57 protein-coding genes (2 of these 57 cut by a window edge) are annotated in these 55727 nt (G+C 60.4%); 18 read left to right on the top strand and 39 right to left on the bottom strand.

Translation table 11 applies throughout. The annotated features are described in order from the left end of the window. From cimA to cysS, 6 genes are all read right to left on the bottom strand, one after another. Positions 1 to 368, bottom strand: the beginning of a protein-coding gene (cimA, locus tag BLP23_RS01150; RefSeq protein WP_092583187.1) for a citramalate synthase. Its footprint begins 1249 nt before the window's first position; only the first 368 of its 1617 coding nucleotides appear in the window; it begins with the start codon at positions 366 to 368; its stop codon lies off the left edge, out of view. Between the two features lie 221 nt (positions 369 to 589). Continuing rightward, complete coding sequence (gene pip, locus BLP23_RS01140; protein ID WP_092583185.1) at positions 590 to 1546, bottom strand: prolyl aminopeptidase; 957 nt, start codon at positions 1544 to 1546, stop codon at positions 590 to 592. Next, positions 1543 to 2019, bottom strand: a complete 477-nt coding sequence (locus BLP23_RS01135) for a GFA family protein (protein WP_092583184.1) — start codon at positions 2017 to 2019, stop codon at positions 1543 to 1545. Before BLP23_RS01135 ends, pip begins: the two co-directional genes overlap by 4 nt. Then, entirely contained in the window at positions 2016 to 2522 is a 507-nt protein-coding gene (locus tag BLP23_RS01130) for a GFA family protein (RefSeq protein ID WP_092583183.1), read from the bottom strand. Before BLP23_RS01130 ends, BLP23_RS01135 begins: the two co-directional genes overlap by 4 nt. Beyond that, positions 2501 to 2974 carry a GFA family protein gene (locus BLP23_RS01125; RefSeq protein WP_092583182.1) on the bottom strand — a complete coding sequence of 158 codons (474 nt, stop codon included), beginning with the start codon at positions 2972 to 2974 and terminating at the stop codon, positions 2501 to 2503. The genes BLP23_RS01130 and BLP23_RS01125 overlap by 22 nt, the downstream gene beginning before the upstream one ends. Before the next feature lie 217 nt (positions 2975 to 3191). Then, entirely contained in the window at positions 3192 to 4583 is a 1392-nt protein-coding gene (cysS, locus tag BLP23_RS01115; protein ID WP_092583180.1) for a cysteine--tRNA ligase, read from the bottom strand. A 305-nt stretch (positions 4584 to 4888) separates the two neighbouring features. Here cysS and BLP23_RS01110 point away from each other — a divergent pair, with 305 nt between their 5' ends. Next, entirely contained in the window at positions 4889 to 5638 is a 750-nt protein-coding gene (locus tag BLP23_RS01110) for a glycoside hydrolase family 25 protein (protein ID WP_233426609.1), read from the top strand. 3 nt (positions 5639 to 5641) lie between these two features. Here the strand turns inward: BLP23_RS01110 and BLP23_RS01105 are convergent, their stop codons facing one another. From BLP23_RS01105 to radA, 4 genes are all read right to left on the bottom strand, one after another. Further along, positions 5642 to 6382: an SDR family NAD(P)-dependent oxidoreductase gene (locus BLP23_RS01105; RefSeq protein WP_092584212.1), complete on the bottom strand. Its 741-nt coding sequence runs from the start codon at positions 6380 to 6382 to the stop codon at positions 5642 to 5644. A gap of 94 nt (positions 6383 to 6476) precedes the next feature. Then, positions 6477 to 7967 carry an amidophosphoribosyltransferase gene (gene purF / locus BLP23_RS01100; RefSeq protein WP_092583178.1) on the bottom strand — a complete coding sequence of 497 codons (1491 nt, stop codon included), beginning with the start codon at positions 7965 to 7967 and terminating at the stop codon, positions 6477 to 6479. A gap of 173 nt (positions 7968 to 8140) precedes the next feature. Then, positions 8141 to 8779 carry a CvpA family protein gene (locus BLP23_RS01095; protein WP_092583177.1) on the bottom strand — a complete coding sequence of 213 codons (639 nt, stop codon included), beginning with the start codon at positions 8777 to 8779 and terminating at the stop codon, positions 8141 to 8143. Positions 8780 to 8876: 97 nt separating this feature from the next. Next, positions 8877 to 10280: a DNA repair protein RadA gene (radA, locus tag BLP23_RS01090; RefSeq protein ID WP_092583176.1), complete on the bottom strand. Its 1404-nt coding sequence runs from the start codon at positions 10278 to 10280 to the stop codon at positions 8877 to 8879. 142 nt (positions 10281 to 10422) lie between these two features. Between radA and BLP23_RS01085 the strand changes: the two genes are divergently transcribed. Then, positions 10423 to 11058, top strand: coding sequence for a LysE family translocator (locus BLP23_RS01085; protein ID WP_092583175.1), 636 nt, complete (start codon positions 10423 to 10425; stop codon positions 11056 to 11058). An 8-nt stretch (positions 11059 to 11066) separates the two neighbouring features. Here the strand turns inward: BLP23_RS01085 and alr are convergent, their stop codons facing one another. Together alr and BLP23_RS01075 are read right to left on the bottom strand one after the other, a co-directional pair. Then, positions 11067 to 12227 carry an alanine racemase gene (alr, locus tag BLP23_RS01080; protein ID WP_092583174.1) on the bottom strand — a complete coding sequence of 387 codons (1161 nt, stop codon included), beginning with the start codon at positions 12225 to 12227 and terminating at the stop codon, positions 11067 to 11069. Between the two features lie 104 nt (positions 12228 to 12331). Continuing rightward, on the bottom strand, positions 12332 to 13828 hold the full coding sequence (locus BLP23_RS01075) for a replicative DNA helicase (RefSeq protein ID WP_074060728.1): 1497 nt from the start codon (positions 13826 to 13828) through the stop codon (positions 12332 to 12334). Positions 13829 to 14143: 315 nt separating this feature from the next. Between BLP23_RS01075 and BLP23_RS01070 the strand changes: the two genes are divergently transcribed. Further along, positions 14144 to 14587 carry a MarR family winged helix-turn-helix transcriptional regulator gene (locus BLP23_RS01070; protein ID WP_092583173.1) on the top strand — a complete coding sequence of 148 codons (444 nt, stop codon included), beginning with the start codon at positions 14144 to 14146 and terminating at the stop codon, positions 14585 to 14587. A 77-nt stretch (positions 14588 to 14664) separates the two neighbouring features. On the opposite strand, the gene rplI is transcribed toward BLP23_RS01070, so the two are convergent. From rplI to BLP23_RS01045, 5 genes are all read right to left on the bottom strand, one after another. Beyond that, the gene (gene rplI, locus BLP23_RS01065; RefSeq protein WP_022714685.1) at positions 14665 to 15243 is read right to left on the bottom strand and encodes a 50S ribosomal protein L9; all 579 of its coding nucleotides are present in this window, start codon (positions 15241 to 15243) and stop codon (positions 14665 to 14667) included. A gap of 21 nt (positions 15244 to 15264) precedes the next feature. Beyond that, positions 15265 to 16248, bottom strand: a complete 984-nt coding sequence (locus BLP23_RS01060) for a DUF2232 domain-containing protein (RefSeq protein WP_092584211.1) — start codon at positions 16246 to 16248, stop codon at positions 15265 to 15267. A gap of 153 nt (positions 16249 to 16401) precedes the next feature. Next, positions 16402 to 16650, bottom strand: a complete 249-nt coding sequence (gene rpsR, locus BLP23_RS01055) for a 30S ribosomal protein S18 (protein WP_004680498.1) — start codon at positions 16648 to 16650, stop codon at positions 16402 to 16404. A gap of 13 nt (positions 16651 to 16663) precedes the next feature. Next, a complete protein-coding gene (rpsF, locus tag BLP23_RS01050) occupies positions 16664 to 17125 on the bottom strand; it encodes a 30S ribosomal protein S6 (protein WP_022714687.1) in 462 nt (153 codons plus the stop codon). A gap of 476 nt (positions 17126 to 17601) precedes the next feature. After that, complete coding sequence (locus BLP23_RS01045) at positions 17602 to 18645, bottom strand: aldo/keto reductase (RefSeq protein ID WP_092584210.1); 1044 nt, start codon at positions 18643 to 18645, stop codon at positions 17602 to 17604. 200 nt (positions 18646 to 18845) lie between these two features. On the opposite strand from BLP23_RS01045, the gene fabD reads away from it, so the two are divergent. From fabD to gmk, 7 genes are all read left to right on the top strand, one after another. Then, on the top strand, positions 18846 to 19790 hold the full coding sequence (gene fabD / locus BLP23_RS01040) for an ACP S-malonyltransferase (RefSeq protein WP_092583172.1): 945 nt from the start codon (positions 18846 to 18848) through the stop codon (positions 19788 to 19790). A 30-nt stretch (positions 19791 to 19820) separates the two neighbouring features. Next, positions 19821 to 20558, top strand: a complete 738-nt coding sequence (gene fabG, locus BLP23_RS01035) for a 3-oxoacyl-[acyl-carrier-protein] reductase (protein WP_092583171.1) — start codon at positions 19821 to 19823, stop codon at positions 20556 to 20558. A gap of 286 nt (positions 20559 to 20844) precedes the next feature. Continuing rightward, complete coding sequence (locus BLP23_RS01030) at positions 20845 to 21081, top strand: acyl carrier protein (protein ID WP_022714691.1); 237 nt, start codon at positions 20845 to 20847, stop codon at positions 21079 to 21081. Positions 21082 to 21169: 88 nt separating this feature from the next. After that, entirely contained in the window at positions 21170 to 22432 is a 1263-nt protein-coding gene (gene fabF / locus BLP23_RS01025; RefSeq protein WP_092583170.1) for a beta-ketoacyl-ACP synthase II, read from the top strand. A 118-nt stretch (positions 22433 to 22550) separates the two neighbouring features. Continuing rightward, positions 22551 to 23771, top strand: a complete 1221-nt coding sequence (gene mltG / locus BLP23_RS01020; protein WP_092584209.1) for an endolytic transglycosylase MltG — start codon at positions 22551 to 22553, stop codon at positions 23769 to 23771. 14 nt (positions 23772 to 23785) lie between these two features. Beyond that, complete coding sequence (locus BLP23_RS01015; RefSeq protein ID WP_092583169.1) at positions 23786 to 24673, top strand: YicC/YloC family endoribonuclease; 888 nt, start codon at positions 23786 to 23788, stop codon at positions 24671 to 24673. 3 nt (positions 24674 to 24676) lie between these two features. Next, entirely contained in the window at positions 24677 to 25339 is a 663-nt protein-coding gene (gmk, locus tag BLP23_RS01010) for a guanylate kinase (protein WP_092583168.1), read from the top strand. On the opposite strand, the gene rsmA is transcribed toward gmk, so the two are convergent. The 7 genes from rsmA to BLP23_RS00975 form a co-directional block, all read right to left on the bottom strand. After that, positions 25336 to 26163 carry a 16S rRNA (adenine(1518)-N(6)/adenine(1519)-N(6))-dimethyltransferase RsmA gene (gene rsmA / locus BLP23_RS01005; protein WP_092583167.1) on the bottom strand — a complete coding sequence of 276 codons (828 nt, stop codon included), beginning with the start codon at positions 26161 to 26163 and terminating at the stop codon, positions 25336 to 25338. The two genes, gmk and rsmA, sit on opposite strands and share 4 nt — an antisense overlap. Beyond that, complete coding sequence (gene pdxA / locus BLP23_RS01000; protein WP_092583166.1) at positions 26163 to 27185, bottom strand: 4-hydroxythreonine-4-phosphate dehydrogenase PdxA; 1023 nt, start codon at positions 27183 to 27185, stop codon at positions 26163 to 26165. The genes rsmA and pdxA overlap by 1 nt, the downstream gene beginning before the upstream one ends. Positions 27186 to 27190: 5 nt before the next feature. Continuing rightward, positions 27191 to 28141, bottom strand: coding sequence for a SurA N-terminal domain-containing protein (locus BLP23_RS00995; RefSeq protein ID WP_092583165.1), 951 nt, complete (start codon positions 28139 to 28141; stop codon positions 27191 to 27193). A 175-nt stretch (positions 28142 to 28316) separates the two neighbouring features. Continuing rightward, complete coding sequence (locus BLP23_RS00990; protein ID WP_092583164.1) at positions 28317 to 30683, bottom strand: LPS-assembly protein LptD; 2367 nt, start codon at positions 30681 to 30683, stop codon at positions 28317 to 28319. Next, entirely contained in the window at positions 30683 to 31771 is a 1089-nt protein-coding gene (lptG, locus tag BLP23_RS00985; RefSeq protein ID WP_092583163.1) for an LPS export ABC transporter permease LptG, read from the bottom strand. The genes BLP23_RS00990 and lptG overlap by 1 nt, the downstream gene beginning before the upstream one ends. Continuing rightward, complete coding sequence (locus BLP23_RS00980; RefSeq protein WP_092583162.1) at positions 31768 to 32946, bottom strand: LptF/LptG family permease; 1179 nt, start codon at positions 32944 to 32946, stop codon at positions 31768 to 31770. Before BLP23_RS00980 ends, lptG begins: the two co-directional genes overlap by 4 nt. A gap of 98 nt (positions 32947 to 33044) precedes the next feature. Then, positions 33045 to 33818, bottom strand: a complete 774-nt coding sequence (locus tag BLP23_RS00975) for a phosphatase PAP2 family protein (protein ID WP_233426608.1) — start codon at positions 33816 to 33818, stop codon at positions 33045 to 33047. A 165-nt stretch (positions 33819 to 33983) separates the two neighbouring features. Between BLP23_RS00975 and BLP23_RS00970 the strand changes: the two genes are divergently transcribed. Beyond that, positions 33984 to 35474 carry a leucyl aminopeptidase gene (locus tag BLP23_RS00970; protein WP_092583161.1) on the top strand — a complete coding sequence of 497 codons (1491 nt, stop codon included), beginning with the start codon at positions 33984 to 33986 and terminating at the stop codon, positions 35472 to 35474. Between the two features lie 8 nt (positions 35475 to 35482). After that, positions 35483 to 35932: a DNA polymerase III subunit chi gene (locus BLP23_RS00965; protein WP_092583160.1), complete on the top strand. Its 450-nt coding sequence runs from the start codon at positions 35483 to 35485 to the stop codon at positions 35930 to 35932. A gap of 9 nt (positions 35933 to 35941) precedes the next feature. On the opposite strand, the gene BLP23_RS00960 is transcribed toward BLP23_RS00965, so the two are convergent. From BLP23_RS00960 to BLP23_RS00945, 4 genes are all read right to left on the bottom strand, one after another. After that, positions 35942 to 36493, bottom strand: a complete 552-nt coding sequence (locus tag BLP23_RS00960; RefSeq protein ID WP_092583159.1) for a GrpB family protein — start codon at positions 36491 to 36493, stop codon at positions 35942 to 35944. A gap of 84 nt (positions 36494 to 36577) precedes the next feature. Beyond that, the gene (locus tag BLP23_RS00955) at positions 36578 to 37504 is read right to left on the bottom strand and encodes a Gfo/Idh/MocA family protein (RefSeq protein WP_092583158.1); all 927 of its coding nucleotides are present in this window, start codon (positions 37502 to 37504) and stop codon (positions 36578 to 36580) included. 117 nt (positions 37505 to 37621) lie between these two features. Continuing rightward, entirely contained in the window at positions 37622 to 39505 is a 1884-nt protein-coding gene (locus tag BLP23_RS00950) for an ABC-F family ATP-binding cassette domain-containing protein (RefSeq protein ID WP_092583157.1), read from the bottom strand. Positions 39506 to 39554: 49 nt separating this feature from the next. After that, complete coding sequence (locus BLP23_RS00945) at positions 39555 to 40595, bottom strand: GGDEF domain-containing protein (protein ID WP_092583156.1); 1041 nt, start codon at positions 40593 to 40595, stop codon at positions 39555 to 39557. A gap of 405 nt (positions 40596 to 41000) precedes the next feature. Between BLP23_RS00945 and ndk the strand changes: the two genes are divergently transcribed. Continuing rightward, on the top strand, positions 41001 to 41423 hold the full coding sequence (gene ndk / locus BLP23_RS00940; RefSeq protein ID WP_022714709.1) for a nucleoside-diphosphate kinase: 423 nt from the start codon (positions 41001 to 41003) through the stop codon (positions 41421 to 41423). A gap of 73 nt (positions 41424 to 41496) precedes the next feature. On the opposite strand, the gene BLP23_RS00935 is transcribed toward ndk, so the two are convergent. Continuing rightward, on the bottom strand, positions 41497 to 42003 hold the full coding sequence (locus BLP23_RS00935) for a hypothetical protein (RefSeq protein WP_092583155.1): 507 nt from the start codon (positions 42001 to 42003) through the stop codon (positions 41497 to 41499). Next, positions 42000 to 42545, bottom strand: a complete 546-nt coding sequence (locus BLP23_RS00930) for a CGNR zinc finger domain-containing protein (RefSeq protein WP_092583154.1) — start codon at positions 42543 to 42545, stop codon at positions 42000 to 42002. The genes BLP23_RS00935 and BLP23_RS00930 overlap by 4 nt, the downstream gene beginning before the upstream one ends. 66 nt (positions 42546 to 42611) lie before the next feature. Here BLP23_RS00930 and BLP23_RS00925 point away from each other — a divergent pair, with 66 nt between their 5' ends. Beyond that, positions 42612 to 43508, top strand: coding sequence for a branched-chain amino acid ABC transporter permease (locus BLP23_RS00925; RefSeq protein ID WP_092583153.1), 897 nt, complete (start codon positions 42612 to 42614; stop codon positions 43506 to 43508). Here the strand turns inward: BLP23_RS00925 and BLP23_RS00920 are convergent, their stop codons facing one another. The 5 genes from BLP23_RS00920 to BLP23_RS00900 form a co-directional block, all read right to left on the bottom strand. Next, positions 43509 to 43970, bottom strand: coding sequence for a molybdenum cofactor biosynthesis protein MoaE (locus BLP23_RS00920; protein WP_092583152.1), 462 nt, complete (start codon positions 43968 to 43970; stop codon positions 43509 to 43511). Between the two features lie 131 nt (positions 43971 to 44101). Further along, positions 44102 to 44356, bottom strand: a complete 255-nt coding sequence (gene moaD, locus BLP23_RS00915) for a molybdopterin converting factor subunit 1 (RefSeq protein ID WP_092583151.1) — start codon at positions 44354 to 44356, stop codon at positions 44102 to 44104. Then, complete coding sequence (pgsA, locus tag BLP23_RS00910) at positions 44353 to 44943, bottom strand: CDP-diacylglycerol--glycerol-3-phosphate 3-phosphatidyltransferase (protein ID WP_022714716.1); 591 nt, start codon at positions 44941 to 44943, stop codon at positions 44353 to 44355. The genes moaD and pgsA overlap by 4 nt, the downstream gene beginning before the upstream one ends. 110 nt (positions 44944 to 45053) lie before the next feature. Next, positions 45054 to 47093 (bottom strand): excinuclease ABC subunit UvrC, encoded by a 2040-nt coding sequence (gene uvrC / locus BLP23_RS00905; protein WP_092583150.1) that lies wholly within the window; start codon positions 47091 to 47093, stop codon positions 45054 to 45056. Continuing rightward, positions 47090 to 47857 carry an SDR family oxidoreductase gene (locus BLP23_RS00900; protein WP_092583149.1) on the bottom strand — a complete coding sequence of 256 codons (768 nt, stop codon included), beginning with the start codon at positions 47855 to 47857 and terminating at the stop codon, positions 47090 to 47092. The genes uvrC and BLP23_RS00900 overlap by 4 nt, the downstream gene beginning before the upstream one ends. Before the next feature lie 366 nt (positions 47858 to 48223). Here BLP23_RS00900 and BLP23_RS00895 point away from each other — a divergent pair, with 366 nt between their 5' ends. After that, positions 48224 to 48859, top strand: coding sequence for an outer membrane protein (locus BLP23_RS00895; RefSeq protein WP_092583148.1), 636 nt, complete (start codon positions 48224 to 48226; stop codon positions 48857 to 48859). Between the two features lie 54 nt (positions 48860 to 48913). Here the strand turns inward: BLP23_RS00895 and BLP23_RS00890 are convergent, their stop codons facing one another. Both BLP23_RS00890 and BLP23_RS00885 read right to left on the bottom strand, forming a co-directional pair. Continuing rightward, a complete protein-coding gene (locus BLP23_RS00890; protein WP_092583147.1) occupies positions 48914 to 49510 on the bottom strand; it encodes a glutathione S-transferase in 597 nt (198 codons plus the stop codon). A 54-nt stretch (positions 49511 to 49564) separates the two neighbouring features. Then, positions 49565 to 50434 carry a 23S rRNA (adenine(2030)-N(6))-methyltransferase RlmJ gene (locus BLP23_RS00885; protein ID WP_092583146.1) on the bottom strand — a complete coding sequence of 290 codons (870 nt, stop codon included), beginning with the start codon at positions 50432 to 50434 and terminating at the stop codon, positions 49565 to 49567. A gap of 83 nt (positions 50435 to 50517) precedes the next feature. Here BLP23_RS00885 and BLP23_RS00880 point away from each other — a divergent pair, with 83 nt between their 5' ends. From BLP23_RS00880 to BLP23_RS00865, 3 genes are all read left to right on the top strand, one after another. Next, positions 50518 to 52656 carry a molybdopterin-containing oxidoreductase family protein gene (locus tag BLP23_RS00880; protein ID WP_092583145.1) on the top strand — a complete coding sequence of 713 codons (2139 nt, stop codon included), beginning with the start codon at positions 50518 to 50520 and terminating at the stop codon, positions 52654 to 52656. Continuing rightward, on the top strand, positions 52653 to 53246 hold the full coding sequence (locus tag BLP23_RS00875) for an NUDIX domain-containing protein (RefSeq protein ID WP_092583144.1): 594 nt from the start codon (positions 52653 to 52655) through the stop codon (positions 53244 to 53246). The genes BLP23_RS00880 and BLP23_RS00875 overlap by 4 nt, the downstream gene beginning before the upstream one ends. A 280-nt stretch (positions 53247 to 53526) precedes the next feature. Beyond that, on the top strand, positions 53527 to 54690 hold the full coding sequence (locus tag BLP23_RS00865; protein ID WP_092583142.1) for an alpha-D-ribose 1-methylphosphonate 5-triphosphate diphosphatase: 1164 nt from the start codon (positions 53527 to 53529) through the stop codon (positions 54688 to 54690). 4 nt (positions 54691 to 54694) lie between these two features. Here the strand turns inward: BLP23_RS00865 and purN are convergent, their stop codons facing one another. After that, the gene (gene purN, locus BLP23_RS00860) at positions 54695 to 55357 is read right to left on the bottom strand and encodes a phosphoribosylglycinamide formyltransferase (RefSeq protein WP_092583141.1); all 663 of its coding nucleotides are present in this window, start codon (positions 55355 to 55357) and stop codon (positions 54695 to 54697) included. Beyond that, positions 55354 to 55727: the end of a phosphoribosylformylglycinamidine cyclo-ligase gene (gene purM, locus BLP23_RS00855; protein ID WP_092583140.1), read on the bottom strand. 700 nt of this gene lie beyond the right edge of the window; only the last 374 of its 1074 coding nucleotides appear in the window; its start codon lies beyond the right edge, outside the window — the gene reads right to left on this strand; it ends in the stop codon at positions 55354 to 55356. The genes purN and purM overlap by 4 nt, the downstream gene beginning before the upstream one ends.

Below are 55727 nucleotides of genomic sequence, written 5' to 3'. Positions count from 1 at the left end.
GCGAGGTTTTCCTCGTTGGTGCATCCGAGCGCGACCTTGACGTGATAGTCCCAGCTCTTGGCGACGAAACAGATCGCATCGCTCTTTGCCTGCAACAGCGCTGCGAGGCCTGGATCGTTGGAGGCTGAAACGCCCGGTCGCTTCGTCATGCCGAAAGCGACGAATGCTGCCTGGCTGGTGCGCTTCTCTGCGAAGAAAGCGGTGTCAGTCGGGTTTGCGCCCGGGTATCCGCCCTCGATATAATCGAGGCCGAACTCGTCCAGCATGGTCGCAATCGCAATCTTGTCCTCGACCGAGAAGTCGATCCCGGGCGTCTGCTGCCCGTCGCGGAGCGTCGTGTCGAAGAGGTAGACTTTTTCTCTGGTCACCGAGGTGCCTCCGAAGCATTTGATCTTATGCCGTGCGGCTCATCCCCCTCTGCTGGCAGAGCCGACATCTCCCCTAAAAGGGGGAAGATTGAGAATATGCGGCGTCTCACGCCCGCTGCATCGATGGTTGCACGCGCGGGTGCCGACAGCGGATCTTCCCCCTTGTGGGGGAGATGCCCGACAGGGCAGAGGGGGGTATCCACGACACGCATCATAGGCCTTTATTTCCCCGCAAACCTGTCCGTTGCCCGGATCAGTTGATCCAGGATGCCGGGTTCGGAAAATGCATGTCCCGCACCTTCGATCAGGTGGAATTCCGCCTTCGGCCAGGCCTTGTGCAGCGCCCAGGCGAAGCGGGCGGGGCAGGGCATGTCGTAGCGACCGTGCACGATGACGCCCGCAATATCCTTGAGCTTGTGCGCCTCGCGGATGAGTTGGCCTTCCTCCAGCCAGCCGGCATTGACGAAGAAATGGTTTTCGATGCGGGCAAAGGCATAGGCGAACTCGGCCTCCTCGAACTTGCCGCTAGTCGACGGCTCGGGCAGCAGCGTGATCGTCTCGCCTTCCCAGATGCTCCAGGCATGCGCGGCTTTGAGCGCGATTGCCTTGTCATCGCTCGTCAGGCGGCGGTGATAGGCCTGCATCATCTCGTGACGCTCTTCCGGCGGAATGGGCGCAATGAAGCGTTCCCACTTGTCCGGGAACATTTCCGAAACGCCGAATTGATAGTACCAGTCGAGTTCCGCTTTCGTGAGCGTATAAATACCGCGCACGATGAGCTCAGAGACCCGCTCGGGATGCTTTTCGGCATAGGCGAGCGCCAGCGTCGAGCCCCAGGAGCCGCCGAAGATCTGCCATTTCTCGGCCCCAACCATATCGCGCAGCCGCTCGATGTCGGCAACGAGGTGCCACGTCGTGTTGGCGTTCAGATCCGCATGCGGCGTGGATTTGCCGCAGCCGCGCTGGTCGAAAAGCGTCACGTCGTAGAGCGCCGGGTCGAAGAGGCGGCGATGCACGGGCGAAATGCCGCCGCCAGGGCCGCCGTGCAGGAAAACGGCGGGTTTGGCGCCTGGCGTTCCGCAGCGTTCCCAGTAGATCACATGGCCGTCGCCGACATCGAGATGGCCCGAAGCATAGGGTTCGATTTCAGGATAGAGCGTACGCAGCACTTCGGTCATATCTTCAAGCCTTTCGCGGGCCATACGTCGGTATCGTGGTCGGGATGCTGGAAGGAGATGATGTGCTCCTGCCGGGCATAGTAATCGGGATCCCGGTGAACCGGTGCATCGAAGATCGTTTCGACCCAGGGCAGACGCGAGTCGTAATTCACTTGGATCTGCGGCGCGAGATCGCTGCGGTCGTCGAAGGTGCCGATCGCAAGCTCCAGCCCGCCGGGATGCCGGTAGGTCATCGGCGTGCCGCAACTGCTGCAGAAACCGCGGTCGATGTTGATCGAGGACTGGAAATAGCTCGGCTCGCCGCGCGTCCACTCCAGGCCCTCCTCCGGCGCGGTAATGAGCGCCGAAAAGAAGCCGCCGAACTGCTTCTGGCACATGCGGCAATGGCAGATAGACGGGCGCCCCAGCTTGCCGCTGATACGAAAGCGTATGGCGCCGCATTGGCACCCGCCTGTTCGGATAGGTTCGCTCATGTCTGTGCTCCGGATGGCCAGTGGTTCGTATCGTGATCGGGATGCTGATGATTGCTGGCTGCGATCGCGTCTTCGCGCTCCGAGGTCCCGGCGTCGGGCTCTACCGGCAGGGCGTCCAGCGCGTGAAACCAGCTCATCTTGCGACCGGTATTCGATTGCATCACCGGCCTGACCGCGTCGGGATCGTCCAGCGAGCCGAGCGTAATGTTGACAGACTCGGCACTAGGTATGTCGTAGAAGAGTGGCGTGCCGCAATCGCCGCAGAAGCCGCGGCGCACGAGATCGGAAGAGCGGAACCACTTCGGTGTTCCGCGCGTCAACGCAAAATCCGTTCGCATGACCGCTCCGAGCGGCAGGAAATAGTTGCCCGCCGCCTTCTGGCACATGCGGCAATGACAGATATGCGGATAGCCGAGTTCGCCCGCCGCGCGATAGCGCACTGCGCCGCATTGGCATCCGCCGCTATGGCTCGTTCCCGCCGTCACTTGCGCTCCTCTGGCCATTCCGTCGTGTCGTGATCTGGATGCTGATAGGAGACGATCTCACTGACGAATGCGGCCGTCTCGACGTCGTCTTCCGTGCGTGTGCCGGGAAGCTCGTGCAGTTTGTCCGTGAACGGCAGCTTGCCTTCGATGCCATACTGGATCGTCGGCGGCAGAAGAGCCGGATCGTCGAACGTGCCCGCTGCAATCGCCATCCCATCCGGCGCCTCATAGGTCAGCGGTGTGCCGCAATTGTCGCAGAAGCCGCGCTCGACGAAATTGGAGGAACGGAATGTCTTCCGCCCGCCGCGCGTCCACGCGAAATCAGCCCCGCGCACGGAAACAAGCGGCGCATAATAGCCGCCGAACGCCTTCTGGCACATGCGGCAATGGCAGATCGACGAATGCGAAAGCTCGCCTTCCACGCGGAATCGGATCGCACCGCACTGGCAGCCACCGGTGTAGACGGTCATCGACACTTCCTCCCGTTTGGCGTGGGTGGTGAAAAGACCCCTTCCAGCCCTCCCCACAACGGGGAGGTCTGGTTCGCGCCGCCGCGGTCATTCTCAGCGGCAACCTCGATGGATGCTTCATGCTCGACAGGGGTGTCGTTTCCAAGCGGCATGGCGCAGTAACCCCTCCCATGTGTGGGGACGGGTTGGGAAGAGGCATTTCCCCATAACACCGACCTCACCGCTTCACCTCCCAGGTCGTCACGCGCTCGCCGCTGACCGCATCTTTGCCGTCCTTGAGCTGGATGCCCTCGGCAAGCAGTGTCTCGCGGATCTTGTCGGCCTCAGTGAAGTTTTTTGCCTTCAACAGTTCAAGGCGCGCGCGCACTCGCCTGTCGATCTCGGCGGCGACCGCCTCATCCACTTCCGTTTCCTTCGGCTTCACGCCGAGAAGGGCAGCGCTCGCCGCGAAGGTGGCGGCGTTGCCGGACTGCGCCAGGGCATGAAGCGCCTGAACGGCGACGACCGTGTTCAGGTCGTCGGCAAGCGCGTTCAGTACTGCCTCGTCCGGCGGCGCGTCGCCGGCATCCGCCGCTGGCCACTTCGCCAGCAGGCGTTCGGCCTCTTCTAGCCGCTTGATCGAAAAATCGATCGGCTCGCGGTAATGCGTCATCAGCATCGCAAGCCGCAAAACTTCGCCCGGCCACTTCCGGCCGCCGAATTTTTCGGTGTGCAGCAGCTCGTAGATGGTGACGAAGTTGCCCTCGGATTTCGACATCTTGCGGCCCTCGACCTGCAGGAAGCCGTTGTGCATCCAGACATTCGACATCACATCCGTGCCGTGGGCGCAACGAGACTGGGCGATCTCGTTTTCGTGGTGCGGGAAGATCAGGTCCAACCCGCCGCCGTGAATATCGAAGACCTCGCCGAGATAGCGCCGGCTCATCGCCGAGCATTCGATATGCCAGCCCGGACGGCCGCGGCCCCATGGGCTTTCCCAGCCGGGTTCGTTATGGCTCGAAAGCTTCCAGAGAACGAAGTCGCCGGGATTTTTCTTATGCGCATCGACGGCGACGCGCGCGCCCGCCTGTTGCTCATCGAGATTGCGCTTCGAAAGCGCGCCGTAATCCGCCATGGATTTCGTGTCGAACAGCACTTCGCCCTCCGCCTGATAGGCGTGGCCCTTGGCGATCAGCTTTTCGATGATCTCGATCATCTGCGCGATGTTTTCCGTCGCGCGCGGCTGGATGGTCGGATCAAGGCAGCCGAGAGCCGTGGCATCTTCGAGATATTGCGTCTCGGTTTTTTCGGTGACCAGGCGGATCGCCTCGTTGAGCGGCAAGCCGGGGTGGTCGCGCAGAGCCCGCAGGTTGATCTTGTCGTCGACGTCGGTGATATTGCGCGCATAGGTAACGTGCTCGGCGCCATAGACGTGCCTAAGCAGCCGAAACAGTACGTCGAAGATGATGGCGGGCCGCGCATTGCCGATATGGGCGTAGTCATAAACCGTGGGGCCGCAGACATACATGCGGACGTTTAGCGGATCGATGGGCTTGAAGACCGTCTCCTCGCGCGTCAGCGTATTGTATAGCTTGATTTCCGGCTTCTTCAGTTCCGGCTGGCCGGCCATGTTTATTCTCCCAAAATGCAATGACCCGAAAAATACCGCCGCCGGCGGGCCGGGGCGTTTCTCATCTTTGGGTATTTGGGAGACGAAAACGGCCAGGCCAGCGAGCGCGCTAGCGAATAATCTTCCGGCAGATAATGCAGGTAACCGTTTTCATGGCGGGTTTTATGGCGCGGGAACGATGTTTGGTCAAGTGCTGCGTAAGAGACGGGCGTCGCGACCGCAAATGCAGGGCTGGAATGGCAAATAATGCGCCATCTTTCCGGCGCAAACCTTTCTGGCGGAAGCGGTGGAGCGAGAGAGCATCAGTGAAGAAAGCCGTTCAACGAGCCGTCATCGGTGCGGCGATTCTAGCGGTCGCATCCGCTTCCTATTTGGCTTACGATTTCGGCATGGTCCGCTTCAATCATCCATCCATCAAGGACTATCCGATTCAGGGCATCGACGTTAGCCACCATCAGGGCGACATCGAATGGAAGAAGCTCGCCGCTCAATTGAATGTCCGCTTCGCCATCATGAAGGCGACAGAGGGCGGAGATCATAAGGACACGCGATTTGCCCGGAACTGGCAGGCCGCAAAGGAGGCCGGCATTGTGCGCGGGGCATATCACTTCTTCACCTTTTGCCGGCCGGGCCGTGAGCAGGCGCAGAACGTATTGGCGACAGTTCCCAACGAGCAGGGCACGCTGCCCATTGCGATCGATCTCGAATTTGTCGGCAACTGCGCCAAAATTCCGACGGTCGAGCAGCTGACCGCCGAAGTCAACGCGTTCCTGGCCGAGATCAAGAGCACATATCCGGGGAAGCCGATATTCTACGTCACGCAGGAATTCTTCGACCTATATCTGAAAGGCAACGAATCCAGCTTCCCGGATCATTATCTCTGGCTGCGCAGCGTATTCAAAGAACCTGAGCAGGAAAAATGCGGCCGCTGGTCGATATGGCAGTTTGCCGACAACGGCAAAGTCGATGGCATCGAGGGGCCGGTTGACCTCAACGCGCTCTGCCCCACAGAAACGGGCCTTGCCGTGCTGTTCAACGAAACAACCGGCCGGTAGTCGTTATTCCCGCAGCCGGTAATCTACCAGCCTGTTCTCTCGGACGATAAAGAGCTTGCCCGTCTCGGTTACATCCGGGCCGACGAGCGGCAGGATCGCCTTGGCGACTTCGGAAGGATGCGGCAGCGTCGCGGGATCTTCGCCGGGCACGGCCTGGGCGCGCATGGCGGTGCGGGTGGCGCCGGGATCGACGCTGGTGATGCGAAGAGCCGTCGACCGGCTTTCGCCGGCCCAGGTGCGGGCGAGCGCTTCGACCGCGGCTTTCGACGCGGAGTAGGGCCCCCAGAAAGGCCGGCATTTGTGAGCGGCAGCCGAAGAGATGATCACGGCGCGGCCGGCGTCCGAGCGCGTCAGCAGCGGATCGACGGAGCGGATCAGCCGCCAGGTGGCCGTGACGTTGATGTTCATCACCTTCTCGAAGGTCTTCGCCTCGATATGGCCGATCGGCGAGATGACACCGAGCACGCCGGCATTGGCTACGAGGATGTCGAGCTTGCCCCAGCGCTCGAAAATCGAGGCGCCGAGCGCGTCGATGGCGTTCATATCCGCAAGATCGAAAGGTACGAGTGTGGCGCTGCCGCCCGCCGCCTTGATCGCGTCGTCAAGCTCCTCGAGGCCGCCGACCGTGCGGGCGCAGGCGATCACGTGGGCTCCGGCCTTTGCCAATTCCAGTGCCGTGAAATAGCCGATGCCCCGCGATGCACCGGTGACGAGTGCGATGCGGTTTTTGAGGTCGATGGTCATGATCGTGTCGTCCGTGTCGGTTACGCGCAAACGCATCCCACCCTAATGAGGGGAAGAGGAGGCCGCCGGCGTTCATTCAGATTTATGAAGTCCCTTAGCCGTTGCTGGCCATCACGGCGAGCTTGCGCACGTTGCTCGTGCTTTCCTTGTCGAGCAGCCGCGTCGGGTAGTCGCCGGTGAAATAGTGGTCGGTGAACTGCGGATTCTCGTTGTTGCGATCTTCTCCACCGACCGCACGATAAAGCCCGTCGATCGAGAGGAATTCGAGCGAATCGGCACCGATGTAATCGCACATCGCCTTCAGGCTGTTGTACTGATTGGCAAGCAGCTTGTCGGCGTCCGGCGTATCGATGCCGTAGAAGTCCGGGAAATAGATCATCGGGCTTGCGACGCGGATGTGCACTTCCTTCGCGCCTGCGTCGCGGATCATCTGGACGATCTTCAGCGAGGTGGTGCCGCGCACGATCGAATCGTCGACGAGGACGACGCGCTTGCCTTGGATCATCGCCCGGTTGGCCGAATGCTTCAGTTTAACGCCGAAGGCGCGGATCTGCTGCGTCGGCTCAATGAAGGTACGGCCGACATAGTGGTTGCGGATGATGCCGTACTCGAAAGGAATGCCACTCTGCTGAGCGTAACCGAGCGCTGCCGGCGTACCGCCATCGGGAACTGGCACGACGACATCGGCATCGACCGGGGCTTCCTTGGCGAGATTGATGCCCATGTTCTTGCGGGCGACATAGATGCTGCGGCCGCCGACGACGGAGTCAGGGCGAGCGAAGTAAACAAATTCGAAGAGGCAGAGACGCTCCGGCTTCGGTGTTTCGGGCTTGCGGGCGTCGATGGTGATCGAGCCGTCCGGCTGGATTTCGCAGATGACGACTTCGCCGTTCTCGACGTCGCGGATGTATTTGGCGCCGATGATGTCGAGCGCACAGGTCTCCGAACAGAAGATCGGCTTGCCGTCGAGCTCGCCCATGACGAGCGGACGGATGCCGATCGGGTCGCGCGCGGCGATCAGCTTCGTGCGGGTCATGGCCAGCATCGAATAACCGCCTTCCATCTGGCGGATCGCATCGATAAAGCGGTCAGAGGAGGAGGCCTGTTTGGAGCGGGCGATCAGGTGGAGGACGACTTCGGTATCCGAGGTCGACTGACAGATGGCGCCGTCGGCAATCAGTTGACGGCGAAGCGTCAGGCCGTTGGTGAAGTTGCCGTTATGGGCGACAGCGATGCCACCGACTTCCAGCTCGGCAAAGAGCGGCTGGACGTTGCGGAGTGCCACTTCGCCCGTCGTCGAATAGCGCGTGTGGCCGATGGAGATGAAGCCTGGCAGTTTCGCGAGCGTTGCAGGATCGGTGTAGTGGTCGCCGACGAGCCCCATGCGCTTTTCGGTATGGAACTGGCGGCCGTCGAAGGTGACGATACCGGCCGCTTCCTGTCCGCGATGCTGGAGGGCGTGAAGCCCGAGCGCCGTCAGCGTTGCTGCATCGGGATGGCCGAGAATGCCGAAGACGCCGCATTCCTCGTGGAGTGTATCTCCATCGAGTTCATCGTTGAGCGTGGAGGAATGGGACTGGTTCATTGATGCGGGCCTTTGCTCTCACAAGAATGGATCGGCTTTTCCATAGCATGATGCCGGATTCAGGCATTTTAAACGGCGGGGGCCCGGCAGAGCAAATGCCCGACCGGACCCTTATGTCACGTCCCGCTCAAATGGCAATTGCCACGCGGCAGGTCAAGCTGTTGAACACTGTGTCAATTCGACTGCGGCTGCGCGCCGCCCGACGGGGCTGCGCCACCTGCAGGCGCTGTATCATCCGCCGGGGCCTGTTCGCCGGCCGGTGCATTGCTGCCTTGCGTGCCTTCGGCCGGCGGCTGAACCTTCTCGAGCACGCTGGCTTTCACCATCTGTGCGAATTCCTCAGGCAGGACCGATTGCAGCTTTACGACCATCGAGTCAAGGAACGGCTTGGACTTGGCGTTGTTCACCCAAGAGGGCCGGTGATCGGCATCGACGAGCCAGTTCCAGAAGGCCACTGCCACGACGAGAAGCAGTATGCCGCGTGCCGCGCCGAAGAGGAAGCCCAAAGTGCGGTCGAGCGCGCCGATCCGGCTGTCGATGATGAAATCGGCAATCTTCATGGTGATAAAGGAGATGACGATCAACGCGATCAGGAACACGACGGCGGCGGAGCCGACGATCGCGATGCGGTCATCATCGGTGTACCTCTTCGCGTAAGGAACGAGGTGCGGATAGAGGTAGTAGGCGGCAGCCGCCGAGCCGCCCCAGCTTGCGATCGACAGCACTTCGCGCGAAAAGCCGCGGACCATCGCCAGAACGGCGGAGAAGAGGACGACGCCGATGACAATACCGTCGAAAATCGTGATGGGCATATAAATTCAACTCCAGGACCGCCGCGTGGGTGATGCGGTTCGGTCGGGCCTCATTCGTGTGCATCCTATATCATCACCGTTTATGGCAATGAAAGGATCAAACCTCGTCTTCCACACGTCGTAGCGCACCTTTGGATCCGGCAATGCGCACGACCAGATCCGGCAGGCTCTCGATCTCGTTCCAGCGTCCGCCCGAACCCTTCGGCAAATCGACGGAGGCTGACGGAAGCAGCGCTGCAGAAAATCCCAGCTTCTCGGCTTCTTTGAGGCGCTGAGGGGTATGCGCAACCGGACGGACGGCCCCCGACAGGCTGACTTCGCCGAAATAGACGCAATCGGCCGGGAGAGCAATACCGGCTAGCGAGGAAACCAATGCCGATGCGACGGCGAGATCAGCCGCCGGCTCGCTGATACGATAGCCGCCGGCGACATTCAAATAGACGTCATGCTGACCGAGCCGAACGCCGCAATGGGCCTCGAGCACCGCAAGGATCATCGAAAGTCTGGCGGAATCCCAGCCGACCACGGCGCGGCGCGGCGTTCCGAGCGATGTCGGCGCCACCAGCGCCTGCACTTCGACGAGGATCGGGCGCGTTCCTTCCATGCCGGCAAAGACCGCCGCTCCCGGTGACTTTGCATTGCGCTCGCCGAGGAAAAGTTCAGATGGATTGGCGACTTCACGCAGGCCGCCGTCGGACATTTCGAAGACGCCGATCTCGTCGGTTGGCCCGAAGCGGTTCTTGACCGTGCGCAGGATGCGGTAGTGATGGCCGCGGTCACCTTCGAAGTAGAGCACGGCGTCGACCATGTGTTCCACCACCCGAGGACCGGCGATCTGGCCGTCCTTGGTGACGTGGCCGACGAGAACCATGGCCGCTCCCGTCTGCTTGGCGAAGCGGATCATCGACTGCACGCCGGTGCGCACCTGCGTGACCGTCCCGGGCGCCGATTCCGCCAGTTCGCTCCAGAGCGTCTGGATCGAGTCGATGATGACGAGATCCGGCCGCTTGCCGTCTGCGAGCGTCGCGAGGATATCCTCGACATTGGTCTCCGCGGCAAGCATCACGTCGGTGTCGGCCGCGCACAGGCGCTGGGCGCGTAGCCGAACCTGCGCCACGGCCTCTTCGCCCGAGACGTAGATGATCTTGTGACCGCGGCGCGAAAGCGCTGCCGCCGCCTGCATCAGCAGCGTCGACTTGCCAATACCGGGATCGCCGCCGACGAGCACCGCCGAGCCGCGCACGAAACCGCTGCCGAGCGCCCGGTCGAGTTCCGAGATGCCGGTATGGATGCGCGGCGCTTCTTCGATCTCGCCGGAAAGCGCAGTCAGCGTCACCGGGCGGCCCTTCTTCGGCGTCCTTGCCGGTCCGCCACCGATCCCGCCCATCGGGTCTTCCTCGACGATGGTGTTCCACTCGCCGCAGTTCTCGCATTTGCCCGCCCAGCGGTTGTGGATCGTGCCGCAGCTCTGACAGATAAATTGTGTCCTGGCCTTCGCCATCAATGATGCTTTCGCCCATGAGCGCCGGCGCGCCCGAATCAGATTTGCCCTAGATAATGGCTTGCGGGACCGATCAAAACTAATGATTTTCCCATCAGGCGCCCAAGTGGCAGCATGGAAGGATCATCCGACGGATCGCTCAATGCTCGATTATTCGCTCGCCCACTGGATCGCCTTCTTCACCGCCGCCGTGCTTTTGAACCTGTCGCCGGGTCCGGATATGGCTTTTATCCTCGGCCATACGATCAAAAGCGGCACGCGTGCCGGCTTTTCGGCTGTCTTCGGCATCTGGACCGGCGCCTGCCTGCACGCGCTTCTCGCAGCCTGCGGCCTTTCGGCGGTACTTGCCGCCTCTGCCATTGCCTTCTCGGCAGTGAAGTGGCTCGGTGCGATCTATCTCGTCTGGCTCGGCATCCAGGTCCTGCGCTCAAGCGGCGAGGGCGGCTTCGTCAAGGCGGCAGGCGAAAGGCTGGGCTCAGGGCGGATCTACCGGCAGGGCGTGCTCGTTTCGCTGCTTAACCCGAAGGTTGCGATCTTCTTTCTCGCCTTCCTGCCGCAGTTCGTCGTCGAAGGCGCCGGGCCTGCCTGGCTACAGCTTTCCGTGCACGGCGGGCTGATTATCGTCGTGGCTGCCTTCATCGAGCCGCCGCTGATCCTGGCCGGAGGACGGCTTGCCGATCTGATCAAACGCGATAGGAGGGTTAGTCTCTGGCTCGATCGCGGGCTAGGCGCGCTGTTCGTTGCCCTTGGCGTGCGGCTGGCCCTGACAAGCCGCTGAGCGGCACCTCATTCTTCGCTGACGTATTTTCGCTCATACCGCAACCCGACGCTTGCCAGCATCTCATAGCCGATCGTGCCTGCCGCCCGTGCCGCATCGTCAACGGGGACGTTCCTGCCGAAGAGTTCGATGTAATCGCCGGCACGGATGAGGTTTTCCGGCAGGTCGGTCACATCGAAGATGGAAAGATCCATGGTGATGCGCCCGGCGACCGGCACGGTGTGGCCCTCAAAGAAGCCTTGGCCGCCCTGCGGCACGGCTTGGCGAAGCGGGACGCCGCCGCTCGACTGGCTTCGCATGTAGCCGTCGGCATAACCGGCGGAAACGATGGCGAGGCGGCTATCGCGGTCAAGCTTCAGCGCCCGGCCGTAACTCACGGATTCGCCAGCGCGCACGGTGCGGACCTGGATCACGCGGGCCTCCGCGGTCGCAACCGGCCGCATGGGGTTGGCCATGCCGCTCACCGCTTCGCCGCCGTAGATGGCAATGCCGGGGCGCGTCAGGTCGAAATGGTAATCCTCGCCGAGAAAAATGCCGCCTGATGCAGCGAGGCTTGATTCGATACCTTCATATGCGGCGCTAACCTTGCGGAATGATTCGAGCTGCTGCTTGTTCATCTGAGATGACGGATCGTCGCCGCAGGCGAGATGGCTCATGACGAGAACCGGGGCGAAGCTGGCCGGGCGGGAGACGTCATCAGCCAGCGCAAGCGCTTCGTCGATATGAAGGCCGAGCCGGTTGAAGCCGGTGTCGACATGCAGCGCGCAAGGGTAGTCGCCATATTCCGAAAGCACCGCCATCCAAAAGGCGAGCTGTTCCTGGGAGGAGATGACCGGCACGAGGTCGTTTTCAAAGAAGCGTCTTTCAGTGCCTGGCCAGATGCCGGCGAGCACGAAGATGCGCGCATCGGGCGCGTAGAGGCGCAGCGTCACGCCCTCATCGACAGTTGCGACGAAGAAGTCGCGGGCACCGGCGATGTAGAGCGCTTCCCCAGCATCCTCGATGCCCATGCCATAGGCGTCCGCCTTCACAACCGCAGATGCGCGCGCCCTTTTGGAGCGCCGTGCCATGTCCCGCCAGTTTTCCGTCAGCGCAGTCAGGTCGACAGTCAGCCGCACGCCGGCGGAAGCAAACCTGTCTTCTTCGGAGGCGGCGGAATTTTCAGTCATGAATCCACATTAAAAAACGGCCGGAGATGAGTCTCCGGCCAGTCTAAAGGTCAATTTGGTCAATAGGAAGTCCGCCGCCGCACTGCAGCAAGAAATCGGAATTGCTAGTGTTCCTCGTACTGAATGAAGGACGGGTCGGCGAGGTCGGCAAAGCGCGTGAACTCCGCCTGGAAGGCAAGCTTTACTGTGCCGGTCGGTCCGTGACGCTGCTTGGCGATGATGACGTCCGCCGTGCCCTTCACCTTGTCGAACAGCGCTTCCCACTCCGCATATTTCGGATCGGCCGGATCGCGGGGTTCCATGTTCTTAACGTAATATTCCTCGCGGAACACGAAGAGCACGACGTCGGCGTCCTGCTCGATCGAGCCCGATTCACGCAGGTCGGAGAGCTGCGGGCGCTTGTCGTCGCGGCTTTCGACCTGACGCGAAAGCTGTGAGAGCGCGATGATCGGAACGTTCAGTTCCTTGCCGAGGGCTTTCAGGCCGGTGGTGATCTGGGTAATTTCCTGGACGCGGTTCTCGTTCGACTTGCCCGAGCCGGTCATCAGCTGCACGTAGTCGACGACCAGCACGTCGAGGCCGCGCTGGCGCTTAAGCCGCCGGGCGCGGGCGGCCAGCTGGGCGATGGAGATGCCGCCGGTCTGGTCGATGTAGAGCGGCACCTTCTGCATCATCATCGAGCAGGCGACGAGTTTTTCGAAGTCCGCGTCGTTGATGTCACCGCGGCGGATTTTCGAGGAGGAGACTTCCGTCTGTTCGGAGATGATGCGGGTGGCGAGCTGTTCCGACGACATTTCGAGCGAGTAGAACCCGACGACGCCACCGTTCTTCGCCTTCATGCTGCCGTCGGATTGGACTTCGCCCTCATAGGCGGCGGCGATATTGTAGGCGATATTGGTCGCAAGCGAGGTCTTGCCCATCCCCGGACGTCCGGCAAGGATAATCAAGTCGGAGCGCTGCAGTCCGCCCATCTTCGAATCGAGCGAATGGATGCCGGTCGAAATGCCCGAGAGGCCGCCGTCGCGTTCCTTGGCAACTGCCGCCATGTCGATCGCCAGCGCCACCGCGTCGTTGAAGGCCTGGAAGCCGCCGTCGTAGCGGCCGTTTTCGGCAAGCTCGAAGAGGCGACGCTCGGTATCTTCGATCTGCGTCTGCGGCGGCATGTCGAGCGGCGCGTCATAGGCGATGTTGACCATGTCCTCGCCGATGGTAATCAGCGCCCGCCGCAGCGCCAGATCGTAGATCGCGCGCCCGTAGTCCTCGGCGTTGATGATTGTCACGGCTTCGCGGGCAAGGCGCGCGAGATATTCGGAGACCGTCATGTCGCCGACCTTCTCGTCGGCCTTCAGGAAGGTCTTGATCGTCACTGGATTGGCGATCTTGCCCATACGGATAATGTCGCCCGCGACCTCGAAAATCTTTCGGTGGAGCGGTTCATAGAGATGAATCGGCTTCAGGAAGTCGGACACCCGGTAATAGGCGTCGTTGTTCATCAGGATGGCACCCAGAAGCGCCTGCTCGGCTTCGATGTTGTTAGGTGCTTCGCGGTAGTGCTGCTCTGCTGGAGCAACGGCGGCAATCTTTCGCGCGGCGTCGTTCATCTTGATCCGTTCTGTCTTTTCCGTACCCGGATTTGAAGGCTCGCCAAGGCAAATGCAAGTGCAGCTCCGCAACAGCCTTGGGCCTGTCGTGAAATCCGTAACGCTTTGCACATTGTTCGACTTCTCCACAGCGCTGATGGCCGCCAGGGAGAAAATATTGCCGATGTCACCTTGAGGACACGGCATAAGGACCGCGACTCATTCCAACTAAAATATTTTAGCCTGAATGCCTTGAGCGTGGCACTTGAAAAGACGTCTGAACTCAACTAGACAGAGGAAATATAATTAGTGCGCTAACTAAATAATGGGGAATCTATGGCGAATATGCTTCTCAGGCGGGAACTCATTGAGGACATCGCTGCGTTTACCCGAAAATTGCGAGCGACGTTCGATTCCCTCGTGCGTGAGAGAAACATGACACTGCCGCGCGCGCGAGTCTTTTTTACGCTCAACAAGAAGGACGGCATCAATCAGCGAGAACTGGCCGAACGGCTGGAACTCGAAACGCCGACGCTGGTCCGGATCCTCGACGCAATGGAGGCGCAGGGTTTCCTGGAACGCCGCGTCGCCGGTTCCGATCGCCGCGCCAAGGAGATCTACATCACGGATGCGGGAAGGGCCGTCGCCGGTGAGGTCGAGGATCTCGCCGCAGAGGTGCGCGCCCGGGTCGTCGCCGGCATTTCCGAAAATGACTTGAGGACGACGCTGAGCGTCATCCGCGCCATGCAGGCAAACCTCCTGGCGGTTCGGGGGCAATGAAAATCGCGGCCAACTGACAAACGCAAGAAGCCCGGCCTGGAGCCGGGCTTCTGCTTTGTGAAGTAAGCTTGCGAAGCTTATGCTTCGTCTTCGGCGTTGCCGTCGGCATCCGGATCGAAGAAGTCTTCCGCGCGAAGGGCGTCTTCATCAACGCCGTAGATTGCGTCGACGGAGGTGAGCGTCTCGCCCTTTGCCTGGCGCTCGGCTTCGTCGGCGGAGCGGGCAACGTTGAGATTGACGTGGATTTCGACTTCGGCGTGAAGCTGCAGTTCGACCTTGTGGATACCGATCGCCTTGATCGGCGTGTTCAGGTGAACCTGGTTGCGGCCGATGTTGAAGCCTTCGGCGGCCAGGATTTCAACGACGTCGCGGGCAGCAACCGAGCCGTAGAGCTGGCCTGTTTCGCCGGCAGAGCGAACGACGATGAAGGACTTGCCGTCGAGGACATCGGCGACCTTTTGGGCTTCCGACTTGCGCTCGAGGTTGCGGGCTTCGAGCGTTGCGCGTTCGGATTCGAAACGGGCCTTGTTGGCGGCGTTGGCGCGCAGTGCCTTGCCGAGCGGCAGGAGGTAGTTGCGTGCAAAGCCGTCGCGAACCTTGACGGTTTCGCCCATCTGGCCGAGCTTGGAGATGCGTTCGAGAAGAATGACTTCCATCTTCGTTTTCCTTTCGTGTCTCTAGATTTTCTTGTCTGTGGATTGAGGGGCATCGGCATTCTTGTTCGGGGTGAGGGCAATCGCTTTGCGCGTATCGGACAGACCGACGACAAGAATGAAAAAAGCTGGCAGCATCAGAACGAGCGATGCCAGGTAGCAGAGGACGAGCGCCGGCACGCGCCAGTCCTTGCCGCGCGTGCGGAAATGCAGCGCGGCGAAGCCGGAAAGCAGGAAGCCGGCGCCAAAGGTGCCGACGACAGTTGCTCCGATCATCGCCGGAACGCCGCCGAAGAAGGTGGCGGCAAGACCAGCGAGGAAGACAAAGATCGCGTTGCGGTTCATGCGCAGCGCCGACGGAATGTCCTCGCGCGGGCGAAGCGCGCGGCCGGACGCATTCACGATGCGTGCCGCGATATAGTAGGCCGCAAAAAGCATCAGCACCCACATCGCGCCCTGAATGGCGGGCAGCATCAGGAGCAGCAGCGACTTGGTCTGCGCGGTGGCCGTGTCATTGAAAGTGAAATCCGGCTGTTGCTGCGCAAAGGAACCGAAAAGTGCGTCTACCATCTGGCCGATAAGTTCCGGGCCATAGCCGATCATGTAGCCGGTCACGATGACGGCGAGCGTCACCAGGCCGCAGAGATGCAGCAGGATGTCGGAGAGCGGATACCAGGCCGTCAGGTGTTCCGGGCCGCCGAGCTCGGCGGCGGGGCGGGCAAGGTTTGCCAGGTGGCTGATCCAGCCGGCGGGAATCAGCGTCACCAGCGTCATCATCAGTGCGAAGGCCGGAGAGCCGGCGACAGCACCGAAGGCGGCAGCGGTGACGACGGCAGAGATTGCCGCGGCATTGCCCCAGCCGAGACCCACGAGAAGGATGGGCAGGGCGGAAGCGGCGTAGAGCAGGGCGCTGAACGACAACTGCACGCTCGCGCCGAGCGCCAGGAGCGCGGCGGTCATTCCGGCGAGCGCGCCGGTCAGCAGCCTCTTGAAGTTCATTTTGGTCACGTCGCTGTCCTGCTTCATCAAGCAGTTAGAGGATGTATCCTGAATCAAATTCAGAAAAACCCGCCTCAACATGGGTTTTCAGGGTTCCGATCCGCGCCCATCGCGGAAGGGATGCGACCCTCTGGTTTGGGACCAGAGGGTCGCGATAGCAAATTAAGCTACGACGTACGGCAGCAGGCCGAGGAAGCGGGCGCGCTTGATCGCCTGGGCGAGTTCGCGCTGCTTCTTTTGCGAAACGGCCGTGATGCGGGACGGAACGATCTTGCCGCGCTCGGAAATGTAACGCTGCAGAAGACGGACGTCCTTGTAGTCGATCCGCGGAGCATTCGCGCCCGAGAACGGGCAGGTCTTGCGGCGGCGGTGGAACGGGCGGCGGACCGGAGCGGAGGACGCTTCAGACATATCTCAAATCTCCTTATACGCGGTCTTCGCGCGGACGGCGCGGACGGTCTTCACGGTCGCCGAAGCCACCTTCACGCGGCGGGCGCGGGCCACGGTCGAAACCGCCTTCGCGCGGGCCACGGGCGCCGTCACGCGGGCCGCGGTCGTCGCGGTCGCGCTTCTGCATCATGGCAGACGGGCCTTCTTCGTGCTTTTCGACGGCGAGCGTCATGTAACGCAGAACATCTTCGCTGATGCGCATCTGGCGTTCCATTTCCTGGACGGCAGCTGCCGGTGCATCGATGTCCATCAGGGCGTAGTGAGCCTTGCGGTTCTTCTTGATGCGGTAGGTGAGGGACTTAAGACCCCAGTTTTCGATGCGCCCGACCTTGCCGCCGTTAGCCTCGATCACGCCCTTGTACTGTTCTACGAGGGCATCGACCTGCTGAGCGGAAATATCCTGCCGGGCAAGGAATACATGTTCATAAAGAGCCATGACAGCTTTGCCTTTCTTGCGTTGGTTCAACCCGATATTCGGCGGCTAAGCCTCAACGACTGCTCCTGATTGGGCCGAACCCAGGCAAGAAAAGCGTTTCCGAGACGGTCGAGAGCGGAGACACGGGAGGCTGGAACGCTTCCGTTCCGAACGATTTCCAAAGAAACCGGCCCTCCGTTCAGCCACCAGCCAGAAGACCGGGTTTGCGAACAGGGGCGCTTATACGGATTTTTCTGCGAAAGGCAAGCGTTCGGCTGCAATTAAGCAGGGCTATGTGCCGTTTACAGTCATCTTGAGGGTAAATTCTGCACATGCCAGAAAGTCCGACAGGCCAGCCGGGAACCCGCTTCGGCTTTGGACCCGCTCCGGCTTTCGATGAGCGCTGCATGCGACAGACGCCGACCTGGAAGCGATCATCACCGTAGCGCGGGAAACAGATGTTCCGGGCTTGGTTTATCCGAAGCCCGGAGCACTCGTCACAGCGGCATCGGATATTGCCGGTGGACCTTTTCGATCTCGGAGAGGACGTCGCTCGAGAGTTTAACCTCGACGGCGCTCAGGTCGATCTTCAGCTGCTCCATCGTCGTTGCGCCGATGATGACGGAGGTCATGAAGCGGCGGGTGAGGCAGAAGGCAAGCGCCATGGCTGCCGGATCAAGCCAGTGCTTCGCTGCAATCTCGACGCAGGCCCTGGTGGGCGCTTCCTGCAGCGGCTGCAACCGGCCGCCGAGATCGCCGTTGATCGTAGCGCGCGATCCTTCCGGCCTGGCGCCATCGAGATATTTTCCCGTGAGCAGGCCAGCAGCAAGCGGTGAATAGGCGAGCAGGCCCACATCCTCGTGATGCGACAGTTCCGCCATGTCCAGGTCGAAGTGGCGGCAAAGCAGGCTGTATTCGTTCTGGACGCTGGCGACGCGTGGAAGGCCCTTCTGCTCGGAGAGCGTCAGGTATTTCTGCGTGCCCCACGCAGTTTCATTGGACAGGCCGACGGCGCGCACCTTGCCTTCCTTCACGAGCATATCCATCGTCTCGAGGATATCGGTGATGTTGGCGACCGCCTTTGCCCGATCCTGCTTGAAGGGGTCGTAGTGCCAGTTCTGCCGGAAGTGGAAATGCCCACGGCTCGGCCAATGAATTTGGTAGAGATCGATGTAATCGGTCTGCAGCCGCTTGAGACTTGCTTCGACGGCATGCTTGATATTCTTGGCGTCGGCACCTTCGCCGCCCCGGATATAGGAGCGTCCGGGCCCCGCGACCTTTGTCGCCAGCACGATGTCGTTGCGCTTGCCGGTCGTTGCGAACCAGCTGCCGATATAGGCCTCGGTGCGCCCCTGCGTCTCCGCTGAAAGGGGAGTTGTAGGGTAAAGCTCGGCGGTATCGAAGAAGTTCACGCCGTTATCGACGGCGTAATCCATCTGCTCATGCGCTTCGGTTTCGGTGTTCTGCGTGCCCCACGTCATGGTGCCGAGGCAGATTTGCGAAACGGAAATATCGGTGCGGCCTAATCTGTTAAACTTCATTGGAACCTTGAAAACGGATGAGCGGGCGTAGCCGGGAGAGCGGCGCAAATTTAGGCGTGAATTGCGCAAGCGCAAGAAAAAAATCGCGGCTTTTCGCGCCTGCAAAAGGCTCTGAAGTCCCTGGCGGCGCTATTGACTCTGCCCGCAAGAACGTCAATTGGAGGCGAAATAGTCCAAATTGACATAATAAGGGACATTAGATGACCGTCGCTTTCACATTTCCCGGCCAGGGAAGCCAGGCCGTGGGCATGGGCAAGGAACTCGCGGAAAATTTTTCCGAGGCCCGTTCCGTCTTCGAAGAGGTTGACGATGCGCTCGGTGAAAAGCTTTCAACAATCATGTTCGAAGGCCCGGAAGATACACTGACGCTGACGGCCAATGCCCAGCCGGCGCTCATGGCAGTATCGCTTGCGGTCGTCCGTGTCCTTCAGGCGAAGGGTCTCGATCTCAAGTCGAAGGTGTCCTGTGTTGCCGGTCATTCGCTCGGCGAATATTCCGCACTCTGTGCCGTGGGCACCTTCTCACTCGCCGAAACCGCGCGTCTGCTGCGTATTCGCGGCAACGCCATGCAGGCTGCCGTTCCTGTCGGCGTTGGTGCCATGGCGGCGATCATCGGGTTGGAACATGCCGATGTCGTGGCCGTTTGCGAAGCTGCTTCGGCCGCTGGTGCCTGCCAGATCGCCAACGATAACGGCGGCGGCCAGATCGTCATCTCCGGCGAAAAGGCCGCGGTCGAAAAGGGTGCGGCACTGGCAACCGAGAAGGGCGCCAAGCGTGCGATCCTTCTGCCGGTTTCAGCTCCCTTCCACTCCTCACTGATGGCGCCGGCTGCCGAGGCGATGCGCGAAGCGCTCGCGGGCGTTTCGAAGTCCAACCCGGTCGTGCCACTGATTGCCAACGTTCGCGCCGCGCCAGTGACAGACGCCGATGAGATTGCCAGGCTCCTCGTCGAGCAGGTCACCGGTCAGGTCCGCTGGCGCGAAACGGTAGAATGGTTTGCCGCAAACAATGTCACGACGCTTTATGAACTCGGCTCCGGCAAGGTGCTGACCGGTCTTGCGCGCCGCATCGACAAGACGGTGAACGGCATTGCCGTCAATACGCCCGCCGATATCGACGCGGCCGTCGCCGCCCTCATGGCCTGATTGGTTTCACCAGATATAAGGAACGCATCCATGCTCGATCTTTCCGGCCGCAAGGCGCTCGTTACCGGTGCATCCGGCGGCATCGGCGAAGAAATCGCCCGCATTCTCCACAAACAGGGCGCCGTCGTCGGCCTTCACGGCACGCGCGTCGAAAAGCTTGAAGCGCTGGCAAACGAGCTTGGCGACCGCGTCAAGATATTCCCGGCGAACCTCTCCGACCGTGACGAGGTCAAGGCGCTCGGCGTCAGGGCCGAAGCCGAGCTCGAAGGCGTCGATATTCTGGTGAACAACGCAGGCATCACCAAGGACGGCCTCTTCGTCCGGATGAGCGACGAGGACTGGGATAACGTCATAGAGGTCAACCTGACCGCGATGTTCCGCCTGACGCGCGAACTGACGCATCCGATGATGCGCCGCCGCTACGGCCGCATTATCAACATCACCTCGGTGGTCGGTGTCACCGGCAACCCCGGTCAGGCGAACTACTGCGCCTCCAAGGCCGGCATGATCGGTTTCACCAAGTCGCTCGCCCAGGAGATCGCGACGCGCAACGTGACTGTCAATTGCGTCGCGCCGGGCTTCATCGAATCCGCCATGACCGGCAAGCTGAACGACAAGCAGAAGGAAGCGATCATGGGGGCCATCCCGATGAAGCGCATGGGCACGGGTGGCGAAGTGGCGTCCGCCGTTGCCTATCTCGCCTCCTCGGAAGCCGCCTATATGACGGGTCAGACGCTGCACGTAAACGGCGGCATGGCCATGATCTGAAACAGAAACTGGCCCTGTTTGCGTTTTTCGATGGAATAGCGTGTTGAGCAATGGAACAGGGTTGATTTTCAGGCTTTGCGGCAGACATAAACCGTGTTAAGCGGGCCATGACTGTCACAGTCGTTCCGGGAAACAAGGCGGACCGGCGGGCGTTTTGCCAGCGGGGAACATCTTAGAGAGCCGGGCTAACGAGTTTGCTGAAAGTGCCGAGAGGGCGCCGAAGGCTGAACCAGGGTAGGGATGCCGGAAGGCATTCTCATCAGGATATAAGGTCGAGGAAACCGACATGAGCGATATCGCAGAACGCGTAAAGAAAATTGTTATTGATCATCTTGGCGTCGATGCCGAGAAGGTTGTCGAGAGCGCCAGCTTTATCGACGATCTGGGCGCTGACTCGCTCGACACGGTCGAACTGGTCATGGCCTTCGAAGAAGAATTCGGCGTAGAAATTCCGGACGACGCAGCAGACTCGATCCTTACGGTCGGCGATGCAGTAAAGTTCATTGAAAAGGCCCAGGCTTAATCCTGTGTGATTTTCAAAGGGCGGGCCATGAGTCCGCCCTTTTTGTTTGTGCATTGCTTTAGTGAAAGAATAGGCGGGGAAGCTGTCCATGAGACGGGTCGTCATCACTGGTACCGGTATGGTATCACCCTTGGGATGCGGAACTGAAGTGACGTGGTCGCGGTTGCTCGCCGGCCGCAGCGGCGCCCGCCTTGTCTCCGAATTCGAGGTGGAGGATCTCCCAGCCAAGATTGCCTGCCGCATTCCGGTTGGTGATGGCACAGAGGGCACCTTCAACCAGGATGACTGGATGGAGCCGAAGGAACAGCGCAAGGTCGATCCCTTCATCATCTACGGCATGGCCGCTGCCGACATGGCGCTGGACGACGCCGGCTGGCATCCTGAGAACGACGAGGACCAGATCGCGACCGGCGTGCTGATCGGCTCAGGCATCGGCGGCATCGAGGGTATCGTCGAGGCGGGCTATACGCTCCGCGATAAGGGCCCGCGCCGTATCTCGCCCTTCTTCATTCCCGGCCGCCTGATCAACCTCGTATCCGGCCAGGTCTCGATCCGCCACAAGCTTAGGGGGCCGAACCACTCGGTCGTCACCGCCTGCTCGACTGGCGCGCACGCCATCGGCGATGCTGCCCGTATGATCGCGCTCGGCGATGCCGATGTCATGGTCGCGGGCGGTACGGAATCGCCGGTCAGCCGCATCTCGCTTGCGGGCTTCGCTGCCTGCAAGGCGCTGTCCACGCAGCACAACGACGATCCCGAGAAAGCATCGCGTCCCTACGATCGCGACCGCGACGGCTTCGTCATGGGCGAAGGTGCCGGTATCATCGTTCTCGAGGAGCTGCAACATGCCAAGGCGCGTGGCGCGAAGATCTACGCCGAAATCGTCGGCTACGGCCTCTCGGGCGACGCCTACCACATCACTGCGCCGGCGGAAGACGGTGACGGCGCGCAGCGCTGCATGGCCATGGCGCTGAAGCGCGCCGGACTGACGGCTGCAGATGTCGACTATATCAACGCGCACGGCACGTCGACGATGGCCGATACGATCGAGCTTGGCGCCGTCGAGCGTCTGGTCGGCAATGCGGCATCGAAGATTTCGATGTCTTCGACCAAGTCGGCGACCGGCCATCTGCTGGGCGCAGCCGGTGCCATCGAGGCGATCTTCGCGACGCTAGCGATCCGCGACAACGTCGCTCCGCCGACGCTCAATCTCGATAATCCCGAGCGCGAAACGGCGATCGATCTTGTTCCGCACAAGGCTCGTCAGCGAGAAATCAATGTTGCACTCTCGAATTCCTTCGGATTCGGCGGTACGAATGCATCGCTGGTGCTGCGCCGCTATACTGCCTGAAGGCGGTTATTGACACGACGGGAGGACGGGCCAGTAACCTTTCGGGAGGGTGGCCTACCTGTTTTTTGCCGTATTGCTTCTTAAAACAGCGGACAGGGCCAAGTTTAGAGGATTGCCGGTGAGCGATACGAATCAGAGCAACGACGCGGCGGGCCACAACGGCCATCCGGCGCAGAACGGGCCGATCATTCCGAAGTCGCCCAATGAAGCGCTGCGCCCGGAACGCGTTCCGGAGCCGCCGAAGCGCTCGAAGAAGGCGCGCAGCCAGGTCGTCATCTTCCTAAACTTCCTGATGACGATGGTCGTGCTTGCCTGCGCCGCCGGCATCTTCGCCTTCTATTACGCGATCTCCAGCTACCAGGAGCCTGGTCCGCTGGAGACGAACACCAATTTCATCGTGCGCAGCGGCGCGGGCCTTACGGAAATCGCCACCAATCTTGAGCGCAACAACATCGTCTCCGACGCTCGCATCTTCCGCTATCTCACGGCGACATACCTGAACGAGGGGGAGAGCCTGAAGGCCGGCGAATACGAGATCAAGGCGAAAGCTTCCATGAACGACATCATGGAACTGCTGAAGTCCGGGAAATCGATCCTCTATTCGATCTCCTTCCCGGAGGGCCTGACGGTGCGCCAGATGTTCAACCGCATGAACGGGGATACCGTCCTCGAAGGCGAGCTGCCGACGGCGCTACCGCCCGAAGGCAGCCTGCGCCCCGATACCTACAAGTTCTCCCGCGGCACGAAACGCTCCGAGATCATCGACCAGATGGCCGCAGAGCAGAAAAAGCTCGTCGACCAGATCTGGGAAAAACGCGATCCTTCGGTCTCGCTGAAATCCAAGGAAGAGTTCGTGGTGCTTGCTTCGATCGTCGAGAAGGAGACTGGCATTCCCGACGAGCGCGCGCATGTCGCATCCGTTTTCCTCAACCGGCTCGCCAAAGGCATGCGGCTTCAGTCCGATCCGACGATCATCTACGGCCTCTTCGGTGGTGACGGCAAACCTGCCGACCGGCCGATCTACCTGTCGGACCTGAAGAAGGAAACGCCTTACAACACTTACGTGATCAAGGGCCTGCCACCGACGCCGATCGCAAATCCCGGCCGTGATGCGCTGGAAGCGGCGGCCAATCCCTGGAAGACGGCGGACCTCTATTTCGTTGCCGACGGCACCGGCGGCCACGTTTTTGCGGCGACGCTCGAAGAGCACAATGCCAACGTCAAGCGCTGGCGCAAGCTCGAAGCTGACAAGGGCGCAGATCCGAATATCGTGGTTGACGGCCAGCCGGAGGCTCAGGCCGAGCCGGCGGCTCAGCAGAAGAAAAAGAAGACGAACTGATTTCGGAGGCTCGGATGGCTTTGCAGTCCATGACCGGTTTTGCGCGGCGCGAGGGAACGAGCGGCCGCTGGCGCTGGGCTTGGGAACTGCGGTCGGTCAACGGCAAGGGGCTCGACCTGCGCCTTCGCTTGCCGCCGGGCCTCGAGCGCATGGAAACAGACGTTCGCCGCATTACGGGCGAACAGTTCAGCCGCGGCAACATGCAGGCCAACCTCTCGGTTTCGGCAGCCGAAAACCGCTTCGAAACGGTTCTCAATCAGGACGCTCTGGCCAATGTGCTTGCAATGCGTGACCAGCTTGCAGGCGTCATCGATCCGGCGCCTCTGACCCTGGATACGCTGCTTTCCATCCGTGGGCTCGTCGAATTTCGCGAGACGGAGGACAGCGAAGAAGAAATCGCCGCCCGCGATGCGGACGTTACCAAGGGCCTGCTGGCTGCACTTGCCGACCTCAAGCTCATGCGGGAACAGGAGGGGGCTGCTTTGTCTCGCGTGCTGCTCAATCATGTCTCGACGATCGAGGACTTGACGCACACGATCGAACGCGACCCGTCGCGTACGCCGCAGGAGATTTCCGCGCGCATCAAGGCGCAGGTTGCCTTGCTGATGGACGGAGCCGGCGCGCTCGACCGCGACAGACTGCATGCTGAGGCGGCTCTGCTTGCGACGAAGGCGGATCTGCGCGAAGAAATCGACCGGCTGAAGGCGCATGTCTCGGCCGCACGGGATCTGTTGGGCCGCGGCGGCCCGGTCGGCCGCAAGCTCGATTTCCTTGCACAGGAATTTAACCGCGAATCGAATACCATCTGTTCGAAGTCGAATGCCTCGGCGGTCACTGCCGCCGGCATCGAACTGAAAGTCGTCATCGACCAGTTCCGCGAACAGGTCCAGAATCTGGAGTAGGACATGAAACCGGCGAAAGCTTCGCCCGTTCCGATCGCTCGCCGCGGTCTGATGCTCGTCATCTCGTCGCCCTCTGGTGCGGGAAAGTCGACGATTGCGCGGACGCTGCTTGCACAGGATAGCCAGATCGGCCTCTCCGTCAGCGTCACGACCCGCCAGCGGCGCCCCAGCGAGGTCGAGGGCATTCACTACCACTTCAAGAGCATCCGCGAATTCGAGCGACTGCGCGATTCCGATGCGCTGTTGGAATGGGCTGAAGTGCACGGCAATTTCTACGGCACGCCGCGCGAACCGGTGGAAGCAGCGATGGCCGAAGGGCGCGACATGCTTTTCGACATCGATTGGCAGGGCGCCCAGCAGCTGCAGGAGAAGATGTCGGCAGATGTCGTATCTATCTTCGTATTGCCGCCTACGATGACCGAGTTGCAGTCACGGCTCCACCGCCGTGCGGAAGATTCCGAAGAGGTCATCGCCCAGCGGCTTGCCAATTCGCGCGCCGAAATCGCCCATTGGCGGGAATATGACTATGTCATCGTCAACGACGATCTCGATACTGCCTTCGACGCTGTGCAGTCGATCGTGAAGGCCGAGCGCCTGCGCCGCGACCGGCGGCACGGCATCTACGATTTCGTCACCAAACTGCTGGAAGAGAAGCCGGTTCTTTAAAGTGAATTAGCAAGCAGGCAGAATTCCTCGACGGAAAGCGTTTCAGCGCGGCGCTGCGAGTCTATACCTACCTTGTTGAGCAGACTCTCGCCGCCGAGCGGCTTGAGGCTCTGGCGAAGCATCTTGCGCCGCTGACCGAAGGCCGCATGCGTTACTTTTTCAAGATTGGCGACGACGCAGGGGATCGGGTTTGCCTTCGGCGTCAGATGCACCACCGTCGACGTCACCTTCGGAGGCGGCGTAAAGGCCTGCGGCGATACGTCGAAAGCCATGCGGGCATCGGTGCGCCAGCCGCACAGTACGCCGAGGCGGCCATAGTGGTCGTCATCCTGTTCGGCGACGATGCGCTCGCCGACTTCTTTTTGGAACATCAGCGTCAAGGATTCCCAAAACGGCGGCCACTCTTTTGGCAGCAGCCAATTCACCAGCAATTGCGTGCCGACATTGTACGGAAGATTGGCGATGATCTTGACCGGTCCCTCAGGCGCCAGCGCCTCGAAATCGGTCTTCAGCGCATCGCCGCCCATGACCTCGAGCCTGCCCGGATAATGAGCGGATATTTCCGCCAATGCTGGCAGGCAGCGCGGATCACGCTCGACGGCAATCACCTTCTTCGCACCCAGCGCCAGGATGGCGCGCGTCAGCCCGCCGGGTCCAGGGCCTACTTCGAAGACGGTGCAGCCTTCCAGCGATCCTGCCGTGCGGGCTACCTTCTGCGTCAGGTTGAGGTCGAGAAGGAAGTTTTGCCCGAGCGCCTTGCGCGCATCGAGGCCGTGACGCTGAATCACGTCGCGAAGCGGCGGCAGACCATCGAGCGCGGCCATCAGCGGTGTTCCGCGGGACGGCTAAGATGGGCTGCAAGCTTGAGGGCGGCAATCAGGCTCTTTTCGCGCGCGATGCCCTTGCCGGCAATGCCAAAGGCTGTGCCATGATCCGGCGAGGTCCGCACGAAAGGCAGGCCGAGCGTCACGTTGACGGAATCGTCGAAGCCGAGCGCCTTGACCGGGATCAAGGCCTGATCGTGATACATGCAGACCGCGACATCATACCGGGCGCGAGCCTCGTCATGGAACATGGTATCGGCAGGCAGGGGGCCAATCGCGTCGATGCCCTCGGAGCGCACAAGCTGTATGGCGGGATGAATGATGTCTTCGTCCTCGCGTCCCATCGTTCCGCTCTCGCCGGCATGCGGATTAAGACCGGCGACAGCAAGGCGCGGCCTTTCGATGCCGAAGCGGTGCCTGAGATCGGAATGCGCGATACGGCAGGTCTCTGCGATCAATTCACCGCTCAAAGCCTGCGGCACGTCCTTGATCGGAATGTGAATGGTGACCGGTATCGCCCTCAGCCTTGGTCCTGAAAGCATCATCACTGGCCTGACAGGATTGCCGGTCGCGCGGCTCGCGAGATCGGCAAGGAACTCGGTGTGGCCCGGAAACTGGAAGCCGGCCTCGTAAAGAACGGCTTTAGCGATGGGATTGGTGACGACACCGGCTGCCTCGCCCTTGACGACCAGCGATACGGCCGTTTCGATCGCGGCGATCGTACCCGTTGCAGTCGCGACATGCGGCTCGCCGGCAGCCACCTCGACGCCGGCAGGAACGGGCAGGACGGGGAGAGCATCGACAAAGACATCCGCGGCCGTTGCGGCGTTCGCTTCGGCTATCGCGACGGAAAGATCGAGCTGCCGTGCTCTTACCGCCAGCACGTCAGGATCGCCGATCAGAAAGAAGGGCGGCAGGCCGAGCTCACGCCGCCTCAGCCAGGCCATCAGGGTTATGTCCGGGCCGATACCGGCCGGATCGCCTTGCGTCAGCGCAAGCGGGCGCGAAAACGGGGTAGCCACGGCGGTCAGCGATAGATGATCTGCGCCTTCTTGCGCAGCTCGTCCAGATATTTGGTAGCGTTTTCATTTTCCGGCGCGCTCTTGCCAGCCTTGGCCTTGTTGAGATCCTCCTGGCGGAACACGATCTCAGCAGCCGTGTCGTCGGATACGTCGCGCTGGCTGCAGATTGCAAGATATTCCACGCCCTTTTCAGTCACGCGGGTCGCTGTGGTATTGCCTTTGGCCTGCTCGATCAACGGCTTCCATTCGGCCGGAAGTTCCGGAGCCAGCACCCGGCCGAGTTCGCGGACCGAAACGTCACGCATCGTTGCTGCAAAAACCTTTGCCTGTTCGCAGCCCGGATACTTCGAACGGGAGGCCTCTGCCTCGCTCTTGCGTTTGCCCGTAATGCCTTTTTTCGATTGCGGCACCACGAAGATGATCTGCTGAAGCATATATTCGGTCGTGACCGGCTTCTGCTTATTGTTTTCCATCATGCGGGTGACAAGGTCGCTGCTCGACATGCGGGCGCTCGACCCGTAGCGCGCATTGACGACGCGCGGCCAGCTCATTTGCACGGCAATATACTGCTTGAAATGATCGGCACCGACCCCGGCCTGAGTGAGAATTTGCGTAAGCTGCTCGGTCGAGAGCTTGTTTCCGGACGCAAAACGCCCAAAGGACGCATCGACTTCATCCTTGGAGACTGACATGCGCACACGCGAGATTTCCTGACGTTTCAAGGTCTCCTCAACGAGCGATTCTTCCGCCGTCTTCGCATCGGCCTTTTGGTGCTGGAGACGTAGAAATGCCTGGCGCCTTGCGACATCGCCCGTGGTCAGTGCCACCCCGTTGACGACGGCCTTGACTTCGCTGGCTGCAAATGCGGAACCGCCTTGTGGCTGAACAAGCGCGGCGAGCATGCAGAACGCAGCGCCGGCAAACAGAGTCGTGACAGTCTTTCTCGCGCCAATCATGTGTCGATCCTTCCCATAGACGCTGCGGCAGCAAGTGCGCGTGAACACAGCTTTACCGAGGTCGGAACCGCCCCCAGGCGACATTCCTATGCCTCATAACCCGATTGACGGCAATGTCCTGCACAGTGTTGCGGCGAAAGAAAGGCTCTCTTTCTTTCGCCGTCCAATATCGAAATCAATTATTGTAGATATTCTTTTCGATATCGTCAGAATATCCGACGTTGACATCGCCGAGCGTGCGGAACGTAAGTCTGGCGCCAATGCTCCAGTCGCTTGCCGACTCGTCGCTTGTATCGCGTTTTGAAGTATAGGCGATCGTGAAGATCGTGCACTCGTCTTCATAGGACAGCCCGAGCGTCTTCCTGCTGATGACATCGTTGTTGAGATCCCAAGCAATGCCGCCGAAGACGGACCAGTAGTCCCTGAACTTTACCGTTGCCTTGGTCTGGATTTCATCACCGCCTTCGGCGGACCCGTAATCCGGCTGAGGCGAAATATGGGTGTAAAGAAGCTGGCTCTGGAATGTATCGGTCTGGAATCCGGCCGTCAGATCGCCGCGGCGAAAAGAGAGATCCTTCTCGTCCAGGCGGTACGAGGCGGCGAGGGAAAGGCCCTGCGGCGTCTCGATGCCGCCCAGCCCGACATAGTCGGAACGGTCGGTCTCAAGACCCGAATTCGCTCCCGCATTGACGAGATCGTCCGTGGCGAACGAGTTCTGGCCGGCAAGATGATAGGACTGGCCGAAAATGCCGTGAAGTTTGTAGCCGTTGTCGAAGGTGCCGGTGTACTGGAAGCCGATATTGGCACGCGTGCCGCCCTCGATGCGATCGTAACCCGAGTACTTGTCGCGCTCGAAGAGCGAGGTCGCGTCGAAGACGAAGCTCTGCGCGTCCTCGTTGGGCAGGGCGCCCGCCAGAGACTCATCGGGACGGGCGTAGATTTGGGCAATCGGCTCGAAGACATGCGTGCTGTTTGCCGTCGTCATCAAAATCGGATAGCGCGCTTCCAGGCCGGCGGTGATCATCCCGCGCGTTGCGCCATCACCATTTTCGAAGTCGCCGTCGTATACCGACGTCCCGCTGATGGAGTTGGGATCGTCCACATTTAGCGCCAGTGCATCGCCGCGCGCGGCGAGGAGAGGCGTGATGAGTACCCCCTGCGGCGTCACGAAAGTTCGCTTCCACTCGAGTTCCCCGGTCAGACGCGATGTCTGCCCCTTCAGTGAGAAGCGATCATCACCTACCGGATTGTCGAAGAAACTGTCATGCGTGCGCGAAATATTCGTGAAGTTGACGTCGAGTGACAGTTCGCCGCCGGCCAGCGGCTGCGGAGCCACGGCATGATAGTCTATCACGGGATAGACGATCGCCTGCTGCTTTTCTTCCTCGCTATCCGGATCGGAGTCCTGAACGTCGAAGTAGAACGATCTGATGTCGAAGTAATTCCGCTTCCCGAGGCCGGTCAAGTAGACTTGGTTGACATGCGTTGTCTCGTTGAACCCTCTGAGTTCGTAGGTACGCGAGAAGTTATTATCGCTCTGCACCATGACATCCCAGCCGAATGCCCAGCGGGGATTGATCTTGAACTCTGCCTTGGATCCGATCATTCCGCGGTCATCGGCCTCTTGGTCGCTTGTTCCCGCGGTGAAGCTCTCCGGTTGCATCTGGTTAATGCCCGCTACGCGCAGGGTATGCGTGCCGTTCTCGAAACGCTGCCGGAATTCCGCGTCGAGCAGGAAGCCCTGATTCGTGTAGCCGGTGCCGCTGACCGTCAGGTCCATGCTTGGCGAGAAGACATAGTAATAGGGAACGGTAACGCCGAAGCCGAGGTTCTCCGATGTACTGAAACTCGGAAACAGGAAGCCGGACTTCCGCTTGACCGTCTGGTCCGGGACCTCGATCCAGGGGAGGAAGGCGATCGGATGGCCGAGCAACTCGAAGCGTGCCTTCTCCAGCCGGATCGTATGTTTTTCACCGTTCTGAATGACGCGCTCGGCCTTGACTTGCCAGAAAGGCGGTCGTTCCGGCCGTTCGGCGCAGGGAAGGCATGCGGTGTAGACGCCCTTGTTGAGGATCATCAGGTTGTCGTTGACGCGCTCGCCGCTTTCGGCCGCGATGCGTGTGTTGTCCGTGGTCTCGATACGCAACGCATTGACGAAGCCTTCGGCGAAGTCGTCGGTCACATCGAGCTTGTCGGAATACATGCGGTTGCCGTCGGGGCTGATCAGCTCGATATTGCCGACCGCCATCATGCGGCCCGTCTTCTGGTTGTATTCCACGCGCTGGGCCACCATTCTGTAGCCCGCATAGTTGATCTGGACGCCCCCGACTGCGGAGACGATCTGCTGGTCCCGGTTGTAGACGAGCTCGTTGGCCGAAAGCATCATTTTCGAGTCAGGATCGATCTTCGGCTGCAGCTTCTGCAACGTCGAATTCTCCTGCGCGAACACAGCAGGAATGCTTCCAGAATAGCCAAGCAGAGTCGCCCCTGCGAGCAGGGCAACCAACTGTTTACTAAAAGTCTTGCGGTCGCCTGCCGCCACTAGCCGTCCTCCTGATGAAGCAGAATCGTTGCGCCCAAAGCCAGCGCGACGACGACCGGAATCCACGCCGCCACGAAAGGCGGTACGACTCCGCTGCTTCCAAATGCTTTCACAAGCACGTTGACGACATAAAGCACGAAGCCTGAAAGGATTCCACCCAGAATCACCGACCTCGACTGGTTGAACCGGCTAAATTTTAAAGACACTGTTGCAGCAATGAGAGTCATCGCGACAAGCAGCAGCGGTTGAGACAGCAATGAGTGAAATTGCGTCTCCAGCGCCTTCGTCGGAACACCGAAGGATTTGGCAATCGCTATTCGATTGGAAAGATCAAAAAAAGCAATGGTTTCAGGAGATGTCAGGCGCTCCTGGACGAAGTCTTGTTTCAAATTGGTGCGAAGCTGGACCGTATCCTTGCGGACCGCGATTTCGCCCGGCCGACGCTCGGTAACGTTCTTAAGGAGCCAGTAACCATCTTCCAATTTTGCGGAAGCTGCATCCTGGCGAAGAATCACGCGGCCGTCCGAATCGAAGTGGATCAAAACCGCATCGATCAGCAGTGTTCCGTTCTCCTGAATCGTACGAGCGCCGATAATGACGTCGTCCTTTCCGCTGATCTGGCGCAGCCAGGGAACCTGCGGTTTGCTGCTTGTGGCCTTCTCCTGGCCGCGCCAGTCGGTCTCCACGAGTGCCGCCTGACGCTGGCCCCAGGCCGCGAGCGGATTGATGACCGCCATCGTCAGGATGCCGAGCAGGAAGGCACCGGCGATGAAGGGCGACATGAACTGCCATACCGAGATGCCGGCTGCGCGCGCCACCACGAGTTCATACTTGCGATTCAACCCGATCAGCACCGTCATTCCGACGAAGAGCGCAATGAATGGAACGGTCTGTTGGATGATGAGCGGCAGTCGGACGGCCGTCATCAAAAGGCCACCGGCAACGGTGTAGCCCGGAAGCCCGGACATTCGGCCTGCCGTCTCGCTGAAATCGATTAGAAAGACAATCGAGATGATTCCAAGAAAGAACCAGATCGTTATCGCAAGATAGCGGCGGAAGAAGTAGCGTCCCAACGTGCCGAAGATCATGCGCTGCCTCCGGGCGTCTTTCCGATTGCAGAAGGCAGTCGCCGCTCGATTCCGTGCCAGATGCCGGCGGCACGTTCGCCCACGGCGGCCGGAATCGAAAGGCGCTTGTGCATATTGAGGAAGCAGATCGCCGCGACGCCGGCCACGACCGGAATCGCATAGAGCACGCCGATGTAAAACGGATTGGTGTCGATCTGGTTCGCGGCGTAGAACGACGCCCAGCGCAGTGCAAAGGAAAAGGTCAAAGCCGTGACCATCGGGTGCAGGCGCGCCTCGCGATGTGAACGCGCGTCACCGGCGATCGCCAGCGAGATCAGCGCCAGAACGAAAGGCAGAACCCAGTCCGTCAGCCGTCTGTGAAGTTCGGCGCGATATGATTGCGGCCTCGCTATGTAATCCTTGTCGGCCGGATCCGGATTGAGCAGGAAGCCCAGGTCGCGGTCGCTGGCGCGGAGCGTTGCCTGTCCGCGGTTCTGCGTCAGATCGGAGAGATCGAAAGAATAGGAGTCGAATTTGATGATCGAGACGTTGCCGTCGCGGGCTTTGCGCTGAACCTCGCCGTCGCGCATGATGAGCGATGTTCCCGTATCGTCGACCGCACCCTCGCGTGCATAATAGATCATGTCGAAGGCAGGATCGCGCTCGTCGACGACGAACAGGCCCCTCAGCACGCGGCCGGCCAGGCGCTCCGAAATCTGCACATAGAGACCCTCATCGATCCTGCGGAAGTTCTTTTCTTCGATGACGGTGGACAGCAGATCGGCATAGGCCGCCGCAATCATCTGGCGCGCACCGGTCTTTGCCTTCGGCTCGACGACATTGTCGACGAAAAAGGAGAACGCGCTGATGACAGCGGCAAGCAGCAGAATCGGCCGGATGATGATGTTTCGCTTGGCACCGGCCGCATCGATAACGGTCAGCTCCGAATCGTTGTTCATCGTTGTCAGCGTCTGCGTGACGCCGATCACAAGGGCGAAGGGCAAGACGACAGGAATGATCGACGGCAGGATCAGCGTCGCAAGCTTGGCGAACGAGCCGATCGACTGACCGCTATCAGTGACCAGGTTGATGCGCTGCAGGACCTGGGTCGTCCATATGATCGCGAGCACCGGCAGCAGCGCTACGAGAAACATCTGGCCGACGCGCCGCAATATGTAGACTTCAAGTAGTTTCATGCCTGCCCTTGAACGCACCTGCGAAGCGGAAGCATCGCAGCAGGAACCATCTAAGCTCTTTGCTGCGCTTTTGCGACAAGCAGGTGTCAAAATTTCATTCAAAATTCAGAATTTTTTGGCCGGTGTGATGATTCGGTAAACGCATAGACGCCAGCAAAAACGACAATGGCCAATAGCCAGCCGAGTACGATATCGGAAAGGTAGTGCGCGCCGAAGGAAAGCCGCATCAGCGGCGTGAGGAAAGAGATCGCCAGAATCGGCAGGAATAGTCCGGTTCGTGCCGGCTGCGGTATCAGCATGACGAGACAGAGCAGCCAGCCGGCGCTTGCCGCCTCGCCGGAGACAAACGAGCAGTTCGAAATGCATTTTCCGGCAAGCGATCCCGCCTGCACGAAATCGAGAGTACCGCCGAAATTGAGGGTCTCGATCGGCCGCGGCCGGCCCCAATGCTCCTTGAGGATGACGTTCGCGATGAGGCCGGGTCCGAGCAGCAGCGATGTCAGAGCGATCTTGAGATTTCGGGCCCGAAGCGCGTTGAACGTTGCACCGTAATGCCAGTAGCACGCGATCAGCATGGCGAGTTGAACGGCCGCCACAACATACGGCAGCCTAAAGAAGATCGTTCTGAGCGTGTCCAGAAAGGCTGTCTGACGGGAGGGGAAGCGTCCGCAAATCTGTGCCGCTGCGTCCGAGGCCTTGCAAGTATCGACGAGAAAGAAATGCCACGACGCTACGATGTCGACCTGCGGAAAGGTATGGAATATCAGAAGCAGCGCCCACCACAGGCAGAAGAGGCCGATGAATGTACCTCCCGCGCTGGGCGGAAAGCGAACTTGGGAGCCGGATAATTTGTCTGCAAGACTAGCGGTCACGTCAGGGCATTCTTCTCGTGGTTTTCGGCGCCATTTCAAGGACAGCTGCTTTTTGACTCGGTATCGCGGATTTGTCCATGGCTTCCCGATCACGCCTTGTTTTCGGCGCTGAAACCCGAAATTATCGCCGCCAGTTGGATTCTGCAGAATCCGAATGGAGAAAACATGGCAGCCAAATTCGATATCTCATTTTCAAAGTCGGCCAAGATCAGCGGCGGACTGACCATTCTGTTGAAGGCAAGCGACGCCGATGTGGCTGCGGGAGCTGAGATCGCCGATCCGGCCGGTGTCATCGCAAGGGCCGCGAAAATTGCGAAATTCTCGGCAAAACCGGTGAGTACGCTTGATCTTGTCGCCCCCGAAGGCTCGCCGGCCGAACGCGTCATCGTGGTTGGTCTCGGCAAGGCCGACGAACTGACGGCGCATGACTGGTTGAAGGCTGGCGGTACGGCTGCCTCGAAGATCAAGGGAGCCTTGAAGGCGACGGTCTTCATCGACGCGCCAGGCGTTGGCGTCGATGCCAGGGCCGGGGCCGATTTCGCGCTCGGCATGCTGTTGCGGGGTTACAGCTTCGACACCTACAAGACGAAGAAGACCGATGACGAGGACAAGGCGAGCGGCAGGGCCAAGATTACGATCATTACCGCCGATGCGGCTGGCGCAAGGAAGGCCTTTGCCGATGCCGAAACTGTCGCCGATGGCGTCAACCTGGCGCGTGATCTCGTGAACGAACCGCCGAACATACTTGGCCCCGTCGAGTTCGCCGCGAAGGCAAAGGAGTTGGAAAAGCTCGGTGTGGAGGTCGAAATCCTGACGGAACGCGAGATGAAGCGCCTCGGCATGGGGGCGCTGCTTGGCGTCGCCCAGGGTTCCGTCCGTCCGCCGCGCCTTGCCATCATGCAGTGGAAGGGCGGAAAGCCCAAGGAGCGTCCCGTCGCCTTCATCGGCAAGGGCGTCGTCTTCGATACAGGCGGCATCTCGATCAAGCCGGCAGCGGGCATGGAAGATATGAAGGGCGATATGGGCGGTGCAGCGGCCGTTACCGGCCTCATGCATGTGCTTGCGGCGCGCAAGGCGGCCGTCAACGCGGTCGGCATCATCGGCCTTGTCGAAAACATGCCGGACGGCAACGCCCAACGCCCGGGGGATATCGTCACCTCGATGTCCGGCCAGACGATCGAGGTTATCAACACCGATGCCGAGGGCCGTCTCGTGCTCTGCGACGCGCTTTGGTACTGCAACGACCGCTTCAAGCCGCAGTTCATGGTCAACCTTGCGACGCTGACAGGCGCTGTCGTCGTGGCGCTCGGCAGCGTCTATGCCGGCTTGTTCTCGAACGACGACGCGCTTGCCGGCCAGTTGACGGAGGCCGGCTTCTCCACAAGCGAGAAGGTCTGGCGAATGCCGCTCGGCAAGGAATACGATAAGATGATCGACAGCAAGTTCGCCGACATGAAAAACACCGGCGGCCGCTATGCAGGTTCGATCACGGCGGCGCATTTCCTCAAGCGCTTCGTGCAGGACACCCGCTGGGCGCATCTCGATATCGCAGGCACCGCGATGGGTTCGCCGCTGGATGAGATCAATCAGTCCTGGGGCTCCGGATTCGGCGTCCGCCTGCTGGATCGCCTGGTGCGCGACCACTACGAAGCCTGATCGCGCAAATGACGGAAGTCCTGTTCTATCATCTGACCGAATCCAAGCTGGAGGACGCGCTGCCGCCGCTCGTCGACAAGAGCGTCGGGCGCGGCTGGCGTGTCGCGATCCAGGTGAAGGAAACGGCTCGAAGGGACGCGCTCGACGCGCATCTGTGGACTTTCCGCGAAGACAGCTTTTTGCCGCACGGTACGGACGAAGCTGAATTCGCCGCAGACCAGCCCGTCCTGTTGACCGCATCGGCCGGAAACGCCAACGCTGCGACCGTGCGTTTCGTCGTCGACGGCGCCGAACCGCCGTCGGTCGACACGTATGAGCGCATCGTCTTCATGTTCGACGGATACGACCAGGACCAGCTCGAAGCCGCGCGGGCCCAGTGGAAGAGGCTGAAGGGTGAGGGGCACAGCCTCACCTATTGGCAGCAGACGCCGGAGGGACGCTGGGAGAAGAAGGCCTGACCGCCAAGGTCAGGCAAGACCGCCGTCCGTCACGACCTTGTCGATGAAAGCCTTTTTCGACGCGGTATAAGCGGCGCGATTTTGGGCATATTTCCGCGCAAGATCGATCTTCAGTTCTTCATAGGCTTGGACGAGAGTGGGATCGCTCAAAAGCCTATCGCGGAAAAGAATGTTTCGCTTCCAATTGTGACCCTGATATTCGACGATATGGGCGAGATGCGTGCGCGTCTCGCCCTTGATGCCGCGGCCGAAGATGTAGTCGTCGGGCACGATATCGGCTCCAGCATAGTCGTAGCCGATCTGTTCCATCGGGCCGATACAGGTCGCCCCGTCTTCGAAACGTCTGACGCCGATCAGAATGTCGATGATTGGTTTTGCTTTGATCGCCGGGATGGCGGTGCTACCGAAATGCTGGATGTCGAGCGCCAGAGATCCGAGCGCGCCTCGGATTCTGGTCTCTTCCAGCGCATAGGCTTCCCGCCATCTCGCGTCGGGAGTGGCGAGCGTGACGGTCAGATGCCGCACGCCCAACCCAAAAGATTCGTCTTGCTCCTGCGGCATGGTATTTGACGTCCTTGGCGAAGGTCGATCTTGCCCCTCTAACATTTCAACCGTAGCACTGGCAGCCGGCCGACGATCCGTCGGTCAATCGTGGAATGCTTCCACGAACTTCCGCTTGCCGAGCATGAAAGCGTCGGCAACGTGACGTAGCGGTGCTAGGTCGACATCCGACTTGCCTGCCGTGATGATCTCTGCGAAGCGCCGGTAGAGCGCCGGATATTCCTCTTCCGGAGCGGAGAATTTCAGTTCGCCGTTGACAGAAAGCTTCGATCCGCCTTCCACAAGCTCCATCTTGCCGGCTGCCGTCTCGGCAATGATGTCCCAACTCTGTTTGCCGGTTTGGCGCCAGTCGAATTCGCCGTGAACCGGAACATCGTCGGCATTCTTGAAATGCATGTCGGCCGCAATCGGCGCGTCGCGGTTTTCCGGAAACTCCAGCGTGGCGCTCGTCAGGAAGATCGCCTTGGGCAAAATATGGGTGACGATTGACAGCGCGTTGATACCCGGATCGAAAACGCCAAGCCCGCCCGCCTGCCAGATCCAGTCTTGATTCGGATGCCAGTGGCGTACGTCTTCCTTCCAAATGACGTGGACGCTTTCGATCTTCGTCGAGGCGAGGAAGGCCTTCGCGGCCTCGACCGCAGCCGCATAGCGCGAATGCCAGCTTGCAAAGAGCGAGACGCCTTTTTCGGCGGCCAGCGCTTCGAGGTCGGCGACCTCGCTCAGGGTCGCACCCGGCGGTTTTTCGAGGAAGACGTGCTTGCCGGCAGAAAGCGCCTTATGGGCTGCCTCGTAGCGATATTGCGGCGGCATGCAAAGCGACACGGCGTCGATCTCAGGCACGGCGTCGAGCATGGCCTCGATGCTTGTGAAGCTCTGGATACCGTCGACGGTGCCGTGGCGGCTTGCCGTCGCAATAAGCTTGAAATCCGGATTCTTTGCGATCGAGGGGAGGTGCTGGTCGCGGACGATCTTGCCGACGCCGACGATGGCGAGGTTGATGGGTGACATGGCTGAAGCTCGCGTTCGGTGTTTCGCTCAAAAGTATGATTTATTGGGCGGTGTTTTATCAGAATGTTACCGCCGGGCAAGCGGCCTTGTCACCTGCGGATCGACAAGGCGCGATACCTAGCCCGCCATGGCGTCCTCATATTCGGCCGAAAGCTCCAGCCACTGTTCTTCGGCGGCTGCGAGCTTTGCAGCTGCCTCGCCGCGCTGCTTGGCTTTCTCGCTGGCCCTTGCCGGCGCCTTTTCGTAAAGCGCCGGATCGGCAAGCTCCGCATCAAGCTCCTGAATCTGTTTCTCCAGCTTCGCCGTCAAAGATTCGATTTCGTTGATCTTTTTCCTGAGCGGCGCGAGCGAGGCGCGCTTGCCGGCATTCGCCTTGCGCTGATCCGCCTTGGAGGAGGGCTCGTCGCTCAGGTCAGGCCTTTCGTCTTTTTTTTTGCCCGAAGAGACGACGAGGTTGCGGTATTCCTCCATATCGCCCTCGAAATTCGAAACCGTGCCGTTGTTGACCAGCCAGAGACGGTCGACCGTCGCCTCGATGAGATGGCGGTCATGCGAGATGAGGATGACGGCGCCATCGTAGTCATTAAGCGCTTCTATCAAAGCGCGGCGGCTGTCGATGTCCAGGTGGTTGGTCGGCTCGTCGAGAATGAGAAGGTTCGGCGCGTGGAACGCGGCAAGCCCCATCAGCAGGCGGGCCTTCTCGCCGCCGGAAAGATCCTTGGCGGCAGTCGACATCTTTTCCGTCGAAAGCCCCATCTGCGCCACTCGGGCGCGGACCTTGGCCTCGGGCGCTGCGGGCATCAGAAGGCGCACATGCTCCACCGGCGACTCGTTGGGAACGAGATCGTCGAGTTGGTGTTGGGCGAAAAAGCCGATCTTCAGGCTCGGTGCGAGTTTGATGTCGCCGCTTTCGGCTGAAAGCCGGCCGGCGATGAATTTCGCGAAGGTCGACTTGCCGTTGCCGTTGGAGCCGAGCAGCGCGATGCGGTCGTCGTTGTCGATGCGTAGGCTGATGTTCTTGAGGATCGGCTTGCCCGGTTCGTAACCGACGGCGCCGCTCTGAATGGCGACGATCGGCGATGCGGGCTGCTTTTCCGGTTCCGGGAAGGTGATCGGTTGCACATGATTTTCGATCACCGCGGCGACCGTGCCCATCCGTTCCAGCGCCTTGACGCGGCTTTGCGCCTGGCGCGCCTTGGACGCCTTTGCCTTGAAGCGGTCGATAAAACTCTGCAGATGTTTGCGCGCGGCCTCGTTCTTGGCCTTCGCTTTCGTCTGCAATTCGTCGGCTTCCGCCTTCTGCCGCTCGAACTGGTCGTAGCCGCCCCGGTAGAAGGTCAGCTTTTTCTGATCGAGATGGATGATCGAATTGACGGCATTGTTCAGAAGGTCGCGGTCATGGCTGATGATGATGACCGTGTGTGGATAGCGCCGCACATAGTCTTCCAGCCAGAGCGTACCTTCGAGGTCGAGATAGTTCGTCGGCTCGTCGAGAAGCAGTAGGTCAGGTTCGGCAAAGAGCACTGAGGCAAGGGCCACGCGCATGCGCCAGCCGCCGGAGAAGGCCGAGGCCGGGCGCTGCTGGGCATCCTGGTTGAAGCCAAGGCCGGCAAGAATGCTTGCCGCCCGCGCCTCTGCCGAATGCGCATCGATATCGACAAGGCGCATCTGGATTTCGGCTATCCGGTGCGCATCGGTCGCGATCTCGGACTCGGCAAGCAGCGCCGCGCGTTCCTTGTCGGCGGAAAGCACGATCTTGATCAGCGAATCTTCCGTGCCCGGCGCTTCCTGCGCCACCTGACCGATGCGGGCGTTCTTCGGTATGGAAACTAGGCCCGTTTCTGCGCCGAGATCGCCGGTGATGATCCTGAAGAGCGTAGATTTGCCCGCGCCGTTCCGCCCCACAAGGCCAGCCTTCGTGCCCGCCGGAAGCGTCACGCTGGCATTGTCGAGGAGAAGGCGTCCGGCGATGCGGGCAGAAATGTCGGTAATCGTGATCATGCGCGGCGTTTTGGCCGAAAGCCGCGATCAAGGCAAGACCATGCCGATGCTAGCGGCCGAAAGCTTGCAACGGTTGGCGGCGGTTGGACTGGGCTGCAAGAAGTGCTGCGTGGGCATTGGCTTGTAGTTGCGCGGCCGTTGCCGCATCGGAACTCAGCGCGACGCCGAGCGAAATCGTGAGCCTGCCAGGATCGCCCTTGTCGGAGGTTGCGAAGACCATGTTGTCTTCCACGGAATTGCGCAGCCGCTCGGCGATCGCCAGCGCGTCGCGCATGCCGACATTGGCAAACAGGAAGCCAAACTCGTCGCCTTCTGTCCGCGCGACGAGATCATTCTTCTTGATGGATTTGCGGAAGAGGCCGGCGAGCTTCTTTATGAGTTTGTTGCCTGCTTGCACGCCGTATTTTTCGTTCAGCTGCTTGAAATCGTCGATATCGACCATGATCAGCGCACTGCTGGCCGTTCCTGCCTCGCGCTCATAAAGTTCGCCGATCGCCTTGGTCAGCGCGATGCGGTTCGGCAGGCCCGTCAGCGCATCGGTCACCGATGCCGATTGCACGGCGGATATCCCGTGTTCCAGCGTCTCGATCCGTTCGACATCGGCAAGCAGCTTGGCTTCGAGTTCCGTTTCGGCCAAAAGCACGCTCGCGAGCGATTCCGCGAGAAATTCCATGTCGCTCACCAAGGAAGCAAGACCTTGGTCGCCATTGCCGGAGATCGATTTCACAAAGGCCTCCGCCGCGCGCGAAAAGGCACGTTTCTGCCTGATGCCTTCTGACAGCCGTTGCGCGGCTTCGCGCAGGACTTTGCCGGCCTCGCCGCCGGAGGCTTCCGCGGCAATCCCACAATGGCTGACTAAGCGATGTTGCAGCCCGAGCGCGTCGAGCTTTGCTTGCTGAGGATGAGGCCCGAGCCCGGCGATATCGCTGGCAAGCGCCGCATTATGACCGGCGACCGCCTCGTGGAATAGTTCGTAGTTCCGCGGTAGGCCGGGAATGCTCAGCCGCGCCATGTGCTGAGCGATCTTCTGGGCATCGGTTAAAGGGGGCGCGCCCGTGTGCCGCATTGCATTTCTAGTTGTAGTCTGCATGACGGTCCCTCGCTTTGTCAGCCCTATCCAGCTGCGGCTTGAGCTACGCTATGCCGTCAATACTATAAAATATATTGAATATTCAGCGATTCTGCCTCGTTTATTATGGAATGCTCAAATTCGGTTAATGCAACCTTGAGGCGCCGTAACTTGAAACGATTATGCCCATGAAATTTGCTGATTTGATCGCGGCCCGCATCTGTCGTGACAGCATTCCCGAAACCTCTTTCAAAAGGCAATTCATGACCAGAGCGCCATGAGTTGGTTCGAGCGCTGCCTTGACCTGCATGAAGGCAGGGGCCGCACTATGACAGCGGCGTGAAATTGCCGCGTCCCCCTTGTTTTCGGGGCTGGGGGCGGGTAAAGACCGCCCACTTTTCCCGCTAAACCAGAGGATTTGACCCAATGGCGATTGAACGCACCTTTTCGATGATCAAGCCGGACGCAACGAAGCGCAACCTCACGGGCGCTATCACCAAGATGCTGGAAGATGCCGGCCTGCGCGTCGTTGCTTCCAAGCGCGTCTGGATGAGCAAGCGCGAAGCGGAAGGCTTCTACGCCGTTCACAAGGAGCGTCCGTTCTTCGGCGAACTCGTCGACACCATGACCTCCGGCCCGACCGTCGTTCAGGTTCTCGAAGGCGAAAACGCAATCCTCAAGAACCGCGAAATCATGGGTGCGACGAACCCGGCAAACGCTGACGAAGGCACGATCCGCAAGGTGCATGCTCTTTCGATCGGCGAAAACTCCGTTCACGGCTCCGACGCTCCGGAAACGGCTGCGCAGGAAATCAAATACTGGTTCTCCGACACCGAAATCGTCGGCTGAATCGGAATTTCAGCCGGGAGGCTGAAACCTTTGAAATGACTCTGATAGCCGGGGCTCCGCTCCGGCTTTTTCGTTATGCGGCAGGGCACTTGTCTGTATTGCTAAAGTCCGTCGTTCCGTCCGGCTTGAAAACATCCGGGTTCTGGGTATAGAGCGGCCCGACGACGAGCGGCTTGCTGGGCAGGATCGATTGATCGACGTCCGAGACCAGTTGTGTCTTCAACTCCTGCAGCGTCGCGCCCTCGGCATCGACGAGACGGATATTCACGGAATAAGGTCTATCCTTGCGGATGCAGTGCACTTTTGGGCTCTGCAGGGTGATCTTGTCCCAGGCCGGATAGATCTTCTCGGTGAGCACGATTGGGTCGCCGCCGGCTGGGTTCTCGAATTCCGCGATTGCCACTGCGCCATCCGGAATGGCTGCGGTCTTCTTCAACGTGACGAGGTACGTCGCGCTTGCAACGCGATAGTTGAACACGAAAATATGGCCGCTCACTTCGACCATCTTCTCCATCTCGCGCTGGCAGCCGGCGAGCAGCGCGGCGCTCAGCGCCAGTGCCGTGATAACCTTGATTTTCATGTCGCGTCCTCTTTCTTCCGGCGGTAGTGCCGGCTTGCCTTGGCGCGGTTGCCGCAGACGCCCATGTCGCACCAGGCACGGCTCTTATTCTTGCTGCGATCTACGAACAGCCAGCCGCAATTGCGGCATATCTTCAAGCGATCCGGATCAGGCATCGCGATCAGGCGAAGCACCGAATGCGCGGTCGCGGCGTCGAGCCCGTTGGGCCTGGCATTGCGGAGGGTTACGGCAAGTTTGCCAAGCAGGTCCGCGAGGAGTTGATCGTCATTGCCTGTCAAAACCCGTTGCCGGAAATAACGGTCCGTCGCCTCGCGCAGAGCGATGAAATTCGGCCTGTCTTCTGGCGCCACCGGAAGAACTTCCCTGAAAAGGGCACGCTCGGCGCAGAATTCCGCCGCCGCATGCGGAAAGCTCGTGAACTGTTCATCCGCAGCAAAGCGGTCGATGCTGCGCGCTATATCATGGCGCAGAATGACGCTGTTGGCGACATCCAGCGCCAGCGCGCCACCAGAAAAACGATGTGCGGTCCAGGCAAAGTTCATAGAGAAAATATAACTGGTAAAATAGGTTTTGCCAGTTATTATTTGCAGAGGATCGGGAGTTTCCTGATGGGTTATCTTTTGCAGCAGCTGGCAAACGCGGTGCCGTTGGCAGCGCTCTACGCGGCGCTTGCCTTTGGCTATGCGCTTGCCTTCGGCGTCACCAAGCGCGCCGATATCACCTATGGTGCGGTCTTCGCTTTCGCGGGACAGATGCTGCTGCTGTTCACCGATTTCGCCTATAACCGCCTCTGGCTGGTCCTGCCCGCATCGCTCGCGATCGGCGCCGTCATGTCTTTCACCTATTCGCTCGGCGCCGGCTTCTGGATCGGCCGCTCCGTCATGCAGCCGCTCGTGCGACGCTCACCGAATACGGTCATCGTCGCAGCCCTCGGCGTGACCATCCTGCTCATGGAGACGGCGCGGTTGGCCTCCGATACGCGGGAACTCTGGCTCTCGCCCTTCCTCAATCGCACCGTCATTTTCTGGAGCGACGCATCCTTCAAGGTGACGTTGACTTATATCCAGCTCATCAATACCGGGCTGATGTGCGCGCTGATCGTGGTCGGCGGCCTGGTGCTCCGATGCAGCGCCTGGGGCCGCGTCTGGCGCGCCGTGACGGACGATCCACTCGCCGCTGAACTCTGCGGCGTCAGCGCAATCCGCGTGTTCCTAGCTGCCTATGTGGCCGCCGTATTCATCGCCACCTGCTGCGGCATCCTGACGACCTTCTATTACGGTTCGATGGATTTCGGTGCGGGCCTGCTCTTCGGCCTCAAGGTGCTGATGATCGCCGCTGCCGGAGGCTATTCCGATCCGCTGAAATCCGCAGGCGGTGCAGCAGGCATCGGTTTTGCCGAAACCCTCTGGACCGCCTATGGCCCGTTCCTCTGGCGGGATTTCGTCATCTTCTCGCTGCTCGTCTTCCTGCTGGTGCTGAGCCGGCGCGAGCGCGCCATTCCGTGACTACTTCCACTTGTCGCGCGCAGCGTCGTCTGCGTCCTTGGCAGAGACCCAATCGTCTGCCGAGCCATCCGTGCGATGTTCCTTCTTCCAGAAGGGCGCGGAGGTCTTCAGATAATCCATGACGAAGTTCGCGCCGTCGAATGCCGCCTGCCTGTGCGGCGCGGCGGCGATCACCAGCACGATATTTTCCCTTGCTGCGATTTTTCCGAAGCGGTGGATGGCGGTGAGCCCAAGCAGGCCGAAACGCTCGATCGCCAACTCGGCGATGCGTGTCATCTCCGCCTCGGCCATGCCCGGATAATGTTCCAGTTCCAGCGCTGCCAATGTGCCGCCTTCGTCACGGCAGAGGCCGGAGAATGTCACGATCGCTCCAACGCCGGGCGCGGCCTTTTTCAGCCGGTCGACTTCAGTCTGCAGGTCGAAATCCTCGCGCTGGACGCGGATGGTGGGGGCTGGGCTCACGACATGCTTCCCCTTTGCTGATGTGCGATGACCTCAAAACGCATTCCCTCATCGCTGTGCTCTTCACAGGGATCCGGTGCACCCAACGCCTTGGCCGCGACCCGGAAACGCGAGCGTGCGTTCGTCATCCGTCACCCGCCCGTCATCGGCGGAAAAATCCCGATCTCCCGGGCATTGCCGATCGGTTCGTCGTGTTCGGCGTGTTCCTGATCGAGCGCCACGCGGATGACGTTTTCGTATTGAAGCGCCGTCTCGTATTCCTCGCCCAGGGTCTTCAAGTGACCGAGAAGATCGGCAACGGTGACGACGGAGGCAGGAAGGGCGATGTCTTCCTCGTTCTTGCCGATCCGTTCCCGCACCCAGGCAAAATAGACCAGACGCGTCATTCTTCGTCATCCACGATATGCTTCAAGCCGGCGCGGAAATAGTCATAGCCGGTATATATGGTCAAAATGGCCGCGATCCAAAGCAGGCCGATGCCGATCTGCGTCGTATAGGGAAAAATCTCGTCGCCCGCGGGACCGGCGAGCAGGAACGCGATAGCCACCAGTTGCAGCGTCGTTTTCCATTTGGCGATCCGTGTGACGGGAACGCTGACTTTGAGGGCGGCGAGATATTCCCGCAGTCCCGAAACGAGGATTTCGCGGCAGAGGATGGTGATTGCCGCCCAGATCGACCAGCCGGCGATTGTCTGATCCGCGGCAACCAGAAGCAGGATCGAGGCGACCAGGAGCTTGTCGGCGATCGGGTCGAGCATACGACCGATATTCGAAGTCTGGTTCCAGATGCGCGCCAGATAGCCGTCCAAAAAATCGGTGAGAGAAGCGATGATGAATATCCAAAGGGCGACCCATCGCGCCGTGTTGCTGATGGCAAGTCGTCCCTCGACAAAGAAGCACAGGACGATCAGCGGTACCGCGAGAATGCGGCCATAGGTCAGCAAATTGGGAATATTATACGCGCGCGATGCCATGAAACCGCTCTCTGAATTTATGTGCTTGTAGATGACGGCTTTGACCGCAAGCCGTCAACATTCTTTCTGTTTTTCTGCCGCCTTTGCGTGGAATTTGCGACCGTAGCCGCCTATTTCGCGGCATCGTCGTGAAAATGGTTATAGACCTGCTTTGCGACCGTTTCGGAAATGCCGTCGACTGCCATGAGATCGGAAAGCGCTGCTCGCGAAACGGCCTTTGCGGTGCCGAAATGCTGCAGCAGAGCCCGCTTGCGTGAGGGGCCGACGCCGCCGATCTCGTCGAGCGGGTTCTTCACCATCTCCTTCTTGCGTCGCGCGCGATGCGAGCCGATGGCGAAGCGGTGCGCTTCGTCCCGCATGCGCTGGATGAAATAGAGCACGGGATCGCGTGGCGGCAGCGTGAAGCTTTCGCGCCCCGGCGGGAAGAAACGCTCGCGCCCCGCATCGCGGTCGACGCCCTTGGCGACGCCGATGGCAATGACGCTGTCGGTGATGGCGAGTTCCTCGAGGATGGCGCGCACCGCCGTCATCTGACCCTGGCCACCGTCGATCAGGATCACGTCCGGCCAGGCAGGGAAAGGCAGATCGGCGGCCTCAGCACTCGATACCGTCTGCGTCCGGTCCGGAATGCCTTCCTCCTTGATCAGCCGCGAGAAGCGCCGGGTCATCACCTCGCGCATCATGCCGAAGTCGTCTCCCGGCGTGATGTCGGTCGATTTGATGTTGAACTTACGGTACTGGCTCTTCACGAATCCTTCTGGCCCCGCCACGACCATGCCGCCCACCGCATTCGTGCCCATGATATGCGAGTTGTCGTAGATCTCGATCCGCTGCGGCGCATAGGGTAGACCGAACGTTTCCTTGAAGCCCTCGAGCAGGCGCGATTGCGAAGCGGTCTCGGCGAGCTTGCGGCCATGTGCCTCGCGGGCATTGGCAACGACATGGTCGACTAGATCGCGCTTTTCGCCGCGCTGTGGCACCAGGATCGAAACCTTGTGCCCGGTCTTTTCGCCGAGCGCTGCCGCCAGCAGTTCCATTTCCTCGACTGTTTCCGACAGCATGATCTGCTTCGGCACCGGCTTGTCGTCATAGAACTGCGCGAGGAAGGCATTCAAAACCTCGGCGCCCGAAAGCTGCGGGTCGGCCTTTGGAAAATAGGCCCGATTGCCCCAGTTCTGGCCGGTGCGAAAAAAGAAGACCTGGATGCAGGAAATCCCGCCCTCGTGGTGGATCGCGAAGACATCCGCCTCCTCGACGCCTGCCGGATTGATGCCCTGATGGCTCTGGACATGCGACAGCGCGGCGAGGCGATCGCGATAGATCGCCGCACGCTCGAAATCGAGATCTTGGGCGGCTGCGTTCATTTCCTCCGCCATATGCGCCTTCACCTTCTGGCTCTTGCCGGAAAGGAAATCCTTCGCCTCCTGCACCAGTTGCGCATAGCCTTCGTCGCTGATCTCCCGGGTGCAGGGGCCAGAACAGCGTTTGATTTGATAGAGCAGGCAGGGGCGCGTGCGCGTCTCGAAAACGCTGTCAGTGCAGGTGCGGATCAGGAAAGCGCGCTGCAGCGAATTGATCGTGCGGCCGACTGCTCCGGCGGAAGCGAAGGGACCGAAATAATCGCCCTTGCGCGCGCGCGCGCCGCGATGCTTGAAGATCGACGGGGCGCGATGATCGCCGGTGATGAGGATATAGGGAAACGACTTGTCGTCGCGCAAAAGCACGTTAAAGCGCGGCCGCAAGCGCTTGATCAGATTCGCTTCCAGGAGCAGTGCCTCGGTCTCCGTGCGCGTCGTCACGAATTCCATATGCGAGGTCAGGCGGACCATCTGCGCGATGCGGTTGGAATGGACCCGGCCCATCGCATAGTTGCCGACGCGCTTCTTGAGGCTGCGCGCCTTGCCGACATAGAGCACGTCGCCATCGGCATTGAACATGCGGTAGACGCCGGGGCTGTTCGGCAGCCGCTTGACGAATTCGCCGATCAATTCGGCGCCGGCAAGCCCGCTCTCGTTGCCGCCGCCTTCATTCCAGTCGATCGCAGCCGAAAGCGGCGAGGCGGAAAGGTCGCTTTCCACCTCGATATCGTCTTCGTTTTCATCGGTTTCATCATAAAGAACACCGCCATCGGGCAGCTTCTTGGCATTCATTCCTTGATCTCCAGCACATCCGGCGTCTGCCACGCGAGATGCTGGCCGCCGTCGAGTGCAATCATCTGACCCGTGATCGAAGGCGTCTCGAACAGAAAACGAATCGTTCGTCCGAATTCCTCCAACGCAGGTCCTTGCTTCAAGATAAGGGCTGCGACCTGCGCTTGGAAGTCTTCCTGCAACTGCCGTTCGCTTGGAATCGAGGGGCCAGGCCCGATGGCGTTGACACGGATCTTCGGAGCAAGCGCCTGCGCCATCGTCTGTGTTGCGGTCCAAAGCGCCGACTTCGACAGGGTGTAGGAATAGAAGCTCGGCCGCAGCGCCCAGACGCGCTGGTCGATGACATTGACAATGAGGCCAGTGGACGTTTCCGGTAGCTGGGCGGCGAATTGGGCGGCGAGGATCGAAGGCGCCCGGACATGCACGGCGAAATGCTCGTCCCAGACACCTGCATCCATCTTTCGCACCGAATCTTCGCGGAAAATCGAGGCATTGTTGACGAGCAGATCGATGGGACCAAGCAGGTCTGCGGCCCTTTTTATCAGGGCTTCCGTCTCGTTTGTTTTCGTAAGGTCGCCTTTCACTGCGACGGCATGTTTGCCTTCTTGCCGCAATTTCGCCGCAACCGCCTCCGCCTCGTCGATCGAGCTATTGGCATGAATGGCAACGGAAAAGCCGTTTCTCGCCAAATCCTCGACTATCGCCCGGCCTATTCTCTTGGCAGCCCCGGTTATGAGCGCGGCCCTAAGTCTTTTCTCGTTCAAAAGCGTGCCTTCTGGTCCCGCGAGTCTAAGTGCGCTTCTATATAGGGGCGGGCACAGACTATATAAATAGGGTGTCACGATTGCCTTTGTGGCAGATCTATTCTATGTATTATTTGAGAAACAAAGTTCTTAAAATAAGTATTGACAATTTAACCCATCGTTATGGTTAACAAATATTCTGTTGCTCTATAGCAACATCTAATTTCAGCCGCTTCCCTGCCTCAATCATTTCACAATTTGGCTCTCTCAAATCCGCAATTGCGCTCCACTTTCGACCTCGATCCGAGAGGGACATCTAGTAATTTCTCGCGAATGCTTCGGCTTAGGACAGTTACGAAGGGCGCGAGATCGAAAGGAGAAATGAGTATGCGTACATTTATTGCTAGTCTGATGGCGTCCGCCTTCGTGATCGCCGGCTTTTCTGCCGCCAACGCCGCCGACGCAGTCGACCAGGTTCCGGAAGCTCCGGTAGCACAGGCCGAGCCGGCCGCTCCGGCAGGTAACTGGGAAGGCTTTTATCTCGGCGGCGCGGGCACCTATAACAAGGGCAACTTCGGTGCAGACCGCGACGGTTACGCGATGGGCGGCCAGCTCTACACGGGCTACAACTGGCAGAGCGGCCAGATCGTCTACGGTGTCGAAGCCGATCTCGGTTATTCCGGCCTCGACAGCACGTCTAACGGCATCACCAACAAGAACCGCTTCAACGGCTCCGTTCGCGGCCGTGTCGGTTATGACCTGAACCCGTTCCTGCTCTACGCGACGGCTGGTGCGGCTGCGGCGAACAACAAGGTTAGCGGCTTCGGTCAATCCGATACGAATACGGCTTTCGGTTACACCGTCGGTGCCGGTGCTGAAGCCATGGTGACCAACAACATCACGGCACGTGTCGAATATCGCTTCAGCGACTATCAGAACAAGGACTTCGATCTCGGCGCCACGAACGTATCCCGCGGCTATGACGAACACAGCGTCAAGGTCGGTATCGGCGTCAAGTTCTAAGTCTGCCGAACACACCTGATGAAAGCCGGGCCTCGCGCCCGGCTTTTTTGTTCCTCAGCCGTGCGGCTTGAGTTCCTGATAGGCAGGAAATTTCTTCTCGAATTTGCGTACCCAGTCAATCAGTTCCGGATGCTCGGCTTCCCACTGGCCCTTGAAGCGCAGTTCCAGATAACCGATCGTCGCAGCAAGCGCGAAGTGACCGCCATTCAGCCTCCGGCCGATCTTAGGTGGATGCGCGCTGATGTGGTTCAGGCCGCTGACGGCCTTATTCCACTGCCGATCGATCCAGGGCTGGTGCACCTTCTCCTCGTCGCGGAAGCGGCGCTCGTAAATGATTGCCAGCAGGCAGTCACAGATGCCGTCGCAGAGTGCTTCCAGAATTTCAGCATCGGTTCGCTTGCCGTTCTTCGAAGGGTAGAGCTTCCTGTTCTTGAGCCGCCCGAAATAATGCATGATCGCCACGCTGTCGAAGACCGAAACCCCTTCGTCGGTCAGAAGCGTCGGGATTTTGCCGAGCGGGTTGTTGTCGACGAGGATCGCCGGGCCGGCATTGGTATCGACGCGGATTTCGGTGACGGCGAGTTCCAGATAATGCGCGGCCATCAGCACCTTGCTGGAATAAGGCGATGTCGGGGAGCAAAGCAGCTTCATGTTTTACCTCGAAAGCGGTTTCGGCGCGGACTATTTCGCACGGGCAGCAGGCGGTCAATCGGCGTTTCCGGTCTTGGCTTCGCCACGCAGCCAGAAGGCGCGCTGTGAGGCGAACCGGTCTTGGGCGAGGTGATCCTTGAGCGCCGGCAGCAGCGCGTGCAACTCGTCCTTCAGCGTGAAGGGCGGGTTGACGATGATGAGACCGGAGCCCGTCAACCCGGTAACGCCGCGGTCGCTGCGCACGCTGAGTTCAGCGCACAGCATCTTCGGAATTTGGGTCACCTGCAGCGCCTCGTGAAATTCCTTGATGGGGGCGCCCCTCTTCAGCGGATACCAGAGGCAATAGGTGCCGCCCGGAAACCGCCGGTAGGCCTTCGCCAGGCCGTCGACCAGACGCTCGTATTCGCCGTCCTCCTCGAACGGCGGATCGACAAGCACGATGCCGCGCTTTTCCTTCGGCGGCAGATGCGCGCCGAGCGCCAGCCAGCCGTCGAGCTCGGTAATGCGGGCTTGGTGATCGCCTTCGAACAGCCGGTGAAGGCGGATATAGTCCTCCGGATGCAGTTCCATTGCCGAAAGCCTGTCCTGTGGGCGAAAGAGCATGCGCGAAAGCTTCGGCGAACCGGGGTAATAGCGCACACCGCCATCCGGGTTGAGTTCCCGGACTGCGGAAAGATAGGGCTCGAGCAGTCCGGCCACCTGCGGCGTAAGTTCGGCCTCCATGATCCTGCCGATGCCGTCCTGCCACTCGCCGGTCTTTTGCGCCTCTTCCGAGGAGAGGTCGTAAAGCCCGACGCCGGCATGGGTGTCGAGCACTCGGAAAGCGCCGTCCTTTTTCTGCAGATAGCGGATGAGACGTGCCAGAACGGCGTGCTTCAGCACATCGGCAAAATTGCCCGCGTGATAGATGTGGCGGTAGTTCATTTTCGCTGATGCCTGTTATGAATTCATGTCATAGCCGTCTTTTCCGGCTTTTGGCGGATGACGGCTTGGAATATAGAAAAGCCATGAACATTGCGACCCCCATTCACGCCAAATCCGCCGATCCCGGCAAGAAGATAGGGCACACCGCCTGTCCGCACGACTGTCCCTCCACCTGCGCGCTGGAAGTGGAGATCACACAGGACGGCCGCATCGGCCGTGTGCGCGGTGCCAACGACCACACCTATACGTCCGGCGTCATCTGCGCCAAGGTCGCGCGCTATGCCGAACGCCTCTACCATCCGGACCGGCTGATGCACCCTCTGCGCCGCATCGGCACGAAAGGCGAGGGACGCTGGCAGCAGATTTCCTGGGACGAGGCTCTGGACGAGATCGCCGAAGCCTTCCTGAAGGCCGAAGGGAAGGATGGCAGCGAGGCAGTCTGGCCTTACTACTATGCCGGCACCATGGGCTGGGTTCAGCGCGACAGCATCGAGCGCTTGCGCCACGCCAAACGCTATTCCGGCTTCTTCTCGTCGATCTGTACCAACCCGGCCTGGACCGGCTTCACGATGGCGACGGGCACGCTCCGCGGCCCCGATCCGCGCGAGATGGGCCGCACCGATTGCGTCGTCATCTGGGGTACGAACGCGGTCGCGACGCAGGTCAATGTGATGACGCATGCGATTAAGTCGCGCAAGGAACGCGGCGCGAAGATCGTCGTCGTCGATATCTACGACAATCCGACGATGAAGCAGGCCGACATGGCGCTGATCGTCAAGCCTGGCACCGATGCGGCGCTCGCCTGCGCCGTCATGCACATCGCCTTCCGCGACGGCTACGCCGACCGGGCCTACATGGCAAAATATGCCGACGATCCGGGAGGTCTTGAAGCGCACCTCAAGACGAAGACGCCGGCGTGGGCAGCCGCGATCACCGGTCTCTCGGTGGATGAGATCGAAACCTTCGCACAGCTCGTCGGCACGACGAAGAAAACCTATTTCCGCCTCGGCTACGGTTTCACCCGCCAGCGCAACGGCGCGGTCGCCATGCATGCCGCAGCCTCGATCGCCACCGTGCTCGGCTCCTGGCAGTATGAGGGCGGCGGCGCCTTCCATTCGAACAGTGACATCTTCCGCATGAACAACGCGGAGCTGACCGGCAAAGCGATGAAGGATCCGGATATCCGTATGCTCGACCAGTCGCAGATCGGCCGCGTGCTGACGGGCGATGCCGCTTCACTCCGCCATCGCGGACCGGTCACCGCCATGCTGATTCAGAACACCAATCCGGTGAACATCGCGCCTGAGCAACGCCTGGTGAAGGGCGGCTTTGCGCGGGACGATCTCTTCGTGGCCGTACACGAGCAGTTCATGACCGAGACGGCGGAAATGGCCGATATCGTCATTCCCGCCACGATGTTCGTCGAGCATGACGACATCTACCGCGCCGGCGGGCAGAACCATATCCTGCTCGGTCCGAAACTTGTCGAACCGCCGCCGACGGTGCGCACCAACCTTTTCGTCATCGAGGAGCTTGCAAAGCGCCTCGGCGTTGCGGATCGGCCAGGCTTCGGCTTTAGCGCCCGGGAAATGGTTGACCGGATTCTCGAAACAAGCGGCCTGCCGGACTACGACCACTTCCTCGAGCATAAATGGTTCGACCGCCAGCCTGACTTCGAAGACGCGCATTTCCTCAATGGTTTCGCGCATCCGGACGGCAAGTTCCGCTTTCGGCCGGATTGGGCGAACCAGCCGGCGCCTAACCGTCCACCGGAATCCGTCGGCCTGCTAGGCCCGCATCCCGAGCTGCCGGCTTTTCCCGATCAGGTTGATGTCATCGAAGTGGCCGATGCCGAACATCCCTTCCGGCTGGCAACCTCGCCCGCGCGCAACTTCCTGAATTCCAGCTTTTCCGAAACAAAGACGTCGCGGCAGAAGGAGGGGCGTCCAGAACTGATGATCAATCCGCAGGATGCCAAGATAAACGGCATTGCCCACGGCGATCTCGTCCAGATCGGAAACCGGCGCGGCGAGGTGCGCCTGCACGCCCACGTCACGACCGAGGTCAAGCCGGGCGTTCTGATCGCCGAAGGCTTGTGGCCAAACAAGGCGCATGTCGACGGCGAGGGTATCAATGTGCTCACCGGCGCAGACCCCGTCGCGCCCTATGGCGGTGCGGCGGTCCACGACAACAAAGTCTGGCTGCGCAAGGATGCCGCATGACGAAGTTCGCGAAGGCAAGCGCTAAGGTCGTCGAGGAAACGACGCTTGCGGAAGGCTGGACGCGGCTGAGCGTTTATAAGCTCGATTACACGGACTCAAACGGCCTTACCCATCGCCTACATCGCGAGGTCTACCACCGCACGCCTGCCGCGACGATCCTGCTCTACGATCCGCAACGCGGCTCCGTCGTCCTCGTCAAACAGTTCCGCCTGCCGCCCGATCTTCGGGGCGAGCCCGCCTTCATGATCGAAACGCCGGCCGGTCTTCTCGACGGCGAGGAGCCGGAAGCAGCTATTCGCCGCGAGGCGATGGAAGAGACGGGCTTCCGCGTCCGCGACGTCCGGTTTCTCTTCAAGGCCTACAGCTCGCCGGGTTCGAACAGCGAAGTCGTGCATTTCTTCGCCGCGCCGATCGATACGTCCGACCGCGTCTCGAACGGCGGTGGCTTGGACGAAGAGCATGAGGATATCGAAGTGCTGGACGTGCCGCTGGACACGGCAACCGCCATGATCGAAAGCGGCGATATCCGCGACATGAAGACGATCATCCTGCTTCAATGGGCGGCGATGAATGGGGATAGCTTGATCTAATCGGCATTTTCTCCCAGGACCGTTGATTTTTCGGTCGTCGACCGGTTGGATCGATGAACCTCACCTGATACGCGTTTCCACAGTACGAGATTGATTGCCGTTTCCGCACGATGGGCAAAGGACGGCACGAGCAGGCCGGCATATTTTTCATGCAGCTCAGCAAGTATTGTGAAAGTGCTTTGTGTTGATTGTCGCAGCAGGACCAAGGTTCATCCTTGTCACGAGTCCCGCCTAAGCGCTGCAGTTTATCAAATCATCGAATGCCGTCAGGAGAGTGCCCATGTGGCTCAGCAATTTCACGCTCGTTCTTCCCGAAGAGGTCGTAAGCCGGGGCGCAATCCGGCTCGAGGACGGGGCGATTGCGGAGATACGGCCGGAGCCGGTCGGCAATGCCGCAATCGACGGCGGCGGGCGGTTGCTGATGCCGGGTTTCGTCGATCTGCATGGCGACATGATCGAGCGCGAGATCGCGCCGCGCCCGAACGCCATGATGCCGATTGATTTCGGCATCCATGAACTCGACAAGAAACTCGCGGCCGCCGGCGTGACGACGGCCTTTGCGGCGATTTCCTTTGCGACCGAGAGCGTCTACGGCCATGTCCGCTCACTTGAAACAACCGGTGCGATCATCGAGGGGATCAACCGGCTCAAGCACGATCTGCTGATCGACCATCGCATCCACGCGCGCTATGAGATCACCAATCTGGGTGCCGCGCCCGCGCTCGAAAAGCTGCTTGAGGCCGGTCATATCGACATGGTGTCGCTGACCGACCATACACCGGGGCAGGGGCAGTATAACAACATCCAGAGCTACATATTGAGCATCGCCGAGCGCCGGGCGATCTCCGAGGAAATGGCAGCGGAAATGGTCGCCAAGCGCATTGCCATGCGCAACAATCCGGAGATCGAGGCAAAGCTGAAGGAGATTGTCGCCCTGTCGCTCAAGTGGAAGCTGTCGCTTGCTTCCCACGATGACGATAGTGCTGAAAAAGTCACCGAAATGCATGATCTCGGTGTGACGATCAGCGAGTTTCCGGTGACGCTACCAGCTGCCGTGGAGGCCCGTCGCCGCGGGCTCTGGACGCTTATGGGCGCGCCGAATGCGCTTCGCGGCCAGTCAATGTCCGGCAATCTGAGTGCGCTCGATGCCGCCAAGGCCGGGCTACTGACGGTGATCGCTGCCGATTATCACCCGGCAGCTTTCGTGCCCGGCATCTTCAAGATCGCCGAGTACACCGCAATGCCGGCTGCGGTCGCCATGGCGACCAGGAATGCCGCCCGTTCCGCAGGTCTGACGGACCGCGGTGAGATCGCCGTTGGTCAGCGCGCCGATCTGGTCGTCGTCGAGCCGGGCGATGTGCACCGCATCCGCGCCACCTTCTGCGGCGGACGCTTCGTCTACAGCGACGGCACCTTGCATCAGCTACGGGCGCTCGTTGCCTGATGGATCAGGCGATCAGGGAAATGATGTGATTGGCATTGGGGCGGGCGGATATCTCTGCGCCAACCGCCCTGCCGCCTTCCATCCGCACCTTACCTTCTGCAAAGAGCCGCAGCGCTTGCGGATAGAGCTGATGCTCGACCGTGAGGACACGCGCGGCGAGCGTCTCGGCGGTATCGCCGGACAGAACCGGTACGGCGGCCTGTCCGATCACCGGCCCCTCATCCATGCCTTCGGTCACGAAATGCACCGTGCACCCTGCGATTCGCATGCCGGCATCGATGGCGCGCTGATGCGTGTGGAGGCCCGGGAAGAGCGGTAGAAGGGAGGGGTGGATGTTGATCATCCGGCCCTCGTAACGTTGGATGAATCTCGCGCTCAGAAGCCGCATATAGCCCGCAAGGCAGAGAATATCCGGCGAGAGCCGGTCGAGCGCTTCAAAGATCGTCGCCTCGTGGGCTTCCTTACTGGCAAAATCCTTGCGCACGAAAGCGAACGTGGAAATGCCTTCCGCGGCGGCTTTCGCAAGACCGCCCGCATCCGCCTTGTCGGAAATCACGCCGACGATTTCAGCGGGAAAGTCCGGAGCTTTCGCTGCCGCGACGAGCGCCATCAGGTTGGAGCCGCCGCCGGAAATGAAGACGACGACGCGTTTGCGCGGCATGGTCATAGAGCAAGCGTGCCCTTGTAAACCGTTCCCGGCGCACCTTCTGCGCGGGCGATTATCCGCCCGAGCGTGATGATCTTCTCGCCCTCCGATTCCAGGACGGCGGTCACCGCAACGGCATTTTCAGCCGAGACGACGGCGATCATGCCGACGCCGCAGTTGAAGGTGCGCAGCATTTCCTTCGCCTCGACGCCGCCGGTCTTGGCAAGCCAGGAGAAGACCGGTGGAACCTTGACCGCGGCAAGATCGATCTCGGCGGCAAGATGCTTCGGCAGGACGCGCGGGATATTTTCGGGGAAGCCGCCGCCGGTGATGTGCGCCAGCGCCTTGACGGCGCTGGTTTCGCGGATCGCCTTCAGAAGCGGCTTCACAT

Source organism: Rhizobium mongolense subsp. loessense (genome assembly GCF_900099775.1).
GTDB classification, from domain to species: Bacteria; Pseudomonadota; Alphaproteobacteria; order Rhizobiales; family Rhizobiaceae; genus Rhizobium; species Rhizobium loessense.
The sequence above is the reverse complement of the archived record's forward strand: the minus strand, read 5'-3'. Positions and strand labels throughout refer to the sequence as shown.

What these genes read in the sequence shown, in the direction of transcription:
- BLP23_RS01135 (WP_092583184.1), bottom strand. Translation starts at nt 2,019, where the DNA reads ATGAGCGAACCTATCCGAACAGGCGGGTGCCAATGCGGCGCCATACGC.
- BLP23_RS00890 (WP_092583147.1), bottom strand. Translation starts at nt 49,510, where the DNA reads ATGAAGCTGCTTTGCTCCCCGACATCGCCTTATTCCAGCAAGGTGCTG.
- BLP23_RS01015 (WP_092583169.1), top strand. Translation starts at nt 23,786, where the DNA reads ATGGCTTTGCAGTCCATGACCGGTTTTGCGCGGCGCGAGGGAACGAGC.
- moaD (WP_092583151.1), bottom strand. Translation starts at nt 44,356, where the DNA reads ATGACGCGTCTGGTCTATTTTGCCTGGGTGCGGGAACGGATCGGCAAG.
- BLP23_RS00980 (WP_092583162.1), bottom strand. Translation starts at nt 32,946, where the DNA reads ATGAAACTACTTGAAGTCTACATATTGCGGCGCGTCGGCCAGATGTTT.
- BLP23_RS01085 (WP_092583175.1), top strand. Translation starts at nt 10,423, where the DNA reads ATGCTCGATTATTCGCTCGCCCACTGGATCGCCTTCTTCACCGCCGCC.
- BLP23_RS00950 (WP_092583157.1), bottom strand. Translation starts at nt 39,505, where the DNA reads ATGATCACGATTACCGACATTTCTGCCCGCATCGCCGGACGCCTTCTC.
- pip (WP_092583185.1), bottom strand. Translation starts at nt 1,546, where the DNA reads ATGACCGAAGTGCTGCGTACGCTCTATCCTGAAATCGAACCCTATGCT.
- fabG (WP_092583171.1), top strand. Translation starts at nt 19,821, where the DNA reads ATGCTCGATCTTTCCGGCCGCAAGGCGCTCGTTACCGGTGCATCCGGC.
- fabF (WP_092583170.1), top strand. Translation starts at nt 21,170, where the DNA reads ATGAGACGGGTCGTCATCACTGGTACCGGTATGGTATCACCCTTGGGA.
- BLP23_RS00880 (WP_092583145.1), top strand. Translation starts at nt 50,518, where the DNA reads ATGAACATTGCGACCCCCATTCACGCCAAATCCGCCGATCCCGGCAAG.
- BLP23_RS00970 (WP_092583161.1), top strand. Translation starts at nt 33,984, where the DNA reads ATGGCAGCCAAATTCGATATCTCATTTTCAAAGTCGGCCAAGATCAGC.
- rsmA (WP_092583167.1), bottom strand. Translation starts at nt 26,163, where the DNA reads ATGGCCGCGCTCGATGGTCTGCCGCCGCTTCGCGACGTGATTCAGCGT.
- uvrC (WP_092583150.1), bottom strand. Translation starts at nt 47,093, where the DNA reads ATGAATGCCAAGAAGCTGCCCGATGGCGGTGTTCTTTATGATGAAACC.
- BLP23_RS00895 (WP_092583148.1), top strand. Translation starts at nt 48,224, where the DNA reads ATGCGTACATTTATTGCTAGTCTGATGGCGTCCGCCTTCGTGATCGCC.
- purN (WP_092583141.1), bottom strand. Translation starts at nt 55,357, where the DNA reads ATGACCATGCCGCGCAAACGCGTCGTCGTCTTCATTTCCGGCGGCGGC.
- BLP23_RS01130 (WP_092583183.1), bottom strand. Translation starts at nt 2,522, where the DNA reads ATGGCCAGAGGAGCGCAAGTGACGGCGGGAACGAGCCATAGCGGCGGA.
- pgsA (WP_022714716.1), bottom strand. Translation starts at nt 44,943, where the DNA reads ATGGCATCGCGCGCGTATAATATTCCCAATTTGCTGACCTATGGCCGC.
- BLP23_RS00955 (WP_092583158.1), bottom strand. Translation starts at nt 37,504, where the DNA reads ATGTCACCCATCAACCTCGCCATCGTCGGCGTCGGCAAGATCGTCCGC.
- BLP23_RS00995 (WP_092583165.1), bottom strand. Translation starts at nt 28,141, where the DNA reads ATGATTGGCGCGAGAAAGACTGTCACGACTCTGTTTGCCGGCGCTGCG.
- BLP23_RS00935 (WP_092583155.1), bottom strand. Translation starts at nt 42,003, where the DNA reads ATGAAAATCAAGGTTATCACGGCACTGGCGCTGAGCGCCGCGCTGCTC.
- cysS (WP_092583180.1), bottom strand. Translation starts at nt 4,583, where the DNA reads ATGGCCGGCCAGCCGGAACTGAAGAAGCCGGAAATCAAGCTATACAAT.
- lptG (WP_092583163.1), bottom strand. Translation starts at nt 31,771, where the DNA reads ATGATCTTCGGCACGTTGGGACGCTACTTCTTCCGCCGCTATCTTGCG.
- BLP23_RS01030 (WP_022714691.1), top strand. Translation starts at nt 20,845, where the DNA reads ATGAGCGATATCGCAGAACGCGTAAAGAAAATTGTTATTGATCATCTT.
- BLP23_RS00960 (WP_092583159.1), bottom strand. Translation starts at nt 36,493, where the DNA reads ATGCCGCAGGAGCAAGACGAATCTTTTGGGTTGGGCGTGCGGCATCTG.
- BLP23_RS00885 (WP_092583146.1), bottom strand. Translation starts at nt 50,434, where the DNA reads ATGAACTACCGCCACATCTATCACGCGGGCAATTTTGCCGATGTGCTG.
- fabD (WP_092583172.1), top strand. Translation starts at nt 18,846, where the DNA reads ATGACCGTCGCTTTCACATTTCCCGGCCAGGGAAGCCAGGCCGTGGGC.
- rpsF (WP_022714687.1), bottom strand. Translation starts at nt 17,125, where the DNA reads ATGGCTCTTTATGAACATGTATTCCTTGCCCGGCAGGATATTTCCGCT.
- BLP23_RS00875 (WP_092583144.1), top strand. Translation starts at nt 52,653, where the DNA reads ATGACGAAGTTCGCGAAGGCAAGCGCTAAGGTCGTCGAGGAAACGACG.
- BLP23_RS00925 (WP_092583153.1), top strand. Translation starts at nt 42,612, where the DNA reads ATGGGTTATCTTTTGCAGCAGCTGGCAAACGCGGTGCCGTTGGCAGCG.
- BLP23_RS00965 (WP_092583160.1), top strand. Translation starts at nt 35,483, where the DNA reads ATGACGGAAGTCCTGTTCTATCATCTGACCGAATCCAAGCTGGAGGAC.
- BLP23_RS01105 (WP_092584212.1), bottom strand. Translation starts at nt 6,382, where the DNA reads ATGACCATCGACCTCAAAAACCGCATCGCACTCGTCACCGGTGCATCG.
- ndk (WP_022714709.1), top strand. Translation starts at nt 41,001, where the DNA reads ATGGCGATTGAACGCACCTTTTCGATGATCAAGCCGGACGCAACGAAG.
- alr (WP_092583174.1), bottom strand. Translation starts at nt 12,227, where the DNA reads ATGACTGAAAATTCCGCCGCCTCCGAAGAAGACAGGTTTGCTTCCGCC.
- BLP23_RS01095 (WP_092583177.1), bottom strand. Translation starts at nt 8,779, where the DNA reads ATGCCCATCACGATTTTCGACGGTATTGTCATCGGCGTCGTCCTCTTC.
- rplI (WP_022714685.1), bottom strand. Translation starts at nt 15,243, where the DNA reads ATGGAAGTCATTCTTCTCGAACGCATCTCCAAGCTCGGCCAGATGGGC.
- BLP23_RS00930 (WP_092583154.1), bottom strand. Translation starts at nt 42,545, where the DNA reads ATGAACTTTGCCTGGACCGCACATCGTTTTTCTGGTGGCGCGCTGGCG.
- BLP23_RS01070 (WP_092583173.1), top strand. Translation starts at nt 14,144, where the DNA reads ATGGCGAATATGCTTCTCAGGCGGGAACTCATTGAGGACATCGCTGCG.
- BLP23_RS01075 (WP_074060728.1), bottom strand. Translation starts at nt 13,828, where the DNA reads ATGAACGACGCCGCGCGAAAGATTGCCGCCGTTGCTCCAGCAGAGCAG.
- purF (WP_092583178.1), bottom strand. Translation starts at nt 7,967, where the DNA reads ATGAACCAGTCCCATTCCTCCACGCTCAACGATGAACTCGATGGAGAT.
- rpsR (WP_004680498.1), bottom strand. Translation starts at nt 16,650, where the DNA reads ATGTCTGAAGCGTCCTCCGCTCCGGTCCGCCGCCCGTTCCACCGCCGC.
- gmk (WP_092583168.1), top strand. Translation starts at nt 24,677, where the DNA reads ATGAAACCGGCGAAAGCTTCGCCCGTTCCGATCGCTCGCCGCGGTCTG.
- BLP23_RS01125 (WP_092583182.1), bottom strand. Translation starts at nt 2,974, where the DNA reads ATGACCGTCTACACCGGTGGCTGCCAGTGCGGTGCGATCCGATTCCGC.
- BLP23_RS01045 (WP_092584210.1), bottom strand. Translation starts at nt 18,645, where the DNA reads ATGAAGTTTAACAGATTAGGCCGCACCGATATTTCCGTTTCGCAAATC.
- BLP23_RS00945 (WP_092583156.1), bottom strand. Translation starts at nt 40,595, where the DNA reads ATGCAGACTACAACTAGAAATGCAATGCGGCACACGGGCGCGCCCCCT.
- radA (WP_092583176.1), bottom strand. Translation starts at nt 10,280, where the DNA reads ATGGCGAAGGCCAGGACACAATTTATCTGTCAGAGCTGCGGCACGATC.
- BLP23_RS00865 (WP_092583142.1), top strand. Translation starts at nt 53,527, where the DNA reads ATGTGGCTCAGCAATTTCACGCTCGTTCTTCCCGAAGAGGTCGTAAGC.